This window comes from Alloalcanivorax gelatiniphagus (assembly GCF_005938655.1).
GTDB lineage: Bacteria > Pseudomonadota > Gammaproteobacteria > Pseudomonadales > Alcanivoracaceae > Alloalcanivorax > Alloalcanivorax gelatiniphagus.
The window spans coordinates 277,565-333,734 of record NZ_VCQT01000045.1; the positions used below are offsets into that span (position 1 = coordinate 277,565).

55 protein-coding genes (2 of these 55 cut by a window edge) are annotated in these 56,170 nt (G+C 60.1%); 35 read left to right on the forward strand and 20 right to left on the reverse strand.

The annotated features are described in order from the left end of the window. The 4 genes from FGS76_RS17055 to FGS76_RS17070 form a co-directional block, all read left to right on the forward strand. Positions 1–272, forward strand: the end of a protein-coding gene (locus FGS76_RS17055) for a UPF0149 family protein (RefSeq protein WP_138773846.1). It extends 310 nt beyond the left edge of the window; the window shows 272 of its 582 coding nt (coding positions 311–582); the start codon falls outside the window, past its left edge; it ends in the stop codon at positions 270–272. A gap of 66 nt (positions 273–338) precedes the next feature. Continuing rightward, on the forward strand, positions 339–1,661 hold the full coding sequence (gene pepP, locus FGS76_RS17060; protein WP_138773847.1) for a Xaa-Pro aminopeptidase: 1,323 nt from the start codon (positions 339–341) through the stop codon (positions 1,659–1,661). 142 nt (positions 1,662–1,803) lie between these two features. Beyond that, positions 1,804–3,003: an FAD-dependent monooxygenase gene (locus tag FGS76_RS17065; RefSeq protein ID WP_240692587.1), complete on the forward strand. Its 1,200-nt coding sequence runs from the start codon at positions 1,804–1,806 to the stop codon at positions 3,001–3,003. Between the two features lie 166 nt (positions 3,004–3,169). Further along, a complete protein-coding gene (locus FGS76_RS17070) occupies positions 3,170–4,414 on the forward strand; it encodes a UbiH/UbiF/VisC/COQ6 family ubiquinone biosynthesis hydroxylase (RefSeq protein WP_138773848.1) in 1,245 nt (414 codons plus the stop codon). Positions 4,415–4,516: 102 nt separating this feature from the next. Here FGS76_RS17070 and FGS76_RS17075 read toward each other — a convergent pair whose 3' ends face one another. Genes FGS76_RS17075 through FGS76_RS17090 form a run of 4 tightly spaced genes read right to left on the reverse strand, consistent with a single transcriptional unit; the run spans position 4,517 to position 9,750 of the window. Continuing rightward, a complete protein-coding gene (locus tag FGS76_RS17075; RefSeq protein ID WP_138773849.1) occupies positions 4,517–4,750 on the reverse strand; it encodes a formate dehydrogenase subunit delta in 234 nt (77 codons plus the stop codon). 10 nt (positions 4,751–4,760) lie between these two features. Then, a complete protein-coding gene (gene fdhF, locus FGS76_RS17080) occupies positions 4,761–7,664 on the reverse strand; it encodes a formate dehydrogenase subunit alpha (protein ID WP_138773850.1) in 2,904 nt (967 codons plus the stop codon). After that, positions 7,658–9,214 (reverse strand): formate dehydrogenase beta subunit, encoded by a 1,557-nt coding sequence (locus FGS76_RS17085; RefSeq protein WP_138773851.1) that lies wholly within the window; start codon positions 9,212–9,214, stop codon positions 7,658–7,660. Before FGS76_RS17085 ends, fdhF begins: the two co-directional genes overlap by 7 nt. Continuing rightward, entirely contained in the window at positions 9,214–9,750 is a 537-nt protein-coding gene (locus tag FGS76_RS17090; protein WP_138773852.1) for a formate dehydrogenase subunit gamma, read from the reverse strand. Before FGS76_RS17090 ends, FGS76_RS17085 begins: the two co-directional genes overlap by 1 nt. Positions 9,751–9,870: 120 nt before the next feature. Between FGS76_RS17090 and FGS76_RS17095 the strand changes: the two genes are divergently transcribed. Continuing rightward, a complete protein-coding gene (locus FGS76_RS17095; protein ID WP_138773853.1) occupies positions 9,871–10,950 on the forward strand; it encodes a substrate-binding domain-containing protein in 1,080 nt (359 codons plus the stop codon). Between the two features lie 65 nt (positions 10,951–11,015). On the opposite strand, the gene FGS76_RS17100 is transcribed toward FGS76_RS17095, so the two are convergent. Further along, positions 11,016–12,665 (reverse strand): L-lactate MFS transporter, encoded by a 1,650-nt coding sequence (locus FGS76_RS17100; protein WP_138773854.1) that lies wholly within the window; start codon positions 12,663–12,665, stop codon positions 11,016–11,018. A 646-nt stretch (positions 12,666–13,311) separates the two neighbouring features. Here FGS76_RS17100 and FGS76_RS17105 point away from each other — a divergent pair. The 14 genes from FGS76_RS17105 (at position 13,312) to FGS76_RS17170 (ending at position 26,794) form a co-directional block, all read left to right on the forward strand. Further along, a complete protein-coding gene (locus tag FGS76_RS17105) occupies positions 13,312–14,673 on the forward strand; it encodes an outer membrane protein transport protein (protein WP_138773855.1) in 1,362 nt (453 codons plus the stop codon). A gap of 11 nt (positions 14,674–14,684) precedes the next feature. Further along, complete coding sequence (locus FGS76_RS17110; RefSeq protein ID WP_138773856.1) at positions 14,685–17,762, forward strand: Ig-like domain-containing domain; 3,078 nt, start codon at positions 14,685–14,687, stop codon at positions 17,760–17,762. Positions 17,763–18,025: 263 nt separating this feature from the next. Then, positions 18,026–19,111: a glycine cleavage system aminomethyltransferase GcvT gene (gene gcvT / locus FGS76_RS17115; protein WP_138773857.1), complete on the forward strand. Its 1,086-nt coding sequence runs from the start codon at positions 18,026–18,028 to the stop codon at positions 19,109–19,111. Between the two features lie 22 nt (positions 19,112–19,133). Next, positions 19,134–19,520 (forward strand): glycine cleavage system protein GcvH, encoded by a 387-nt coding sequence (gene gcvH / locus FGS76_RS17120; RefSeq protein ID WP_138773858.1) that lies wholly within the window; start codon positions 19,134–19,136, stop codon positions 19,518–19,520. Between the two features lie 160 nt (positions 19,521–19,680). Continuing rightward, positions 19,681–21,039, forward strand: coding sequence for an aminomethyl-transferring glycine dehydrogenase subunit GcvPA (gcvPA, locus tag FGS76_RS17125; protein WP_138773859.1), 1,359 nt, complete (start codon positions 19,681–19,683; stop codon positions 21,037–21,039). After that, on the forward strand, positions 21,036–22,514 hold the full coding sequence (gene gcvPB, locus FGS76_RS17130; protein ID WP_138773860.1) for an aminomethyl-transferring glycine dehydrogenase subunit GcvPB: 1,479 nt from the start codon (positions 21,036–21,038) through the stop codon (positions 22,512–22,514). Before gcvPA ends, gcvPB begins: the two co-directional genes overlap by 4 nt. Before the next feature lie 39 nt (positions 22,515–22,553). Beyond that, positions 22,554–22,949 carry a hypothetical protein gene (locus FGS76_RS17135; protein ID WP_138773861.1) on the forward strand — a complete coding sequence of 132 codons (396 nt, stop codon included), beginning with the start codon at positions 22,554–22,556 and terminating at the stop codon, positions 22,947–22,949. A 67-nt stretch (positions 22,950–23,016) separates the two neighbouring features. Next, positions 23,017–23,520, forward strand: a complete 504-nt coding sequence (locus FGS76_RS17140) for a hypothetical protein (RefSeq protein WP_138773862.1) — start codon at positions 23,017–23,019, stop codon at positions 23,518–23,520. A 67-nt stretch (positions 23,521–23,587) separates the two neighbouring features. Next, on the forward strand, positions 23,588–23,860 hold the full coding sequence (locus tag FGS76_RS17145; RefSeq protein ID WP_240692588.1) for a hypothetical protein: 273 nt from the start codon (positions 23,588–23,590) through the stop codon (positions 23,858–23,860). 172 nt (positions 23,861–24,032) lie between these two features. Beyond that, positions 24,033–24,167: a zinc ribbon-containing protein gene (locus tag FGS76_RS19925; RefSeq protein WP_138773863.1), complete on the forward strand. Its 135-nt coding sequence runs from the start codon at positions 24,033–24,035 to the stop codon at positions 24,165–24,167. Positions 24,168–24,431: 264 nt separating this feature from the next. After that, positions 24,432–24,917 carry a hypothetical protein gene (locus FGS76_RS17155; RefSeq protein ID WP_138773864.1) on the forward strand — a complete coding sequence of 162 codons (486 nt, stop codon included), beginning with the start codon at positions 24,432–24,434 and terminating at the stop codon, positions 24,915–24,917. 29 nt (positions 24,918–24,946) lie between these two features. Further along, positions 24,947–25,489 (forward strand): hypothetical protein, encoded by a 543-nt coding sequence (locus tag FGS76_RS17160; protein ID WP_138773865.1) that lies wholly within the window; start codon positions 24,947–24,949, stop codon positions 25,487–25,489. A gap of 81 nt (positions 25,490–25,570) precedes the next feature. Next, positions 25,571–26,194, forward strand: a complete 624-nt coding sequence (locus FGS76_RS17165) for a DUF2026 family protein (RefSeq protein WP_138773866.1) — start codon at positions 25,571–25,573, stop codon at positions 26,192–26,194. A gap of 99 nt (positions 26,195–26,293) precedes the next feature. Then, on the forward strand, positions 26,294–26,794 hold the full coding sequence (locus FGS76_RS17170) for a hypothetical protein (RefSeq protein ID WP_138773867.1): 501 nt from the start codon (positions 26,294–26,296) through the stop codon (positions 26,792–26,794). Positions 26,795–26,917: 123 nt separating this feature from the next. On the opposite strand, the gene FGS76_RS17175 is transcribed toward FGS76_RS17170, so the two are convergent. From FGS76_RS17175 to FGS76_RS17190, 3 genes are all read right to left on the reverse strand, one after another. After that, complete coding sequence (locus FGS76_RS17175) at positions 26,918–27,118, reverse strand: SymE family type I addiction module toxin (RefSeq protein WP_138773868.1); 201 nt, start codon at positions 27,116–27,118, stop codon at positions 26,918–26,920. A gap of 636 nt (positions 27,119–27,754) precedes the next feature. After that, positions 27,755–27,985 carry an addiction module protein gene (locus FGS76_RS17185; protein ID WP_138773870.1) on the reverse strand — a complete coding sequence of 77 codons (231 nt, stop codon included), beginning with the start codon at positions 27,983–27,985 and terminating at the stop codon, positions 27,755–27,757. Positions 27,986–28,206: 221 nt separating this feature from the next. Next, positions 28,207–28,398, reverse strand: coding sequence for a SymE family type I addiction module toxin (locus tag FGS76_RS17190; protein ID WP_138773871.1), 192 nt, complete (start codon positions 28,396–28,398; stop codon positions 28,207–28,209). Positions 28,399–28,890: 492 nt separating this feature from the next. On the opposite strand from FGS76_RS17190, the gene FGS76_RS17195 reads away from it, so the two are divergent. The 6 genes from FGS76_RS17195 (at position 28,891) to FGS76_RS17220 (ending at position 36,687) form a co-directional block, all read left to right on the forward strand. Beyond that, a complete protein-coding gene (locus FGS76_RS17195; protein WP_138773872.1) occupies positions 28,891–29,547 on the forward strand; it encodes a hypothetical protein in 657 nt (218 codons plus the stop codon). A gap of 30 nt (positions 29,548–29,577) precedes the next feature. After that, on the forward strand, positions 29,578–29,850 hold the full coding sequence (locus FGS76_RS17200) for a hypothetical protein (protein WP_138773873.1): 273 nt from the start codon (positions 29,578–29,580) through the stop codon (positions 29,848–29,850). Between the two features lie 289 nt (positions 29,851–30,139). Further along, positions 30,140–31,111: a hypothetical protein gene (locus FGS76_RS17205; RefSeq protein WP_138773874.1), complete on the forward strand. Its 972-nt coding sequence runs from the start codon at positions 30,140–30,142 to the stop codon at positions 31,109–31,111. 110 nt (positions 31,112–31,221) lie between these two features. Beyond that, on the forward strand, positions 31,222–32,136 hold the full coding sequence (locus tag FGS76_RS17210; protein ID WP_138773875.1) for a TIR domain-containing protein: 915 nt from the start codon (positions 31,222–31,224) through the stop codon (positions 32,134–32,136). Positions 32,137–32,471: 335 nt separating this feature from the next. Then, a complete protein-coding gene (locus FGS76_RS17215) occupies positions 32,472–34,571 on the forward strand; it encodes an AAA family ATPase (protein ID WP_138773876.1) in 2,100 nt (699 codons plus the stop codon). A gap of 1 nt (position 34,572) precedes the next feature. Continuing rightward, a complete protein-coding gene (locus FGS76_RS17220) occupies positions 34,573–36,687 on the forward strand; it encodes a UvrD-helicase domain-containing protein (protein ID WP_138773877.1) in 2,115 nt (704 codons plus the stop codon). A gap of 318 nt (positions 36,688–37,005) precedes the next feature. Here the strand turns inward: FGS76_RS17220 and FGS76_RS17225 are convergent, their stop codons facing one another. The 5 genes from FGS76_RS17225 to FGS76_RS17245 form a co-directional block, all read right to left on the reverse strand. Next, positions 37,006–37,206 carry a SymE family type I addiction module toxin gene (locus FGS76_RS17225; protein ID WP_138773878.1) on the reverse strand — a complete coding sequence of 67 codons (201 nt, stop codon included), beginning with the start codon at positions 37,204–37,206 and terminating at the stop codon, positions 37,006–37,008. A 175-nt stretch (positions 37,207–37,381) separates the two neighbouring features. Then, a complete protein-coding gene (locus FGS76_RS17230) occupies positions 37,382–38,590 on the reverse strand; it encodes a PepSY-associated TM helix domain-containing protein (protein WP_138773879.1) in 1,209 nt (402 codons plus the stop codon). A 13-nt stretch (positions 38,591–38,603) separates the two neighbouring features. Next, positions 38,604–40,910 (reverse strand): TonB-dependent siderophore receptor, encoded by a 2,307-nt coding sequence (locus tag FGS76_RS17235; RefSeq protein ID WP_138773880.1) that lies wholly within the window; start codon positions 40,908–40,910, stop codon positions 38,604–38,606. A 251-nt stretch (positions 40,911–41,161) separates the two neighbouring features. Continuing rightward, positions 41,162–42,079: a FecR family protein gene (locus FGS76_RS17240; protein WP_138773881.1), complete on the reverse strand. Its 918-nt coding sequence runs from the start codon at positions 42,077–42,079 to the stop codon at positions 41,162–41,164. After that, positions 42,067–42,633 (reverse strand): sigma-70 family RNA polymerase sigma factor, encoded by a 567-nt coding sequence (locus tag FGS76_RS17245; RefSeq protein ID WP_138773882.1) that lies wholly within the window; start codon positions 42,631–42,633, stop codon positions 42,067–42,069. Before FGS76_RS17245 ends, FGS76_RS17240 begins: the two co-directional genes overlap by 13 nt. Positions 42,634–43,039: 406 nt before the next feature. Here FGS76_RS17245 and FGS76_RS17250 point away from each other — a divergent pair, with 406 nt between their 5' ends. From FGS76_RS17250 to FGS76_RS17265, 4 genes are all read left to right on the forward strand, one after another. Next, positions 43,040–43,651: a BRCT domain-containing protein gene (locus FGS76_RS17250; RefSeq protein WP_138773883.1), complete on the forward strand. Its 612-nt coding sequence runs from the start codon at positions 43,040–43,042 to the stop codon at positions 43,649–43,651. Positions 43,652–43,732: 81 nt separating this feature from the next. Next, a complete protein-coding gene (locus FGS76_RS17255; RefSeq protein WP_138773884.1) occupies positions 43,733–44,386 on the forward strand; it encodes a DUF1294 domain-containing protein in 654 nt (217 codons plus the stop codon). Positions 44,387–44,535: 149 nt separating this feature from the next. Next, entirely contained in the window at positions 44,536–44,970 is a 435-nt protein-coding gene (locus FGS76_RS17260) for a hypothetical protein (RefSeq protein ID WP_138773885.1), read from the forward strand. Between the two features lie 72 nt (positions 44,971–45,042). Then, the gene (locus tag FGS76_RS17265) at positions 45,043–45,357 is read left to right on the forward strand and encodes a hypothetical protein (protein WP_138773886.1); all 315 of its coding nucleotides are present in this window, start codon (positions 45,043–45,045) and stop codon (positions 45,355–45,357) included. Positions 45,358–45,821: 464 nt separating this feature from the next. On the opposite strand, the gene FGS76_RS17270 is transcribed toward FGS76_RS17265, so the two are convergent. Beyond that, positions 45,822–47,126, reverse strand: a complete 1,305-nt coding sequence (locus FGS76_RS17270) for a PQQ-dependent sugar dehydrogenase (RefSeq protein ID WP_138773887.1) — start codon at positions 47,124–47,126, stop codon at positions 45,822–45,824. A 1-nt stretch (position 47,127) separates the two neighbouring features. Further along, a complete protein-coding gene (locus tag FGS76_RS17275; RefSeq protein WP_138773888.1) occupies positions 47,128–47,556 on the reverse strand; it encodes a DUF2231 domain-containing protein in 429 nt (142 codons plus the stop codon). 242 nt (positions 47,557–47,798) lie between these two features. Between FGS76_RS17275 and FGS76_RS17280 the strand changes: the two genes are divergently transcribed. From FGS76_RS17280 to FGS76_RS17290, 3 genes are all read left to right on the forward strand, one after another. Then, positions 47,799–48,209, forward strand: a complete 411-nt coding sequence (locus FGS76_RS17280; RefSeq protein ID WP_138773889.1) for a hypothetical protein — start codon at positions 47,799–47,801, stop codon at positions 48,207–48,209. Positions 48,210–48,258: 49 nt separating this feature from the next. Continuing rightward, entirely contained in the window at positions 48,259–49,071 is an 813-nt protein-coding gene (locus FGS76_RS17285) for a hypothetical protein (RefSeq protein ID WP_138773890.1), read from the forward strand. 151 nt (positions 49,072–49,222) lie between these two features. Continuing rightward, positions 49,223–51,439: an OsmC domain/YcaO domain-containing protein gene (locus FGS76_RS17290; RefSeq protein ID WP_138773891.1), complete on the forward strand. Its 2,217-nt coding sequence runs from the start codon at positions 49,223–49,225 to the stop codon at positions 51,437–51,439. 23 nt (positions 51,440–51,462) lie between these two features. Here the strand turns inward: FGS76_RS17290 and FGS76_RS17295 are convergent, their stop codons facing one another. Further along, positions 51,463–51,705: a type II toxin-antitoxin system ParD family antitoxin gene (locus FGS76_RS17295; RefSeq protein ID WP_138773892.1), complete on the reverse strand. Its 243-nt coding sequence runs from the start codon at positions 51,703–51,705 to the stop codon at positions 51,463–51,465. A gap of 5 nt (positions 51,706–51,710) precedes the next feature. Beyond that, positions 51,711–52,361, reverse strand: a complete 651-nt coding sequence (locus tag FGS76_RS17300; RefSeq protein ID WP_138773893.1) for a TetR/AcrR family transcriptional regulator — start codon at positions 52,359–52,361, stop codon at positions 51,711–51,713. Between the two features lie 95 nt (positions 52,362–52,456). Between FGS76_RS17300 and FGS76_RS17305 the strand changes: the two genes are divergently transcribed. Both FGS76_RS17305 and FGS76_RS17310 read left to right on the forward strand, forming a co-directional pair. Next, positions 52,457–53,347: a fumarylacetoacetate hydrolase family protein gene (locus FGS76_RS17305; RefSeq protein WP_138773894.1), complete on the forward strand. Its 891-nt coding sequence runs from the start codon at positions 52,457–52,459 to the stop codon at positions 53,345–53,347. Then, positions 53,347–54,159 carry a cyclase family protein gene (locus FGS76_RS17310; RefSeq protein ID WP_205717283.1) on the forward strand — a complete coding sequence of 271 codons (813 nt, stop codon included), beginning with the start codon at positions 53,347–53,349 and terminating at the stop codon, positions 54,157–54,159. The genes FGS76_RS17305 and FGS76_RS17310 overlap by 1 nt, the downstream gene beginning before the upstream one ends. Before the next feature lie 18 nt (positions 54,160–54,177). Here FGS76_RS17310 and FGS76_RS17315 read toward each other — a convergent pair whose 3' ends face one another. Together FGS76_RS17315 and FGS76_RS17320 are read right to left on the reverse strand one after the other, a co-directional pair. Beyond that, positions 54,178–54,582 (reverse strand): PaaI family thioesterase, encoded by a 405-nt coding sequence (locus FGS76_RS17315; protein ID WP_170214503.1) that lies wholly within the window; start codon positions 54,580–54,582, stop codon positions 54,178–54,180. Between the two features lie 59 nt (positions 54,583–54,641). Next, a complete protein-coding gene (locus FGS76_RS17320; protein ID WP_138773896.1) occupies positions 54,642–55,214 on the reverse strand; it encodes a TetR/AcrR family transcriptional regulator in 573 nt (190 codons plus the stop codon). A gap of 80 nt (positions 55,215–55,294) precedes the next feature. On the opposite strand from FGS76_RS17320, the gene FGS76_RS17325 reads away from it, so the two are divergent. Continuing rightward, positions 55,295–55,579 (forward strand): hypothetical protein, encoded by a 285-nt coding sequence (locus FGS76_RS17325; protein WP_138773897.1) that lies wholly within the window; start codon positions 55,295–55,297, stop codon positions 55,577–55,579. A 125-nt stretch (positions 55,580–55,704) separates the two neighbouring features. Here FGS76_RS17325 and FGS76_RS17330 read toward each other — a convergent pair whose 3' ends face one another. Continuing rightward, a protein-coding gene (locus FGS76_RS17330) for an ion transporter (protein WP_138773898.1) crosses the window boundary here: on the reverse strand, positions 55,705–56,170 show its 3' portion. 374 nt of this gene lie beyond the right edge of the window; only the last 466 of its 840 coding nucleotides appear in the window; its start codon lies beyond the right edge, outside the window — the gene reads right to left on this strand; the stop codon is at positions 55,705–55,707.

Sequence of the window (56,170 nt, forward strand, 5' to 3'; positions counted from 1 at the left end):
GCCAATGGGCGGAGGGCTTTCTGGTGGGCTTCGGCACCGGCGCCGCCGGCATCAATGACAGCCAGCTGTCGCCGGGTGTCCAGGAAGCGCTTTCCGACCTGTCCGCGATCAGCCAGGTGAGCACTCCGGAGGACGACGGCGAGGAGCAGGAGCAACTGCTGGAGCAGGTCACCGAGCACTGCCGGGTGTCGGCGCTGATGATCTACACCGACCTGGTCATGAAGCCCGCCGCCAAACCGGATGACGGGCCGTCCAAGCCGACCCGGCACTGAAGCCGGCATCCGCCCTATTAAATCGCGCCACCGTTGCCAGACACCGTTGACGTTGAAAGGAGCCCCATGAGCATTCGCCCCGAGGAATTCCAGCAGCGCCGCGCCGAATTGATGGCGCAGATGGAACCCAACAGCATCGCCATCCTGGCCGCCGCCCCGGAACGCACCCGTAACCGGGACGTGGAGCACCCCTACCGGCAGGACAGCGATTTCTGGTACCTGAGCGGCTTCCCGGAGCCGGAAGCGGTGATGGTGCTGCTGCCCGGCCGCGAGCACGGCGAGTACGTGCTGTTCTGCCGCGACCGCGACCGCGCCCGGGAGATCTGGAACGGCTACCGGGCCGGCCCGGAAGGGGCGGTGGCGGACTACCGCGCGGACGACGCCTTTCCGATCAACGACATCGACGACATCCTGCCCGGCCTGGTGGAAGGGCGGAACCGGGTCTATTACGACCTGGGCCGGGACGCCGGCTTCGACCGCCGCCTGATGGGCTGGGTCAACACCATCCGCGAGCGGGTGCGCATCGGCGCCCAGCCCCCCGGCGAGTTCGTCGCCCTGTCCCACCTGCTGCACGACATGCGCCTGTTCAAGAGCAAGGCGGAGGCGGACCTGATGCGCCGGGCCGCGCGCATTTCCGCCGGCGCCCATGTGCGCGCCATGAAAGCGGTGCGCCCGGGCATGTACGAATACCAGCTGGAAGCGGAATACCTGCACGAATTCATGCGCCACGGCGCCCGCAGCCCGGCCTACCCGAGCATCGTCGGCGGCGGCGCCAACGGCTGCGTGCTGCACTACATCGAGAACAACGCCGAACTGAAGGACGGCGACCTGGTGCTGATCGACGCCGGCTGCGAGCTGGAAAACTACGCCTCCGACATCACCCGCACCTTCCCGGTGAACGGCACTTTCAGTGGCGAACAGCGCGCCCTCTACGAGCTGGTGCTGCGCTCCCAGTACGCCGCCATCGCCGACACCCACCCGGGCCACCACTGGAACGTGCCCCACGAAACCGTGGTGCGCATCCTCACCGAGGGCCTGGTGGACCTGGGCCTGCTCAGCGGCCAGGTGGACGACCTGATCGAGGAAATGGCCTACCAGCGCTTCTACATGCATCGCACCGGCCACTGGCTGGGCCTGGACGTGCACGACGTGGGCGATTACCGGGTGGGCGGCGAATGGCGCCAACTGGAACCGGGCATGACCCTCACCGTGGAACCGGGCCTCTACATCGCCCCGGACGACGACACCGTGGAAGAACGCTGGCGCGGCATCGGCATCCGCATCGAGGATGATGTGCTGGTCACCAAGGAGGGGTGTGAGGTGCTTACCGCCGATGTGCCGAAGGATATCGACGATATCGAAGCGCTGATGCGCGAGGCGCGGGCGTGAACAGCTGCAAGCTTCAAGCTTGCTGTAGGAGCGGCTTTAGCCGCGATACCGGTGGGCCGTCATGGAATGGGCCCGCCGGTCTTCGACCGGCGATCGCGGCTAAAGCCGCTCCTACAGCGGGCCGTCCGTCGCGGAGCCGTTCATGCGAGGCGCGATCATGGATGCCTTGAATCAGGCCGGCGGCGCGCCGCTGATCGTCGGCGGTGGCATGGCCGGGGCGGCGCTGGCGTTGTTGTTGCGCCACCATGGCACGCCGGCGGTAACGCTGGTGGAGAGCCATGCGATCGCCGCCGGGGAGCCGCCGGATACGCCCAGCTTCGACGCCCGCAGCACGGCGTTGTCCGCCGGCAGTCTGGCGACCCTGGCGAAGCTGGGGTTGCTGGAGGCGGTGCTGGAGCGGGCGGCGAGCATCGAGACCGTGCATGTGTCGCGCCGGGAGCGGCTGGGCATCACCCGGCTGCACGCCGGCGAGCACGCCCTGCCCCGGCTGGGCGCGGTGGTGGAGAACCGCTGGTTCGGCCATGTGCTGCTGCGCGCGGTGGAGGCGGACCCGGCCATCACCCTGCGGGCGCCGGCCCGGGTCACCGGCATCCGGCGGCTGGCGGACGGTTACACCGCCACCTTCGAAGATGGCGACAGCCTGGATACGCCGCTGCTGATCGCCGCCGACGGGGCCCGCTCGCAAACCCGGGACTGGATGGGCATCACCGCCCGCCATGAGGATCTGGGGCAGGACGCCCTGATCGCCAACCTGGGGTTGGCGGAGCCCCACGGCGGCGTGGCCTTCGAGCGTTTTCTGGACGACGGCCCCCTGGCGCTGTTGCCGCTGCCGGACCAGCGCATGGCGCTGGTCTGGACCGGTCCCCGGGAGCAGGTGGACGCCTGGATGGCCCTGGACGACGACGGCTTCCTGGCCGCCCTGCGCGAGCGCGTGGGCGCCGCCGCGCCCCGGCTGGCGCGGGTCGGCGAGCGCCACCGCTACCCGCTGATTCTTACCGAAGCCTGCGGCCAGGCGGTGCCCTTCGGGGCGGTGGTGGGCAATGCCGCCCACACCCTGCACCCGGTGGCCGGCCAGGGGTTCAACCTGACCTTTCGGGATCTGGCCCTGCTCGCCGAGCGGGTCGGCGGCCAGCCGGACCCGGGCCGCCTGGACCGGCTCTCCGCCTGGGCCGCCGAACGGCGCCGCGACCAAACCGACATCGGCCAGGCCTCCCGCTGGCTGCCGGAACTGTTCCGCGTCCGCCACCCGCTGTTCGCCCACACCCGCCAACTCGGCCTGCTGGCCCTGGATCTGTTCCCGGCGGCCCGTAAGAGCTTCGCGCGGCGGGCCATGGGGCTATGAAATTGTCAGTTGAAAGTTACAAGTTAAAAGTTAAAAGGAAAACCGGCGCGGGCACGATGATTTCCAAGGCGTGGGCGTTGCCCGCGTTTCAACTTTTAACTTTGAACTTTCAACTCCGTCCTTCGCTGACCGAGCACACCATTCCTTCCGCACAGGCGCAGACGCCATGAAAGAACCCTCCCACACCGACATCCTGATCATCGGCGGCGGCATGGCCGGGGGGTTGCAGGCGCTGTTGCTGGCGGACCTGGGGTTCCGCGTGCGGGTGCTGGACGGCGCGGCGGCGCCGGCCTGGCCGGAGGGGCCGGCGGCGGCGCGGGTGTCGACGTTGAGCGAGGCCAGCCACTGGTTGCTGCGGCACACCGGCGTGTGGGAGCGGCTGCGCCCGGAGCGGGTGCAGGGCTACACCTCCATGCGGGTGTGGGATCAGGACGGCACCGGCGAGGTGGCCTTCGACGCCGCCGACGCCGGCGCCGCGCACCTGGGCTGGCTGCTGGAAAACGACCATCTCACCGCCGCCCTGTACGACGCCGCCCGGGAACGGGACGCGCTGGATTGGCAATGCGACCGGGCGGCCACCGCCATCGAGCGGGAAGGCCGCCGCTGGCGGGTGACGGCCGGCGGCGAGACCTTCACCGCCGACCTGCTGATCGGCGCCGACGGCGCCCGCTCCCGGGTGCGCGACAAGGCCGGCATTCCGGACGGGCTGCGCGACACCGGCCACCACGCCATCGTCACCACCATCGAGACGGAACGCCCCCACGGCGCCTGCGCCCGCCAGGTGTTCATGGATTCCGGGCCGCTGGCGTTATTGCCGTTGTTCCCGGAAGAAAAAGGCGGCGACGGCTACCAGTGCTCCATCGTCTGGTCCGCCTGGCCCCATCGGGTGGAAGAGCTGATGGCCCTGGACGACGACGCCTTCGGCGTGGCCGTGACCCAGGCCAGCGGCAACGCCCTGGGCGCGGCCCGGCCGGTGAGCCGGCGCTTCGTGTTTCCGATCCAGGAACGCCACGCCAGCAGTTATGTGGGGCCGGGCCTGGCGCTGATCGGCGACGCCGCCCATGTGGTGCACCCGCTGGCCGGGCAGGGCATCAACCTGGGGCTGCTGGACGCGGCGGTGCTGGCGGAGGAACTGGGCCGGGCCCGGGAGGCGGGGGTGGCGGTGGACAACGCCACCGTGCTGGCGCGCTACGAACGCCGCCGCCGCGCCGACAATCTGCTGATGCAGAACGCCATGCGCGGCTTCAAGCTGCTGTTCGAACGGCGGGAGCTGCCGGTGCGCTGGCTGCGCAACAGCGGCCTGAACCTGGTCAACCGGCTGGCCCCGGCCCGGCAGGCGTTCATGCACCGTGCCCTCGGCCGCGCCGGAGATCTGCCCCGCACCGCCCGACCGCTGCATCCACGGTCGTAAATGCGACTGTAGGAGCGGCTTCAGCCGCGATAAGGGTTGGCGTGGCGCCGGGCTATCGCCGCCGGGCTATCGCGGCTGAAGCCGCTCCTACAGGAAGCGACCTCAACCCGCCGCGCGGACTTCCCGCAGCCGCTCCACCGCTTGCCGCGAGATCGGTGTCAGGTCCTCGCCGCCGTCGTCGGCGTAGGCGAGGATCTGTTCCTTCATGCTGCGCGCCCAGAACTTCTGCAGGTGCGTGGCCACCTTGTCGGCGGCCTGTTCGTCGGTGGCGCCGTGCATATTGGCGCTGATCTGGTTGACCATCTTCACCAGCTGCTCAAGACCCTGTCCGCTCATCGTCGTGTCCTCACTTGCCCATCGGCGCCGGTTCGTCGGTGGTCCGCTCGTTGCCGGCGCTCTCCAGGTAATCGCGCTGGCGGCGGTCGAAGTGCTCGAAGCGCTTCTGCCATTCCGACGGCTGCGACACCTTCTCCACCTGCACCGCGGTGACCTTGTACTCGGGGCAGTTGGTGGCCCAGTCGGAGCTGTCCGTGGTGATCACGTTGGCGCCGCTGCCCGGGTGGTGGAAGGTGGTGTAAACCACGCCGGGCTGCATGCGGTCACTGATGCGGCAGCGCAGCACCGTGTGGCCCACGCGGCTGGACACGCCCAGCCAGTCGCCCTCACGGATGCCGCGCAGTTCCGCATCGCTGGGATGGATCTCCAGCACGTCCTCGTCGTGCCACTGGCTGTTGGCGGTGCGCCGGGTCTGGGCGCCCACGTTGTACTGGCTGAGGATCCGGCCGGTGGTGAGCAGCAGCGGGAAACGGCGGGTGGCGCGCTCCTCGGTGGGCACGTATTCGGTGACCGCGAAGTGGCCCTTGCCGATCGGGAAGTCCACCTCGTGCATGGTGGGCGTGCCGTCCGGGTGCTGCTCGTTGCAGGGCCACTGGATGCTGCCCTGTTCCTCCAGCTTGGCGTAGCTGACGCCGGTGAAGGTGGGGGTGAGCAGGGCGATCTCGTCCATGATCTCGGACGGGTGCGAATAGTTCATCGGGTAGCCCAGGGCGTTGGCCAGGTCCTGGGTCACTTCCCAGTCTTCCTTGCCGGCCACCGGCGGCATCACCTTGCGCACACGGTTGATGCGCCGTTCCGCGTTGGTGAAGGTGCCGTTTTTCTCCAGGAAGGTGGAGCCCGGCAGCAGCACATGGGCGTACTTGGCGGTTTCGTTGAGGAAGATGTCCTGCACGATCAGGCAGTCCAGGCTGGTGAGCGCCGCCTGCACGTGCTGGGTGTTGGGGTCGGACTGGGCGATGTCCTCGCCCTGCACGTACAGCGCCTTGAAGGTGCCGGCGATGGCGGCGTCGAACATATTGGGAATGCGCAGGCCCGGCTCGTCGTCCAGCTTCACCTTCCAGGCCGCTTCGAAGCGGTCGCGCACCGCCGGGTCGGCCACATGCTGGTAGCCCGGCAGCTCGTGGGGGAAGGAGCCCATGTCGCAGGAGCCCTGCACGTTGTTCTGCCCGCGCAGCGGGTTCACGCCCACGCCCTCGCGGCCGATGTTGCCGGTGGCCATGGCCAGGTTGGCGATGCCCATCACCATGGTGGAACCCTGGCTGTGCTCGGTGACGCCCAGGCCGTAGTAGATGGCGCCGTTGTGCACCTCGGCATAGGCGCGGGCGGCCTCGCGGACCTTGTCGGCGGCCACGCCGGTAACCGCTTCCAGGGCTTCCGGGGAATTGCGCTCTTCCAGAATAAAGTCGCGCCAGGCCCGGTAGGCGCCGGATTCGCAGCGGGCTTCGATAAAGGCCTGGTCTTCCAGCCCCTCGGACACCACCACGTGGGCCAGGGAGTTGATCAGCGCCACGTTGGTGCCCGGGCGCAGTGGCAGGTGCAGCATGCGGCCGCCGTGGGGCGTTTTCAGCAGGTCGATGCGGCGCGGGTCGGCGACGATCAGGGTGGCGCCTTCACGGAGCCGGCGGCGCATCTGCGAGCCGAACACCGGGTGGGCGTCGGTGGGGTTGGCGCCGATCACCAGGATGGTGTCCGCCTTCATCACCGAATCGAAGGTCTGGGTGCCGGCGGATTCGCCCAGGGTGGTCTTCAGGCCGAAGCCGGTGGGCGAATGGCACACCCGCGCGCAGGTGTCGGTGTTGTTGTTGCCGAAGGCGGCACGGATCAGCTTCTGCACCAGGTAGGTTTCCTCGTTGGTGCAGCGCGAGGAGGTGATGCCGCCGATGCTCTCCCGGCCGTATTTGGCTTGGGTTTCCTTCAGGCGCCGGGCGGAGAACGCGATGGCTTCCTCCCAGGACACTTCCCGCCACGGCTCATTGATGGAGTCGCGGATCATCGGCGTCTTGATGCGGTCCTTGTGGGTGGCGTAGCCGAACGCGAAGCGGCCTTTCACGCAGGAGTGGCCGTGGTTCGCGTCGCCGCCCCTGTAGGGCACCATGCGCACCAGCTGGTCGCCTTTCATCTCCGCCTTGAACGAGCAGCCCACGCCGCAGTAGGCGCAGGTGGTGACCACGCTATGCTCCGGCACGCCCTGATCGATCACGCTTTTTTCCATCAGCGTGGAGGTGGGGCAGGCCTGCACGCAGGCGCCGCAGGACACGCACTCCGAGTCCATGAAGTCCTCGTCCTGGCCGGCGGCTACCTTGGAGTCGAAGCCACGGCCGTCGATGGTCAGGGCGAAGGTGCCCTGCACTTCCTCGCAGGCGCGCACGCAGCGGGAGCAGACGATGCACTTGCTGGCGTCGAAGCTGAAGTAGGGGTTGGAGTCGTCGGTGGGGGCGTCCAGATGGTTGGCGCCCTCGAAGCCGTAGCGCACCTCGCGCAGGCCCACCGCGCCGGCCATGTCCTGCAGCTCGCAGTCGCCGTTGGCCGGGCAGGTCAGGCAGTCCAGCGGGTGGTCGGAGATGTACAGCTCCATGATATTGCGGCGCAGCTTGGCCAGCTTGCCGTTCTGGGTGGTCACCGCCATGCCTTCCGCCACCGGCGTGGTGCAGGAGGCCGGGTAACCGCGCCGGCCCTCGATCTGCACCGCGCACAGCCGGCAGGAGCCGAACGCCTCAAGATTGTCGGTGGCGCACAGCTTGGGAACGGTGATGCCGGCCAGGGCGGCGGCGCGCATTACCGAGGTGCCTTCCGGCACGCTGATTTCCAGGCCGTCGATGGTCAGCGCGACGTGTTTTTCGGAGAGCCGGGCGGGCGTGCCCAGATCCTGGTTGGGATCGGGGCGGTGCTGGCGCGGGTCGTAATAATTCAACATGGCGCACCTCCACGGGAGCGGGTCAGGTCGTCCGGAAAATGTTTAAGCACGCTCTGCACCGGGAACGGCGTCATGCCGCCCATGGCGCACAGGGAGCCGTCCACCATGGTTTCGCAGAGCTCGGAGAGCAGTTCCAGATTGGCGTCGCGGTTTTCGCCGGCGCGGATGCGGTCGATCACCTCCACGCCGCGCACCGAGCCGATCCGGCACGGCGTGCACTTGCCGCAGGATTCCACGGTGCAGAATTCCATGGCGAAGCGGGCCTGCTCGCCCATGTCCACGGTGTCGTCGAACATCACCACGCCGCCGTGGCCGACCACGCCGCCGAACGCGGCGAAGGCTTCGTAGTCCATGGGGCTGTCCCACTGACTTTCCGGCAGGTAGGCGCCCAGCGGGCCGCCTACCTGCACCGCCTTCAGTGGCCGGCCACTCAGGGTGCCGCCGCCGAAGTCTTCCATCAGCGCCCGCAGGGTGGTGCCGAACGCCAGCTCCACCAGGCCGCCGCGCTTCACGTTGCCGGCCAGTTGAATGGCCAGGGTGCCCCGGGAGCGGCCCATGCCGTAGTCGGCGTAGGCCTGGCCGCCCTGGTCGAGAATGAACGGCACCGCCGCCAGGGACAGCACGTTGTTGACCACCGTGGGTTTGCCGAACAGGCCCTGGATGGCGGGCAGCGGCGGCTTGGCGCGCACCATGCCGCGCTTGCCTTCCAGGCTGTCCAGCAGGGAGGTTTCCTCGCCGCAGATGTAGGCGCCGGCGCCCAACCGCACTTCCAGATCGAAGTGCTTGCCGCTGCCGAGAATGTCGTCGCCCAGATAGCCCGCCGTGTAGGCGCGCTCCAGGGCCTGGTTAAAGATTTTCTGCGCCAGCGGGTATTCCGAACGCAGGTAGATGTAGCCCTGGGTGGCGCCCACCGCCAGGCCGGCGATGGTCATGCCCTCGATCAGCATGTACGGGTCGCACTCCATCACCAGCCGGTCGGCGAAGGTGCCGGAGTCGCCCTCGTCCGCGTTGCAGACGATGTACTTCTGGCCCTGCGGTTCGTCGTGGACGGTCTGCCACTTGATGGCGGTGGGGAAGGCGGCGCCGCCCCGGCCGCGCAGGCCGGAGGCTTTGACCTCGTCGATGATGCCCTGGCCGTCCAGGGTGAGGGCCTTCTTCAGGCCCTCAAAACCGCGCAGGTCGGTGTAGTCCTCGATGGACAGCGGGTCGGTAATCCCGATGCGCGAGAAGGTCAGCCGCTGCTGGTTCTTCAGGTAGGGAATCTCTTCCGTGGCACCCAGGGCCAGCTCATGGTTCCGGGCGCCGTCGAACAGGCCGGCGGCCACCAGGTCGGGCACCGCCTCCGGCGTCACCGGGCCATAGGCCACCCGGCCGTTGGCGGTGGCCACTTCCACCAGCGGTTCCAACCAGAACAGGCCCCGGGAGCCATTGCGAACCAGCTTCAGGTCCAGGCCCCGTTCATCGGCGGCCTGGCGCAGGGCATCGGCCACCCGGTCCGCGCCCAGGGCGCGGGCGGTGGTGTCGGCGGGTACATAAACGGTCACGGTCATCACTTCACCTCCACCACGGTGGCGGACAGGTCATCCACCAGGGCGTCGAAGCGCTCGGCGTTGACCCGGCCATGGATGTCGTCGCCCACCCGGATGGACGGCCCGCAGGCGCAGTTGCCCAGGCAATACACCGGTTCCAGGGTGAACTGCCGGTCCAGGGTGGTGCCGTGGTAGTCCACGCCCAGGCTGGCCTTGGCGTGCTGTTCCAGCTGCCGGCCGCCCACTGCCTGGCAGGCCTCGGCGCGGCAGATCTGCACCACATGGCGGCCCGCCGGGCGGGTGCGGAAGTGGTGGTAGAAGCTGATGATGCCGTGCACCTCGGCGCGGGTATGGCGCAGGGTCTCGGCGATGATCGGCACCGCCTCGTCGGGGATGTAACCGAAACGATCCTGAATGGCGTGCAGAATGGGCAGCATGGCGCCGGGCTTGTGCTTGAGCGCGTCCACGTCCTGCTGAATCGCCTGCTCCACCGGTGACGACGCCGACAGGGCGTCGGTGGACAGGGCCTGCCCGCTCTGGTTATTGTGCTTATACATATGAATAACCAATCCTAATTGTTTGTGCGGTCGGCGGCCTTGCACAGCCTGTTTACCGCGTTTGCGGGAAAGGTATCACCGCCCAATACCCTTATAAATATGAAGGACACTGCCTAAGCAATGGCAAAGAAGAAACTGCACATCGCGCCGGCCTGGATTTTTCGCAGTGAAGACGGCGACCTGTTCGATCCGGTGATCTTCCGTTTGCTGAAGGGCATCCGGGACGCCGGCAAGCTCACCGCCGCCTCCGAGGAGGCCGGTGTCTCCTACCGTCACGCCTGGAACCTGCTCAACCGGGGCGCCGATTTCTTCGGCGCGCCGCTGGTGGAGATGCGCAAGGGGCACGGCACCCGCCTGTCGCCCCTGGGCGAGGCGCTGCTGTGGTCCGAGCAGCGGCTGCGGGCGCGGCTCGGGCCGCAGATCGACAGCATGGCCTCGGAGCTGAATACCCAGCTGCAGCAGTTGCTGGACGGCGAGCACCCGGTGCTGCGGCTGCACGCCAGCCACGGCTACGCGGTGGCGCTGCTGCCGGAGTTTTCCGACTGGGTGGAGCTGGACCTGCAATACACCAATCCGGCCAACGCCCTGAGCATCCTGGCCCGGGGCGAGTCGGACCTGGCCAGCTTCCACTTTCCCGCCAGCCCGGGCCTGGCGGAGCGGGTGATGGCGTTCTACCAGGAGCGCCTGGACCTGGACGACCTGCGGGTGATCCGGTTCGTCACCCGCAAGCAGGGGCTGATTCTGCGTGAGGAAACCCGGGCCCGGGTGCGGGGGCTGGCGGACCTGACCCGCCCGGATGTGCGCTTTATCAACCGGGACCGGCACGCCGGCACCCGCATTCTGTTCAACCTGTTGCTGGAGGAGCAGGGCATCGATGCCGACGGCATCCAGGGGGCCGACCAGGAGGAATTCACCCACACCGCGGTGGCCGCCTATGTGGCCGCCGGCATGGCCGACGCCGGCTTCGGCGTGGAAGCGGCGGCGCGCCAGTTCGGGCTCGACTTTATCGATCTGGCCACCGAGCACTATCTGCTGGTTTGTCATAAGGACTCCCTCGGCCAGGGCAACATCAAGCAACTGCGGGCCCTGATGCGGGCGCCGGAGTTTCTCGCCGAAATCGAGCGGTTGCCGGGCTATGCTCCGGACCACTGCGGCGAGGTGTGCACCTTCGCCCAGTTGTTGGCCAGCGACCGGGCTTGATGATCGCGACTGAAGTCGCTCCTACAAGGCACCGTAGGAGCGACTTCAGTCGCGATAACCGGCGGCTAAAACAACGCCGCCGCCTTGGCGATAGCGATGTACAGCCCGATCAGAAAAGGCACGCCCACACCCAGCCAGCACAGCACGCCGGTCACGCCGAAGCGGCCCCGGGCGGCGGTTTCCGCGTTGGCGGCCACGCCGCTGTCCCGTTGCAGGGTGCGCTCACGGGCCACCTCTTCGTCGCTCATGTGATGGTCTTCGTGCACCGGCCGCACCAGGGCGTTGCAGATCAGCCCCACGAACAGCAGCCCGGCCATGATGTACAGGGTGCGGTCGTAGACCAGCGCCTGGTCCACGCCGGCTTGCAGCTGGGCGTCGCGCAGGGCGCCGATGATCAGCGGGCCCACCAGGCCGGCGGCGCTCCAGGCGGTGAGCAGGCGGCCGTGGATGGCGCCCACCATCTGGGTGCCGAAGATGTCCGCCAGATAGGCCGGCACGGTGGAGAAGCCGCCGCCGTACATACTCAGGATCACGCAGATCGAGATCACGAACAGCCCGGCCATGCCCAGGTGGCCCCAGGTGGGCAGCAGGCTGTACACCACGATGCCGATCACGAAGAAGCAGAAGTAGGTGTTCTTGCGGCCGATCTTGTCCGACAGCGACGCCCAGAACAGCCGGCCCAGGCTGTTGAACAGGCTGATCAGGCCCACCAGCCCGGCCGCCGCCGCGGCCACCGCCGCCAGCTGTGCTTCGCTGAGGACCACATTGGGATCATCCACGCCCACCAGGATGCCGCCGAACACTTCCTGCAGCATCGGGCTGGCCATGGAGATCACCGCGATGCCGGCGGTCACGTTGAGGAACAGCACCGCCCAGATCAGCCAGAACTGTTTGGTCTTCCAGGCCCGGTTCAGGTGCACATGGCCGGAGGTGATCATGGCGCTGCCATTGTCTTCCTTGGGCTGCCAGCCGTGCGGCTTCCAGCCGTTGGGTGGCACCCGGAACCCGAACGCCCCGCAGCTCATGACGATGGCGTAAATCACGCCCATGGTAATCAGCGTCGACGCCACGCCGGTGCCGCCGCCCTCGCTGAAGCGGGCCATCAGCCACACCGCCAGCGGCGCGCCGATCATGGCACCGCCGCCGTAGCCCATGATGGCGAAGCCGGTGGCCATGCCGCGCCGGTCCGGGAACCACTTGATCAGGGTCGATACCGGGGTGATGTAGCCCAGGCCCTGGCCCACGCCGCCCAGTACCCCGGCGCCCAGATACACCAGCCACAGCTGGTGCATCATCACGCCGATGCCGCCCACGATCATGCCGCCGCCCCAGCACAGGGCGGCGATAAAGCCGGCCTTGCGGGGGCCGGCGTGCTCCAGCCAGGCCCCCCAGATCGCCGCCGACACGCCCAGCATGGCGATAAAGATGCCGAACACATAGGTCACCTGGGACACGGACCAGTTGCAGGTGGTGGTGAACAGAGCCTGCATCAGGCCGATGTCGCCGCAGCTGGCCGGTGGATTGGCGATTTCATGGCTCATTGGCAGCCAGAACACCGAGAACCCGTAGGCCATGCCGATACACAGATGGATGGCCAGGGCCGCGGTGGGTACCAGCCAACGGTTGAATTGGGGGCCCGCGATGGTGCGCTCGCGGGACAGGATGCCGGGAGGGGCGCCGCCGGAAGCGCGGGCGTCGTCGGTAATGCCGTCCATAAACCTTCCTCGTTGATCGCTGCTTGTTGGTCTTATGGGTCGCACCTATGAAGTGCGGAACCTATACGGGAGGTTGCCTTGCCCTCGCTTTATACCGAAGCGGGTGCGTGAAATAAAAGCATCCCGGGCCTCTACTATCCGAAAGTCTTATGACTGGCCATTCATAGGCGGGTTGGGGGCGCGGGTAGGGGCTGGCGCCGTTACCAGCGCGGGGGCAGGAAAACGGCTGTTAACGGTTGTCCTCGTGCGAACGCATGGCGCACGGGCGGATTTGCCTTCTTCACTGCATTTTTACAATCTTTGTGTTTCACCGGTGGTGACGGTTTTTCACAATCGAGCGAAGGTCGGCGACTGGGAAAAAGCCGGCGTGGTGCGGGCCAGGGCCCGTTTTTAAAGGGGTTTCGCCGGTATACGACTGGCCGGGGAGCCTTGCGGCGATACTTAATTATTAACCTATAAAAGCAGAATCAGTAAAAAGGTTTGTCTACCGGAATCAGTTAACAAAAGTGCACAAAATGTGGCGAAAGACAGTGTTTCGTTGAATTTCAGTAGCTCATACTGCGCCACCTGAATGTGAACGCCTGTACTTGGCGACTCAATAATAAAGTGCCGTTGCACTGGAACGGCCCACTCGGAGAAGTCGAACATGAAGAACAACAAGATGGTCCGGGGTCTGGCCCTGGCGCTTGTCATGGGAACCGGCAGCACCGCGTACGCGAGCATGGGCAACATCGGCACCACCTACGGGGTGTTGCCCACCGATGTGGCCTCCGCCCAGGCCCTTTCCATGTTCAATAGCAAGGTTTCCTCGGTCTATTACAACCCGGCCTATCTGGCCAAGGACCCGCGCGGTGAACTCACCGTGGGCCTGTTGCACGCCGAACACGAACTGCGCGTGAACAGCCTGGGTGGCCCGGCGGCGCCGATCCGGCGCGGCGACGTGCTGCAGGACTCGCCTTCCCAGCACACCCTGATCGGTATGAAATCCAACCTCTCCAACCTGACCCGCTTCAACCATCCGCTCTATCTGGGCGTGATGATCGGCATCGAGAAATACGGCGAGGAAATGCTCGCCTTCGAATCGGAAACCTCGCGCACCGGCCAGTACTTCGAATACGGCCGCCAGCCCCTGTTCCTGAGCCTGGGCGGCGCCACCCAGCTGTGGCGCGGCATCGACGTGGGCGCCTCCGCGCGCATCACCCTGCAGTCCGAGGCGGAGCTGCGTGCCTACACCAACCTGGCCGGCGAAACCCAATACGAGAAACTGGATGTGTCCGCCAAGCCGGAAATCCGGCCCACCCTCAGTGTCACCATGGATCTGGGCGAGACCTTCTGCCCGGACGGCGACTGCTGGCTGAACGGCTTCGAAACCGCCTTCGCCTTCCGCGGCTACTCCAACACCAACACCACCGTGGACGCCAACACCGTGATCCCCGGCGTCATCGACGAGCCGGGCCTGTCCCTGGCGGTGACCACCCTGGATTCCTACCAGCCCAACATCTACTCCGCCGGCCTGCTTTACCGCACCAACCGCCTGCGCGTGGGCGCCAGCCTGGAACTGCAGCAGTGGTCCGACCTGGAAGATGAATTCGATGGCGACACCATCAAGGACCAGGCCGTATCCAACGAGGACGGCGTGGGCATCCTGGAATTCCAGGACATAGTGATCCCGCGCATCGGCGCCGAATACCAGCTCAACCAGAATTTCGCCGTCACCGGCGGCGTGGCCTACAGCGAAAGCCCGCTGAAATCCAACGCTTCCCTGAACGTGAACTACCTGGACACCGACAAGTGGATCTTCGGTCTGGGCCTGACCGCCAAGTACGAGCGCACCCGCTTCTTCTCGTTCCCGGTGCGTTTCGACATCGCCTACCAGTACCAGAAGCTGGAGCCGCGCACCTTCGACCTGTACGACACCCGCTCGCCCAGCTACCCCCAGCCCTATGAAAGCGTGGAAGCCGACGGTGACGTGAACGTCATCACCGGTGCCATCACGCTTAAATTCTGAGGAGGCAGGTCATGATCACAAGAAAACTCCTGCTCGCCGGTCTGACCCTGGCCCTGGCCGCCTGTGGCGGCGGCGGTGGCAGCGACCAGACCACGGACTTCAGCACCTGGGTGCAAGCCGAGGTGTTCTACACCTACCCCTATGAAGGGCAACAGGACGTGGCGCCCCACGCCCCGGTGGTGGTGCGCTTCTCCGAACCGGTGGACGTGGACGCCGGCAACTTCACCCTGGAAGGCCCGGACGGCCCGGTGTCGTTCAGCGTGGCCAGCGTCGACGGCGGGCGCAGTGCCGTGCTCACCCCGGATCAGCCGCTGGCGGTGAAGAGCGAATACACGCTCAAACTCAACGACATCCGCACCGGCAACGGCGAGCCCACCCTGCCGGGGGGCGAACTCAGCTTCACCACCCGCCCGGCCCTGCAAGGTCCGTTTGAACTGCGCAGCAGCAGTGACAGCTTCCAGGTGGTGAGCGTTAATCCGGACGACGCGGAGGTGCCCTTCCTGGACTTCTCCTCGGTGAACCTGGTGCTCTCCCAGCCGGTGGACCCGGACTCCCTGATCTACGGCCAGACCCTCTCCCTGACCCAGAACGGCGAGGTGATTCCCGCCACCCTGCTGGCGGATGGCCGCTACATCACCATCGACCCGCGCCCGCAAAGCGAAGGCGGTGGCGATCCGGTGGAGCCGGTTCAGCCCGGCAGCACCCTGACCCTGACGTTGACCAACCAGGTCCGCAACATCAAAGGCCAGGCACTGCCCGCCTACACGCGGGAATTCATGCCCCGGGACACCAAACCCCGCGCCATGCTGGCCCAGAAGGCCGAGCCGGCGGACACCCAACTGGGTTGTCTGGACGCGGGCGTGCGGACGTCGCCGATCAGCGGCGAAGCCATCAACTGCGTGCCGCTGATTGCTAAACTGCTGGGCGACAATACCGCGTCCAAGCAGCAAGGCAACGTGTTCGCGGAACTGGCCTTCGCGCCCAACTTCCCGGACAAAGTGCCGCTGCGGATACCGCGCGGCTCGCTGCTCAGCGGCGACCCGCTGGAAGTGAACATCGGCGGCGCCGTGCCGGCGGGCTTCGACTCCGGCGACGTGACCGTGACCTTCCTGTCCGACGCCAACGGCTACCTGCTGCCCAACCCCTATTCCAACGACGCCAGCGCCCCCAAACTGCTGCGCCTGACCATGGACGTGGCCTTCGACACCAAAACCCAGAAAGCCAACGGCGCCTTCAACCAGAACCTGTTGCAGGTGGAACTGGTGGGCTATGCCTACACCGACGTGAAGAAAGGCAGCCTGGTGGTGGAAGCGGTGGGCATGGTGGAGCCCCGCGTGCTGGGCGTGGAAAACGCCTACGGCATGCTCAGCTTCCACATGGAATCCTACCGGGATCAGGACACCGCGCCGGAGCAACCCAGAAACCTGGATGCCCCGCAGATCGCCACCTGGATGCCCGGCGGCGAGCTGGGCAAGCAGCGCCCCGGCGACCCCATCATCCTGACCTTCGATGAACCGCTGGACCCCATGTCCCTGCAGCCCGGCTCCGACCTGACGCTCACCGCCGGTGGCGTAGCGGTGCCGTTCGATGCCTACATGGACGGCGTCACCATCGTGATCAAGCCGGAGCAACCGCTGGCCTACGGCACCACCTATGAAATCGGTGTCACCGACGGCATCACCGACACCGCCGGCAACCCGGCGCAGCCGTTCACCCGCAGCTTCACCATGCCCACCTATGAAGGCAGCGGGCATCCCGCCGTCGCCACCACCACCTACCCGGGCTTCCCCTGCGCGGCGAACAAAACCACCTGGGACATCGCCGCCGGCGACCACGGCATCTGCCGGGGCGGCGAAAGCGACGATGACCACCTGCCGGTGATGCCCATGCCGGCCCGCCGACCCATCGTGGTGCAGTTCTCCCAGACCATGCTGGAAGAGAGCATCCAGGTCGGCGAGACCTGCGACACCGGCAGCTTCCGGGTGGAAAAAATCGCCGAGCCCGGCCAGGCGCCCCAGGGCACCAAGGACGGCAACAACCGCACCCAGTACGCCTGCCTGGACACCGTGCCCGGCGAGCTGGAGTACGGCGGCCGCAAGATCACCTTCACCCCGGACCAGCCCTGGGAAGACGGCGCCACCTACCGCTACGTGCTGATGTCCGAGAACCAGGACTTCAGCGTCGATGATTGCACCAGCGGCGCGGCCATCTGCACCAAGGACAACGGCCCCCTGCAAACCGCCGTGCTGGAAGCCCCGGAAGACGACCAGGGTGGCCCCAACCTGGAGCTTTACTTCACCGGTGCCGCCGCCAACGACAATGTCTTCCAGGAACTGCGCAACCTGCCGGCCTACGACACCAACCACGACTTCGTGCACCAGGACAGCGAGCCCCAGCCCCAGGAAAGCCCGGCCGGCTCCGGCGAATACCCGACGCCGCCCAACAGCACCGAGTTGTTCGTCAAGGACAAAGGGGGGCTGCTGCTGGAGGCCCGCGTGGGCTGTGAATACGACGGCCCCGCCTGTCCCAGCGAGAAGTTCATCTATGTCACCGCCGACCTGGACGTGGAATTGGTGGGCTACGACCCGCAGGAAGACGCGGTGCGGGTGAACATCTACCCGACCCTGCTGAAGACCTCCTCGGTGGACATCTACGCCCGCTTGCTGCTGGTGCTGTTCCCCATTGATCAGACCATCGCCACCGGCCCGCAGATCATGCGCATTCGCTACGAGGATCGGGGCAATGGCCGCACCGAGCCGGTCACCGGCTGGATTCGCAAAACGCCGGACGGGCCGATTTTCGAGACTAACCTGGACATCTATCTGTCCGCGCCCTACCTGCGGCCCTCCGCCGCCGGTCTCCAACTGAGCCACGACCTGTACAGCTACCCGCTGAGCCTGAACCTGGTGGGTGACGTGACCTTCCTGGAAGATGGTCGTTTGCAAATCGAACAACGCAACCAGGTCGAGCAAGATGTGGTGGTGAACATTGACCTGATCGACAACGTCATCAAGGCCGCGGACATGACCCTCGGCATCCCGGAAGGCGGCGTCTTCCTCAACTACGTCTCCGCGCCGATCAAGGACTGATCGGCTCGGAATCGCGGCTGAAGCCGCTCCCACAGGGGCTATTTCCCCCTGTGGGAGCGGCTTCAGCCGCGATAACCCCGCCGTTAAAACTCCCCCCACCCCAACACCACCCACCCTGCGCGCTGGAACCACCGCCGCGACAGACCGCCCGGTCAGTCGCCGCCTAGGCGCCGTGGCCCGGGTCCGTTATCCTTCACTCCTGACAATCAATGGGCCATGGCGCGTTCGTCGCCCCGGCCCACGGACCTGGAGCCCGCATTCCCATGGGTCAGCGCACACCCCTTTATGACGCCCATCTCGCCGCCGGTGCCAAGATGGTGGATTTCGGTGGCTGGGACATGCCCATCCACTATGGCTCCCAGCTGGAGGAACACCACGCCGTGCGCGACGGCGTGGGCCTGTTCGATGTCTCCCACATGACCGTGGTGGATGTGGCCGGTAAGGACACCCGCGCGTACTTGCGCCGCCTGCTCGCCAACGACCTGGACAAGGTGGGCGAGGGTCGCGCCCTCTATACTTGTATGCTCAACGAACGCGGCGGCGTGGTGGACGACCTGATCGTCTACAAGATCGACGCCGAGCACGCCCGGCTGGTGGTCAACTGCGCCACCCGCGACAAGGACCTGGAGTGGATGGAAGGCCAGGCCGGTGGCTTCGCCGTGGACATCCGCGAGCGCCCGGACCTGGCCATGATCGCCGTGCAGGGCCCCAAGGCCCGCGCCTTCCTGCGCGACCTGGTGTGCGACGACGCCCGCGCCGCCCTGGATGAAATGCCGTTCTTCGGCTTCGCCCAGGTGGGCAGCTGGCTGATCGCCCGCACCGGCTACACCGGTGAGGACGGCGCCGAGATCATCCTGCCCGGCGAAAAAGCGCCGGAACTGTGGCAGCGGCTCACCGACGCCGGCGCCCGCCCGGCGGGCCTGGGCGCCCGCGACACCCTGCGCCTGGAGGCGGGCCTCAACCTGTACGGCAACGACATGGACGACGGCGTCACCCCCTGGGAAGCCAACCTGGGCTGGACCGTGGCCCTGGACGACCCGGACCGTGACTTCGTGGGCCGCGCCGCCCTGGAAGCGCAAAAGCAGAAAGATCACACGGTGATGCGTGGCCTGGTGCTTGAAGGCAAGGGCGTGCTGCGCCCCCACCAGACCGTGCACACGCCGAACGGCGAAGGCGAGACTACCAGCGGCACCTTCTCGCCCACCCTTGGCCGGGCCATCGCCTTCGCGCGCCTGCCCGCCGGCACCACCGGCACCGTGGAAGTGGAAATCCGCAACAAGCGCCTCAAGGCGCATGTGGTGAAAACACCGTTCGTGAAGAACGGCAAAGAAGCCTATAAACCGATCTGAGTCCGCCACGAGGGAGAAAACAATGAGCGAGATTCCTGCCGAACTGCGCTACCGCGACAGCCATGAATGGGTCCGCGTCGAAGGCGACGTGGCCGTGGTGGGCATCACCGCCCACGCCCAGGACGCCATGGGCGACCTGGTCTACGTGGAACTGCCCGACCTGGGCCAGGTATTCGCCGCCGGCGACGAAGCCGGTGTGGTTGAATCCGTGAAAGCCGCCTCCGACATCTACGCCCCGGTCTCCGGCGAAGTCGTGGCCATCAACGAAGCCCTCGAAGACGAACCCGAGCGCGTCAACAACGAGCCCTACGCCAGCGGCTGGCTGTTCAAGATCAAAATGGCCGACCAGGGCGAGCTGAAAGAAATGCTGACCGCCGACCAGTATCAGGAACAAATAGACAGCGAATAGCCGCCGGGCGGTTTGCCCGGCGGGCTGCAAGCCTCAGGCTACAAGCTGCAAGCTAAAGACCGGCACCGGCCTGCTTGCGGCTTGAAGCTTGTAGCTTGCAGCCCTTCTTTAACCGTCGTGACCATTCTGTTGACCACCTAATCATCCGGTAACGCCTCCCATGCCCTACATCCCCCATACCGAAGACGACGTCCGCGCCATGCTCGACGCCATCGGCGCCGACCGCATCGAGGATCTGTTCGATGAAATCCCCGCCCACCTGAAAGCCGGCCACGGCCTCGACGCCCTGCCCGAAGGGCGCGGCGAAATGGAAGTGACCCGCCTGATGGCCGAGCGCGCCGAGCAGGACCGCTTCGCCCTCAGCTTTATCGGCGGCGGCGCCTACGCGCACCACGTCCCGGCGGCGGTATGGGAAATCGCAACCCGGGGCGAGTACTACACCGCCTACACCCCCTACCAGGCGGAAGCCAGCCAGGGCACCCTGCAGGTGATCTACGAATACCAAACCCTGATCGCCCGGCTCACCGCCATGGACGTCTCCAACGCCTCGGTCTACGACGGCGCCTCCGGCCTCGCCGAAGCGGTGCTGATGAGCCTGCGCGCCAACCGCAAATCGAAAAGCCGCAAAGTGCTGGTGCCCGACGCCCTCAACCCGCGCTACCGCGCCGCCTGCAACGCCATCGTCCACAACCAGGACGTGGAGCTGGTGTCCGTGCCGTTCTGCACCGACGCCGGCCAGACCCTGGTGGACGGCCTCAAGGAACACGAAGGCCAGGACTACGCCGCCCTGGTGATCAGCCAGCCCAACTACTTCGGCAGCCTGGAAGACGTGGACGCCCTCACCGACTGGGCCCACGCCAACGGCATGCTGGTGATCGCCGTGGTCAACCCCACCTCTCTGGCGCTGCTCACGCCTCCCGGTGAATGGGGCGAGCAGGGTGCGGACATCGTGGTCGGCGAAGGCCAGCCCCTGGGCATCCCGCTCAGCTCCGGCGGCCCCTACTTCGGTTTCATGGCCTGCACCCAAAAACACGTGCGCCAGATGCCCGGCCGCATCATCGGCCGCACCGTGGACATGGAAGGCAAGCAGGGCTTCACCCTCACCCTGCAAGCCCGCGAGCAGCACATCCGACGCTCCAAGGCCACCAGTAACATCTGCACCAACCAGGGCCTGGCCATGACCGCCGCCACCATCTACACCTCGCTGCTCGGCCCCGACGGCCTCGCCAGCGTCGCCGGCCACTGCCACGCCAACACCCAGAAACTGGCGGACAAACTCACCGCCCTCGACGGCGTCGAACGCACCTTCACCGCCCCGGTGTTCCACGAAGTGGCCCTCACGCTGCCCCAGGACGCCGACACCGTGCTCGCCCGCCTGGCGGAAAAAGACATCCTCGGCGGCCTCAGCCTCGCCAAGGACTACAGCATGAAGAACGCGATTCTGGTGAACGCCACCGAAGTACACACCGAAGGGGATCTTGATCTGTTTGTGGCCGCAATGAAGGAGGTTTTGGCATGAGCAACGAAACCACGCTGATCTTCCAACACTCCCGGCCCGGCCGCAGCGCCACCTCGCAAGCGCCCAAGCCCGTGAGTGAGGACCAACTGTCCGCCATCCCGGCCAACCTGCGCCGCAAGCAAAAGCCAGGCCTGCCGGAAGTGAGCGAGCTGGAAGTGGTGCGCCACTACACCAACCTGTCGACCAAGAACTTCGCCATCGACAAGCAGTTCTACCCGCTCGGCTCCTGCACCATGAAATACAACCCGCGCGGCGCCAACCGCGCCGCCATGCTGCCCGGCTTCCTCAACCGGCACCCGCTGGCCCCGGCCAGCCACAGCCAGGGCTACCTGGCCTGTATGTACGAGCTGCAGAACTTCCTCAAGGAAGTCACCGGCATGAAAGGCGTCTCCCTCGCCCCCATGGCCGGCGCCCAAGGTGAATTCGCCGGCGTCGCCATGATCCGCGCCTACCACGAAGCCCGGAACGACGACGCCCGCACCGAAATCCTGATCCCCGAAGCCGCCCACGGTACCAACCCGGCCACCGCCGTCATGTGCGGCTACAAAGTCCGCGAAGTCCCCGTCAACAAAGACGGTGACGTGGATCTCGAAGCCCTAAAACAAGCCTGCGGCCCGCAAACCGCCGGCCTGATGATGACCAACCCCTCCACCTGCGGCGTCTTTGAACGGCAAATCGAAGCCATCGCCAAAACCGTCCACGACGCCGGCGGCCTGCTCTACTACGACGGCGCCAACCTCAACGCCATCCTCGGCAAAGTCCGCCCCGGCGACATGGGCTTCGACGTCATCCACATGAACCTGCACAAAACCTTCGCCACCCCCCATGGCGGCGGCGGCCCCGGCGCCGGCCCGGTGGGCGTCTCCCAACGCCTGCTCGACTACCTGCCCACCCCCATGGCCGGGCAGGACGAAGAATCCGGCGACTACCACTGGATCGACACCGACACCCTGCCCACCAGCATCGGCCACCTCAGCGCCTTCATGGGCAACGCCGGCGTCCTCCTCCGCGCCTACTTCTACGCCATGGTCCTCGGCCGCGAAGGCATGATCCGCGTCGGCGAATACTCCACCCTCGCCGCCAACTACCTGCTAAAACGCCTCCAAGCCATCGGCTGCCAGCCCGCCTACCCGGACCGCCGCGCCAGCCACGAATTTATCCTCACCTTCGCCAAACAAGCGAAGGACAACCACGTCACCGCCCTCGACATTGCCAAGCGCCTGCTCGACTACAACCAGCACGCCCCCACCATCTACTTCCCGCTGCTGGTCCCCGAATGCTTCCTCATCGAGCCCACCGAAACCGAAACCAAGGAAGCCATGGACGACTTCGTCGCCGCCATGGCCAAAATCCTGGAAGAAGCCAACACCGACCCGGACACCGTCACCCAAGCGCCCTTCACCCAGCCCGTGCGCCGGCTGGACGATGTGAAGGCGGCGAAGGAGTTGGATTTGGTGTGGAGTGAGCCTAATTAGCCGAGCCATCGGGAATATGGCTGTTCTGGAGATAAGAGTATGCCCATGCCGCTTGCTATCGTTGAATGGGCCGTGTGGGCAAATCTGCGCGAAATTAAAGATGTCGAACTGCTGATCGTTAAAGGCCATCTGGCGCTTGATTCCGTTCTTTCGGAAGTAACCAAACAGAACCTGAGTTTTTTCGGTAAAGCCCGTACGCTAGAAGACCAGGAAGGCTTTCAGGATGTTGGCTACCTTCTTCTTGAGATAAATAAAATTAGAAATAAATTGGCGCATGAAATTGACTTTTATTCGGCTGAGGGTGATGCGGAGAATTGGGCTAAGGAAGTTCTATCGAAGGTTGATTATACAAAATTCTGTAGGCTCACAAGAAGAACAACGCTAATTCATGCGTTCTCGGCTATGGCGGCAGCGGTATTCAGGAAGAACGGCTAAGAGTGAAGCCTTCGTAAATGTGGCTAAATTGATTTGGTTGGGTTTACGATATTTTAGGTTGTAAAGAATGGTCTTTGACGAACGAGCAGTTTTGAACATACAAGTCGTGGCGTCCTTGATGATGGCCGCTGAATACTTCTTCCCCAAGGCCGCCAGGCAAGTCATAGATACCTACCTCGTCGGCTACTTCGGCGACATAGATGACAATGTCAGTAAAGATTGGCGAAAGTTTTTGACTTATCTTGGCGGGGCGCGATGGAAGATACTCCTGTCTGCGTCTTTTCTGGTGTTCCTCGCCTTCTTTTACGATCCTCTCTTTTATTACATTGAGCGCGCTGGAGGTGTTGCGTTACTTGGTTCTTTGATTATTTTCGGCTTGGGATTTTTAAAGTCGGCATCAATTATCTGTAACGTGTTGGCTTCCGCAACGGTATTATTTGGGTTTGGTGGGTTGCTTAGAGCAGTCTCCATATTTCTGATTAGAACAGAAAAAGGGCCTTTTGCGGGCGCGGGCTTCGTGTTGTTGCTGATATCTTTTTCAATGCAGTATGCAAGGATAGATGCATTGTAGTTCAGGATTTATGCGTCTTTGTTTCGGTCACTAACCGGGGCGCTCGATCAAGCCAGCCAAGATCATCATGGCCATCAATATCAATAATTGCTCACTTCGCCACAATAATACGCGCGCCAGGATCTACTTCCCGCTGCTGGTGCCCGAATGCTTCCTCATCGAGCCCACCGAAACCGAAACCAAGGAAGCCATGGACGACTTCGTCGATGTCATGGCCAAAATCCTGGAAGAAGCCAACACCAACCCGGACATCGTCACCCAGGCGCCGTTCACCCAGCCCGTGCGCCGGCTGGATGATGTGCAGGTGGTGAAAGAGTTGGATTTGGTTTGGAGTGAGTGATGCTGGGGTTTTAGCCGTTAGTTAGTCGTTACTATTTGAAGGGTTTTTCTGACCCCTTTTTGTGTTTGTGCGACAAGCTTGTATGGGGATTGACTTGCGAATTCGGTCACGTTTTATTGGACAGCGGTAAGTAAGAAACCTTAAGGAAATAAATCAAAAATAGGAGCTGGTTATGTCTTCAACTGGAGAAAAGCCTGGAAAAGGAACTTACTCGTGCGACAAATGCGGTGAGACTGTCTATCTCGACGACGATACCGATACTTTACCGCCATGCCCGCGTTGCCACGGTACCGAGTACACGCCGTAACTATGCGGGTAGGCGGTCCTGAAGTTGGATCTTGCATTGCCGCCTACCCGCAGCGTTTCGCCGGTCAAGAGTTAAGTTCGCTTGCATCAAAAAGTTCAAATCTAGCCACTCCAAATCATCCTGCACTTACGACACCTATCGGTCGTTCCTCATCGGCTGGCCAGATATCTCCCTGTCTGGCCCGATCTGCCCCTTCTCAGCTGGCTAGGTTAGAGCGAAACTATTCATCCAGTGAGGTAATAACTTTCAAGAAAAGGTGGGGAAATGGGAAGGATAAAGCGAGCTGGGTTGAGGTTTATAGTCCTGTGTGGCGTTTTGGGTTTTTCCCAGATGGTCATGCCGTACGCCAAAGCAGCTGACTCAGCTAACCTCCGGTACATAAAAGAATTGAAAAGACAATATGGCGGGATGCTTGACTACCAAGACCCTTACGCTGAGAAAGCTGTTCGCTCTTTCAATATCGACTGCCGCTCCGAGGATGGTAGGTATCTGCCTTTGGAAAATGTGCTGCTAGCAAAAGTGGCTAGCTTGCATGAAGAAAAGACATGGCTGAGAAGTAGAATCTTAAGCCGGGGAGGGGAGGTAAGAATTTATGATGATCTGATAAGAGAAGGTGAGGGCTCTGTTTATAGTGTTCTGGCCTTCGAAATAAATAAATGGGGAGACTTGGTCCCTCATAATTCAAAAGTCGCTGCCGTGATGAATAGTTGCTACGGGAGCTACGGCCCTATATGGATTCTGGGTGATTAAATATTAATAATTCGTTTTTGGAAAAAAACATGAAAGCTAAACTTTTTGCTTTTATTATGACGATTATCAGTCCCGCTCTTACGGCTCATGCTGATAGCATCCCGATGCCGCACCAGATAGAGTTTTCTTCAGGGCTGGTTAAGTACCCTAAAGAGGCTTCGCAGGAGACTTTGGAGCGCTATATACCAGGGTTGACATGTCAAAATTTCATGGGTGATGTCCTGTGCATCGGTGAGACAAATGCTTTCAGCAATATGTTTATTCGAGGTGCAAAATGTTCCTCCGCCGGGGAAATAACTTTTACCCTAAAAGGGAATAAAACTGTAGGTGCATTGTGTGGGCTAGAGAAAGCTTCAGCATCGGAGCTTTTTGAGAAATATACACGTAAGTATGGCGAGCCGAGAAGTACGAACGATAATATCAATGGGATGATTGTTGCTCATAAAGAATGGGTGGTCGGAGGTGAATTGCACACTATCATTCATTATGGCGGGATTGACATCAACGGTGCCGCCTTGGACAAGTACAGCATAAATATCATCAGAGTGGCAGATGATAAAAATTTAGATTGAGATCATCTCGCGGGGCTCACTTCAAATGCGCTGGTTACGGTTGGCGTTAGTCTTAGATAACCATGAAACCGAGTAATTGAGATGAAACGAGACATCAATCTCAAGCAGTACGAGTTAATTTTTCGAATTGTTTCTTCGGTGGGCGAGAAATTCGCTCATGGCGCGACTCGGTCTTGCCAGTTTTACAATGTGACAGGAGCATACATTCTCAAAGAGGCTCTGAAAATAGATGCGAGGCCTATTATGGGGGCTGCATTCGTTAAGGTGAGTCAAGAGGGGCCTGTTCTAGCTTACGCGGGGAAAGAGGATGGTAAGTTTTTCAGTTCTCCTGATGCATTTCACTGTTGGGTTGAGACCGAGCAATTTTATATCGATTTTACGGCTCCTGAATACTGTATGGAGACGAACTATGCAGCAGAATCAATACCAAGGAAAATGTTCCAAAAATCGAAAGCGTCGATGTCAAAGAGTCCCGGACTTCTTCAAAATCCAGGAGACTTCTTCTTTGAAAGACATCCTGAGTTGACTTCCTACCTATTACAAGAAATGTTCTCAAAGGTAGCTAGCGGTGATCTGGCCCAGATATGTTCAGACTGGTACAAGCAGAGCCGTAAAAAAATCGTCCCGGAGTTAGGAGTCATGGATGATAGAGGAGAGAAAATGATTATAAAACTTAAAAAAGCGGCATTGCATGGCGCATGGTAAGCCTAATAATCCTGGTCACGGTGATGTCTGCGACATTGCGGCGTCACCTCCTTTCGTGGCCGCGTGTGCTGGCTGGCATTATGTTGGGTAAAAGCGCGTATGAACGCTATGTGGATTGGGATAGTGGCTGCGTTGGGCGGTGCTCTTATTGGGGCGTCGGCCAGCTTGATACAAATGGTGCTGAACCATTTCCGAGAGAAAGGTCAGCACAATGACTCACTGCTTGTCACGGCTCTTCAATTTCTCGCGGGCAACGAGAATGAGAGAAGCTGCGGTATCTCGATGATTGAGGGAGTCTTCTGTTATAGGAAAGAGTATGTCGGCGTACTGGTACCGGCGTTGACCAGTCAGGCCGTATATTTGCTACTTCACACGGAAGCCACGGCATCGCGCACTGAATTCTACAACTGGCTCCGGATAATGGGGCTTCTCAAGGCGCTTTTCGAACGGTTTCAAATTGTCGGAGACTATTATGGCGAAATTGGCAACGCGTTTCTCATAAAAGGACACCCAGGCCACCGAGGGGGAGTTGATATTCCATTTGAAACGCTCAAGATTTGGGCCCAAAAATACTCGATGAATCTAGATCTGGAGCTGTAAAAGGCGGCATAACGAGTGTCTACAGCCGTGGCTGTAGTTCCCTGGCTTAGACGAACGTGATTTCGGTTCTCGCTTTCGCCTCCACAGGCGACGAAGCCCCAGCTTTTCGCTGGGGCTCGACCCTCACCGACTGCTTTCCCGAACAATCGAAAGCCGCCCGTCCTCAACGGATACCGATACAGGTGTATCGACGGTAAACCCGGCCTGCTCCAGCCAGGTACCTTTGAGGAGAAGGAAGGGGGTGACTGGGTTGCCGCTGTAGGGTTTGCTCTTCAGGGTGTAGTCCCGGTGGCCTTTGCGGACTTTGAGGGTGCGGTATTTCATGGTCGTGCTCCACTGATAGGGTTGTTTAAAGCGTGCCCATTAGGGCGGTCGGGCAGTTAAACACCGCTATCAGACGGCCACGCGCTTTTCCCGAAGGTCTTGTATAGCTACGCGCTACCCGACCATCGATGGGTCGTGGGCACAAAAGTACCGCATTTTGTCGGCCGAGACGACCGCTGATAGGGTGTGTTTAAGCACCGGTATCCAGGCTAGTCGTCACGTCGTTTGAGCACAGTAGGCTGAAGCTGAAATCGTTGTAAGCCATTTGCGCCTCTGTTCGAAAGCATTTCCCTACACCGCAAGGCGCTTGATGGCCAGCATTGCTGGAATGCTAGACGCGATCTATCCAGTAACCCGGCTTTCGGGAATGGTGGGCGAATGCAATGACAACCGTGGTCGACCCACGGCTCAGGGTAATGAAGGAAAAGGGAAAGTGATGCAAAAGCAATCGTTTGGCCCCGCGGCTGCCGGCTTTGCCACCCACGGGAGTGAGCGGCGGATTGGGTTCTTCAAGAAGCCGCACGGCGTGGGCAAAAGCGTCAACCAGACGACCTCCAAGCCCCGGATCTTCCTTTTCGTACCAGGCTGCGGTCCTGGGCAGCTTCCTTGCTGACTTCAATGATCAAAATTAACTCTCTATCCGATCCGGGCCCGTATGCGCGCGAGAACGTCTTCAACATCCAGCAGTTGGGCTTTTCCGCTCTCCACTTCATTGATGCGGCGGCAAAGCTCAATGTCCCAGGCTTCGGCGACATCGTCATCGGCGGGGCCGTCCAGGCTGGCTATCAAGTCTCTGGCCAGCTTTGCCCGCTCCGCTTCGGAAAGCGCCAGGGCGGCGTCTCTCAGGGCTTCGGGGTCTGTACCCATGTCTCGCTCCATATGTGGTTCTATAGGGCGATGATGCCTCATGGCGCGCCGTTATGCGCAGGCCAATGTCCTTGCGACATAGCGTGGATTTAGCGGAACAAGCTCGACGCTGACAATTCCACGTTTGCGGCAGCTTGCTAATCATCCGGATGCTTTGGCTACCGCCGCCTATCGGGACATTGCCGTGAACGGGCCCCCGGCCCTTGGCCGGGGGCAAATTTTTACCGACGAATGATCAAGAGCCGCCCTTCGTCCACGGCGACGGACACCGGGATATCGATGGTGAACCCGGCTTGTTCAAGCGAGGTGCCTTTCAGGAGCAGGAAGGGAGTGATTGGGTTGCCGCTGTAGGGCTCGCTTTTCAGGGTGTAGTCCCGGTGGCCTTTGCGGACTTTGAGAGTGCGATATTTCATGGTCTTGCTCCGATAGATGTACGTCCAAGTTCGCCCATTAAGGGCGGTCGGGCAGTTGAACACCGCTCTATCAGACGGCCGCGCGCTTTCCCCGGAGGTATTGTATAGCTACGCGCTGCCCGACCATTGATTAGTCACGGGCGTTACAGTACCGCAAATCCAACGGGTACGGCGACTGAAGTGCCCTTCACCCAGCCCGTGCGCCGGCTGGATGAAGTGAAGGTGGCGAAGGAGTTGGGTTTGGTTTGGAGTGAGTGACGGTGCCGCTCTAGCAGTTAGTTAGTCGTTACTATTTGAAGGGGCCTTTTGTGGCCCTTTTTTGTGTTTGCGCGACAAGCGGATACAAATGTTGACTTGTGAAGTCGGTCACGTTTTTATTCGTGATAAAGCCCAGCACACTGAGTTCATTTGGGGTGTGAGAGAAAAGGGGTAAACCGAAAATTTTGTACCAGCTTGATCTGCCGTGATTAAAAAATTGGGAGGGGATTCAAATTGAAGATAGCATCTGTGTTCTTGGTTATCATTTTTCTGAGCGGCTGCACGACTGTGAAATATAATGGTTCACCGATGGCCGTAAAAAACGTTGATTACCCTCCTGTGGGGCAAGAGGTTACAGCATACGTTGGGGATCATATGGTCGAAAAGGGCGTTATATATGAAGAGCAGGTACTATATCTGAAACAGCGTGTTGACGGCTTCCTTTACGACATCCCCAGCAATAATTATCCACAAGTAGGGTTCGATAGTAAGCAGGATTTCTTTTCAGCGGTCGGCGTCATCAGAGGTGCGCTATCGGATCCTATTGAAGCTTTGGCCATAAAGAAACAAGGCCATAGCAAACTATGTGTTATTACTACATTGGGTGGCCGTGCTTGTTATGATGCTGACTATGAGAGGCATGGGCGAGTTTCGGAAACAAAAAATAGTTTTCAGCAGACACTAATATACAGCGGTCGCGTAGGAAGCAAGATAAATATCGGATACCGAGAGTTTAGCAATAACACCGCTAGGCCCGCATTCAATAACGAGGTTGAGTATGACCTTTCGGCGTCAAGGGTAATAGGCTACAAGGGAGCGCAAATAGAAGTTTTGAATGCTGACAATAGCAGCATTACCTATAAGTTAATAAGAAATTTCCCGAATAGATAACTAAAAATAAAAATTAAAAAAGGGGGCGCCATGAAAACAATATATAACCCAGATATCATACAAGAGTTCGCTGATAGGTTGTATGCCAAAGCTAATAGTGTAACTCGGTCTTACACTGCACTCGGGGTTATATTGCTCGGTTTCGCTGGGCTCGCAACTGGTCAGCTTGTTTTTGCGGCTGTCGGCGGAATTATTGGTGGCGCGGTCGGTTACGCCTATGGGAAAGAAAAGGCCTTCGCGCATAAACTTCAAGCTCAGACAGCGCTTTGCCAAGTGCAAATAGAGAAGAACTTAAGAAAATAAGTCGATGGGTAAAAAATGAAAAGTCATTGCCCTTTCAGGTTATGGGTAGCCTATCCATTGGAAGATATACCATATTCTAATGGTCCGCACATTAGATGTGAGATATATAAGATAGAGAGATAAACGTCACTTGTCGCGAAGGTTGCCGACCGGAAGGTCGGTTGAAAATGTAAGGCGTTGACACGCGGAGCCTTGCCGTGCCGCCTGATCGGAACGGCGCACGGATATACGTCGGGGGATATACGAAAAACGTCGATGAATAAACTGTTAGATTTACAAGGAGAATGGAATGACCTCAGTTGGGGGGATCGAGCTCCATTACTATTTGAAGGATAGCGAGCACTCAATGGATGCCGTTCTTCGGAATCGCTGTGAGGCAGAGTTGCTTGCAATTTTTCATGAGGTTGCCACCACCCTTGGAGTGCCTGTCCAGATTGATGCTCAAGCCCTTGTAGAAGGTGGGTTAAAGGAAGTTTGGAAATGGGCGGGAGACAATTCTGGACAGCTGAGTGTTGTCCTCTCTGTAGTGGCTATTCTTGTGGCTCTTGCACCACAGATATACGAATCAGAAGAAGAAGCGCTCAGCAAAGAGCTAACCGAATTAAGTATTGAGGAGAAAAGGCTTCAAATTGAAAAGCTCCGTCAAGAATTGCGTGACATTGAGCCAAGAACCAAAAATGCTACTCGAGACAACGCCGTCCACGTACTGAAAAAAGAACCGAAAATAGTTGTAAGACGGTCTAATTTCTACAAAAACCTAAATGGACGTGAAAATGTCAATTCAATTGGAATTTTACCTCTAGATAAAAACCTTAGACCATTTGCGCCAGAAAAGAATGTCCCAAGTGCGCGGTTCCACGAATTCATACTGACTTCGCATTCAATTAAGCCGCTAATCATTGAGAATGCCAAGATCGAAGTCGTCAGCCCAGTGTTGCGAGAAGGGCGTTACAAGTGGAAAGGGATTTATGAAGAGCAGATTATTGGCTTCACGATGCAGGATGCGGCTTTCCAGCACCAAGTTCTAAGAGAAGAGGTTACTTTTCAGCATGGAACATTCTTAGAATGCGTTCTCAATGTCTTTAGAAAGCTAGATGAGGTTGGCGAGGTCGAGATAACGGGGTATGTCGTGACAACTGTAATTCGTAAGTATGACGAAAGACAGTCCATTGAGACTCCACAAGGAAAGAGCTACAAACATGCGCAAAAGTTGCGTGCAGCCCAAGCAGACCTATTTAGCAAGGACAATAAACAAATCTAACCAGCGCAGGCACGGCGACGGCTTTCCCATTGCGGCTTCGCCTCCATTTCAAAACCGCGCATGCTGCGGGCGTTAGATTTTTCAGGTGAGTCAGCCGGAAGGAGATATTCTTGTTCAACTTATTGATTTCGCATGATCCAGATAGCTGGACTAGCTCTCCTTTCGAGCTGGACAGAAGCCGGGTGGCTATCGAGTACACCGCTGATGAGATTAGTGAGCGATATAAATTCTTAGATGATAAAGCTATCGAAGAACTAAAAAGTTTCCCCTCGTTATTTGTGGTTGAAAACGAGGCAGTGGAGTCGCGGGTCGGCTACATAACCAATGTACGCCTGAGACAATCCACCGTTGTTTTTGATTTTGAGTTAGACACAATTTTGCCCAGTCTACCTATTGGCTCAATTGAAGCTCTGCGTATTGATTTCGATCTTGGCCGATGGGAATTATCGCGAACGCATTGGGCTATCAAAGATGAGCCACTATTCGACATTTTGGTCCGAAAGGGATATTTCACGCCTCAGCAGGTCGAAGCTTCCCAAGCTTTGAAGGATAGAGCCGCCGCTCAGCCGCCTATAATTCCTACGGCTCCGGGTGAATTCAATGCTTCTCAGGTTTTTATTGTCCATGGCCACGATGAAATTACTAAACTGGAGATGAAGGATTTCGTTGCTGGGCTTGGATTGGAGCCGATCATACTGCACATGCAGGCCAGCTCAAGCCGGACAATAATTGAGAAAATTGAGTACTACTCAAATGTTGGTTTTGGAATCGTTTTGTACACCCCTTGTGATATTGGAGCGAAGGCTGGCCAGCCCAACGGTCGATATCGGGCGAGGCAAAATGTTGTTTTTGAGCATGGCTTTCTAATTGGGAAGCTCGGGCGTCCTCGGGTTGCCGCTCTGGTCAAAGGCGATGTCGAAACTCCAAATGATATTAGCGGTATGGTTTACATATCGATGGACGAGCAAGGTGCTTGGAAACAAGAACTCGCAAAAGATCTCAGAGCAGCTGGATATCAGGTTTGAGTGAAAATCTAACCAAGCTATGCACCGGTGGTAAACCCCCGCTTCGCTGAGGTTTTACCACCGGTGATGGCGGGCGTTATGTGTAAAACAACAACGATTTTCATCGACTCGAACCAAGATTTTAAGGCCCAAGACGTATGGCCTGACCCTCTTTACTATGAATTGTTATTGGATGCGAGCAAGATTGGAGATATTATATCTAATAGCTTGAGATTAAGTAAGCGCCATTCAAATCAGAACACAATTGCTTCGAGATTTAACGTTTTTTGTAAGCTACCTCAGATACGCAGTGGTTATTTACACGGAACTAATTGTGGCATTATGAGAGGAACTCTATGCACTTAAAAAGTCTTCAAATTATCAATTTTAGGAAATTTTCTAGAGAGAATAATATAGTCGAATTTGTCGCATCGAGCGCGGACTCTTCTAGAAAAGAACCAATTAACTCAGTGGCAGCCTCGACAACGCTGATTGTTGGAAGAAACAACGCGGGTAAGACAACGGTGGCAACAGCACTAAATAAACTAATAAATGAAGCTAGCACTATTTCCGGCAGAGATTTCAATTTCAATTACCTCGGAATATTGCTCAAAGAGCACAAGAAAGGTATCACTGACACTCTGCCTTTTTTGGGTTTCAATATTGTTGTAGGGGTGGATAAAACACGAAACGACCTTCTCAGCAATTTATCACCGTTTATCAGCATAGGGGATGTTGATCCGAGTGCGAACGAAATTGATGTTTCCATCAAGGTAAAATACGAGATTAAAGAAGGAACCCAATTCAGGGATGGTCTAAAGGAGCTAATCGATAGATACTCCAACAATGAGGCGCTGCTTTTTCGAAAGTTTATTGAGTTCGTCGACAAAACGCAGTTTTCAGAAAACTATTTCGGATTGGATGGCACCAAAATTAAAGGTCGTTTCAAGCTATCTGATTTAATAAAACTTAAAACAATTTCTGCCCAAAAGGCGACCGCCAACAACGGACTTGCCGCTACATTCAACAAAATTATCAAATTTCGCCACAAAAACGCTACGGGATCGGATTTTACATCGGTTGAAAACAGCCTGGACAGCATCAATAGCGACATTACCGAAAAAATCAGCTCAGAACATCAAGATACGGTGAACAATGTACTCCACGAGATAGAGTCCGACAAGGCTTTCAGCGTATCCTTATTAGCCGACCTAAATTTCGAAAAACTTCTGAACAGCCTTATCAAGTACGAATATAGCGAAGGTGAGCTGAGTATCCCTGAGAGCCAATTTGGGCTTGGATACAGCAATTTGATGCACATAATAGGAGAAATAATTGGCTATGTTGAACAGTTCCCAGAGGAAGATTGCCAAAGTAAAATCAACCTTATCTCCATCGAGGAACCGGAAACCCATATGCATCCCCAGATGCAGGAGTTATTCATAAAATATATCGACGACGCTGTGGCTCTCTTGCTCGAATCAGCGAAGAAAAAAATCAATAGCCAGATTGTTATCACGACTCACTCGTCTCACATACTAAACAGCAAGATCCACAGCAGTAACTCATTTGATAACATCAACTACATTTCCACGGTAGACGGTCAGTCATGCGTCGTCAAACTCAATGATACTGCTGTTGCAGGGAATGAGGTATTTGACGCCACTAAACACGGCACCGAAGAAGAATTCAAACAGTGGAAACTTGAGAATCTCACATTCCTCAAAAAGCATATAAAGTACAAAGTATCTGAGCTATTTTTCTCAGACGCTGTCATTTTTGTAGAAGGAGTTACAGAAGAAACTATTCTCCCCTACTACATTGAACGAGATGACGCACTGAAGAAATTCTACATTTCAATTTTTAACATCAATGGCGCCCATGGCCAAGTCTACTACCCTCTTGTGAAACTGTTGAATGTCCCAACTCTAGTAGTCACCGACACTGATATTAAACGAAGCGATGAAGAGAAGGAAAACTTCACACAAGTTTCAGACCTTAACGGCAGAACAACTACAAATAGCACGATCAAGCTCTTCAATCGCGACAATGACGACATCAGTCAGCTCAATTCCTATTACGAAAGTGAAAACCTGTACGGCGTATTTCAGCTCGACTCCACAGAATCCTATTTTGCCACCAGTTTCGAAGAGGCATTCATTCTAACCAATTATCAGAATGTCATTATAAATGACATCCTCAAAAACCTGAAACCTAGAATCTATAAGGAAATTTCCGATTCTGGTTCGAATGAAAATTACGAACAAATCAAAAACCATTCCTACAAACTTCAAAAGAAGCTATCGGATAGCAAAAGTGATTTTGCAAATGAATTGCTGTTCAAGCTGATCACGACAGAGGACCCCGCGCATTGCCCCGTTCTACCTTCATATATAAATGCGGGACTTGATTGGCTCAAGCCTCGAATTCCAAAGGCAGTGAAGGGCAGGTCGTAAGATGAGTTTAACGACACTCAAGCCTGAGTACCAAGCTCAGGAAAAAGAAATACAGAATACCATCTATCAACACATAGATCGCTGGGACGACATAGTGTTCAGCGCTGGTGCGGGTGCTGGTAAAACCTACGCACTGGTCGAAAGCTTGAAACACATCGTCAAGCACCATGGGCGCAGACTTTCAGAACACAATCAAAAAGTTATCTGCATCACCTATACCAATGCGGCAACTGCTGAAATTAAAGAGAGACTTGGAGACTCTCAGCTTATTTTTGTTTCCACTATCCATGAGCGGCTATGGGAGCTGATAAAAAACCACCAGAAACCTTTGGTTGCAATCCATAAAGGCAACTTGGCAAAGAAAATTGCCGAAATGGAACACGATATCTCTACCAACGCTGATCCCAAAGTTGAGCCGAAATTCCGTGTGTACCGTGCGCTGTCCCAGGAGCGAAGAGCTGAATTTGAGGACATAATCTCCGACAAATTAGACATTTACTACCGGTTGTACGACTCCCCAGCCAATAAGCTCAGAGACGGGTTGACCGATGTAGGAGAACAGTTCCCAGATATTTTGAAAAACGTGGGAAATTTCAAAAAAATTGTCGACACCATCTTGCGACTAAAAAAATACAAGGCCTGCATCGAGAAAATTGATTCCGATTTGGATGGCTACACAGAGGTTAGGTACGAATCCAGATTTAACAGGGACATCCTACATCGGATGATAATCAGCCATGATACCTTGCTAGAATACGGACAAGAGCTAGTCTCTCAGTACGATATTCTCAAAAAAATCATCATTGACAGCTTTCCCTATATCCTAATTGACGAGTTTCAAGATACAAACACTGCTGTTGTTACCATCATGCGGCAATTGTCGGCATACAGCAGTAAATTCGGACACAACTTCCTTGTCGGGTACTTCGGAGACGAGATGCAAAGCATCTATGATGATGGTATCGGCCACAACCTACCCACAATTCATGCAGGACTAGTTTCGGTAAACAAATTTCTTAATCGACGGTCGCATCAAGAAGTGATTGACACAATCAACAAGATTCGTGATGACAACACTGACCAAAAGTCCATCTATTCTGATTGCACTGGTGGTTCTGTGGAATTCTACGCGTACAAGAAGGATGGTCGCGCCCAAATTGATAACTCAGAGGCAGTCCTAAACTTTGCGAATAGATATGTAAATTTGTGGAACATTTCCCAGGAAAACAAACTTCATTGCCTTGTGCTAACCAATAAACTAGTCGCTACGCTTTCAAAATTTGAGAATGTCCATTCCGGTTTCACTGGAACGAAATACTACAAAAGATTCTGGGATCGGACGAATACCGAAGTTCTAAGTACCGATTTAACAAAGCTTGGAACGATTCCTCGTCTTTTTTTTGAAATTATGAATTTCCAGAGTAAGATCTCCAACCCAAGAACCCCTCTTGAGTCAATTATAGACCGTACCATTCTAGAAAATGCCAGTTTCGATGAACTGTCGACCTGTATAAAGAAATGCCAGGAACTGGCAGGCGAATCGATCGGTGGCTTCGTCGAGTCAATTTTCAACGAGTACGACGGTTCCCAGAGTTCCATTTTTTCCCAGAAAGTTGACCATATGTTCAACGGTTCTTTTAAATCTTATGATAATTTTTATAAGCATGTTTTTGATGAACTCTTTCCCAATATTGATACAGAGGATGAATCGGTTCTCGAATCAGTAAACAAACATGTTTCAGACCTGTTGTCCATCACGCTTGAAGAGTTCGGACGCTGGTATAGATTTATTGCTGATCAGCAAGACTCAGAAATCGAGTTTCACACTTATCATGGAGTGAAAGGGTTGGAATATGAAAACGTCATTGTCATAATGGAAAATGATTTCGGAAGAAATAGGGATAAATTTTCCTCGTTCTTCATGCATGTTGGAAATGATACTGTCCCAGAAGAAGACAAGGGCCGCGCAGAGTTCATGAACACCAAAAACCTCCTATATGTGTCGTGCTCGCGAGCAATTCGTAATCTTCGAGTGCTTTATCTCGATGATATAACAAAATTCGATAAAGGAATTAAATCAATCTTTCACGAAATTCATTGCTATCCCGACTGCTAAAACAAGTAAATCTTTAGTGTCGGGTTATTTTGGTAAATACTAATTTAGGTGGCGCATTGCCGTGATGATAGCATCTGGAACTTCAGCGCAATTTTCCACAGGATAACTACCGTTCCAGCAATAATGCTATATGCTGTAAGCAGCTATAGAAAAATGAAATGAAAAACAATAAAACACATAACAAGAAAAATGCACTCGGACGCCAAAAAGCTCCGCTCGTTCCTCGCTTTGCTTTTTGCCGCCGGCGATTTGCAGCGTTATCTCTACCCCGTGTTTGTCAAAGCATAGGAGGCCCGGCCAATGGCCGGGGCACGGTTCTCATCTACTATTATCCCGGATAATCGACAGCCGACCATCTTCGACGGATACCGACACAGGCGTATCGATGTTGAACCCGGCCTGCTCCAGCCAGGTACCTTTGAGAAGAAGAAATGGAATGATGCGGTTGCCGCTGCTAGGTTGGTTTTTCAATGTGTAGTCCCAGTGACCTTTGCGGATTTTCAGCTTGCGCTGTTTCATGATGTTGCTCCTTGTGCTTATTTCGAATTAAAAGCAATGGTGGTCAGGAGGTTCGAAACAGCCACAAGAACTGCTCTAGGTATTTCCCGAAGGTGTTTTATTCCCCAGACCTCCCGACCCTTACAGGCCGGTTTTCAGGCACAAAAACACCGCGGTTGGTTCGGGTTGCGGTTGCTTATTTGCCGTTTCGGCTTCGTCTCTTCCGCCACCAAACCATCACCCCCGTCACACTCAACACGATCACCACCATCCCCAACACTGTCGCAACCACCCGATAACCCACCCCACCCACCGCCGCAATATGCAGGCTGGTCAGCCAGGTGGTGATTGTATTCCCCGCTGCTTCCCCGGTGGGCAGGTAGTAGCCCAGCAGGGCCGCGTCCGTGGCGTCCACGTACACCCAGGTCTCCCCGAACCGTTCGTTCACGTCGCTGCTGGTGCGTGCCATCAGTTTGAGGGCGTTCTTGTGCGGGGTGTAGGCGAAGCGTTCCAGGGCGTGGATGGTCAGGTCGCGGTTTTGGGCCAGGTCTTCCAGGTTTTGGCGGGCGGCTTGGTAGCCGGGTTCCCAGCCGATTTGCGGTTGTGGGTTGGGGTTGGCCCGGGTGGGCACGGCGTCGAGCGGGTCGGCCTGGAAGCTGAGGAACAGGCCGGTGGTGGGGCGGTAGATTTCGTCGTAGAGGGTGAGGGCGGCGCCGCTCCAGGCGAAGACGAGCAGCAGGGCCCAGGGCCAGAGGCCGCCGGCGCGGTGCAGGTCGAAGGTGCGTTTGTGGCCGCCGGCGCGCCAGCGGATTTGCCAGGCTTTGGCCCAGCGTTTCCAGAATCGGCGGGGGCGTTGCCGGTCGTCGCGGCGGCGCGGTGGGGGGAAGGTGAGCCAGGCGCCGACGAAGCAGTCCAGGGTCCAGAGCAGGGCGATGAGGCCGAAGATCCAGGTGCCGAGGGTGCCCAGGGCCAGGGAGTGGTGCAGGCGATAGACGAAGGGCATCAGGTTGCTGACGCCCTGGCTCAGGTCGCCCCACAGGCGGCCGCCGAGGATCTGGCCGGTGTAGGGGTTCACGAACACTTCGTCGATGGGGAGCGCGGGTGCGTTTGCTTTTGGGCTGAGGAAGAAGCGCACCGGGCTGTGGGCGTCCGGGGGCGTGAGCATCATCCAGTGCACGTTGGCGTCCGGGTAGGCGGCGTCCACCTGGTCGCGCAGGGCGAAGGGCGAGAGCGGTTCGCTGTGCGCGGTCGGGGGCTCCACCTGCAGCCAGTGCGGGTTGATCAGGGCGTCCAGCTCGTAATACCACACCAGCAGGGCGCCGGTGAGGCCGGCGATGATCAGGAAGCCCGCCATCACCAGCCCCACGTAGCGGTGCAGGACCACCAGCCGTTGGCGCATCCTCATTCAGCGCGCCCCATTAAAACAGGTACTTCACGCGCGCCAGGTAGGTGCGGCCTTCTTCGCGGATCACGCCGTCGAACGAGCCGGGGGAGAAGATCTCCTCGTCGGTGACGTTGTTGAACAGCAGGTCCAGTTGCAGGGCGTCGGTGACCGCGTAGTAGGCGCCCAGGTCCACCCGGGTGTAGGCGGGCAGGGTGACGGTGTTGTCGGCGTTGGCGGGGCGTTCGTCCACGTAGGCGACGGTGCCGCCCAGGCTCAGGCCGGTGACGGCGTTGAGGTAGTAGCGGCTTTGCAGGGCGGCGGTGTGCAGGGGCACGTTGACGAAGCGCTTGCCTTCCAGGGCAGGGTCGTCGGTGCGCAGTACTTCGGTGTCGGTGTAGCCGTAGCCGGCGCGGAGGTAGAGGTTGCTGGTGGCGTAGCCGTCCACGGTGAGCTCGGCGCCTTGGGAGCGGGCGCGGCCTTGGGCCACCAGGAAGCCGGCGTTGAGCGGGTCGCTGATGGGCATGTTGTCCTTGTCGATGACGAAACCGGCGGCGTTGATGTTGAGGCGGCCGGCGGTAATGCGCACGCCCGCTTCGTATTGCACGCTTTCTTCCGCGTCCAGGGGTTGGCGGCCGGAGGTGGTGCCCTGTTGGGGCACGAAGGCTTCGTTGCGGCTGGCGTAGAGCGAGGTGCTATCGGTGAGGTCATAGACCAGGCCGAGCTGGGTGGTCCAGGCGGTTTCACTGAGTTTGGCGCGGGTGATGGCGTCGCCGGCCATGAAGTCGGTGGTTTTCTGGGATTGCTCCGCGTCGGTGTAGCGCAGGCCGGCGAGCAGGGTCCATTTGTCGGTGAAGGAAATGCGGTCCTGGACGAAGCCGGCGAGGATGCGGTCGCTCTGGATGAAGCCACGGTCGCGTGCCTTGGTGCTCAGGTCTATGGGGCCGTACACCGGGTTATACAGGTCGATAGGGGCCACCCGATAAAACTGGGTGGGCCGGGTGCTGTCGGATTCCCGGAAGTTCACGCCGGCGATAAAGCGGTGGGTCTGGCCGGCCAGGTTCGCCTCGCCGCTCAGGTCGAGGATCACTTCGTGGTCGGTTTGTTTGGCGTCGTCGCTGGCGAAGACCAGACGGTTGAGGGTGCGGAAATCCGCAGCCAGGCCGAGCGGGCCGTATTCCTTCCACTCCGCGCTGTTGCGGGTGTAGGCGTAGCTCAGCCGGGCGTCGATGGTGTCGGTGAGCGCCTGGGTGAGGCGGGCGTTCAGGTAGACGGAGTCCCGTTCGGTGGTGGCGTCTTTCCAGGCCACGTTGAAGTCGTCGCTGTAGTCGCCGTTGGGGTTGGGCTCGAAGGCGCCTTCCGCCGGCGCGCCGCCGGGCAGGGCGGTCCATTCGTTGCGCGAGTAGCTGCCTTCCACGGTGAGGTTGGTGGTGTCGGTGAGGTCCATGGTGACGTTGGGGGCCACGAACAGGCGCTCGTAGCCCCAGTAGTCCATGGAGGCGTTGCTGTCCTGGTGGGCCAGGTTCAGGCGGGCGCGCACCCGGTCGTTGAGCGGGCCGGTCACATCCAGGGTGGCGCGGTGGTAGTCGTAGCGGCCGTATTCGGCGCCCACTTCCGCCCGGTAGTAATCCAGCGGCTGCTTGGTGACCACGTTGATGGTGCCGCCGGGTTCCATCTGGCCGTACAGCACCGAGGCCGGCCCCTTGAGAATTTCCAGACGCTCCACGTTGGCGAGGTCGGTGGGGTGGTCGGTTTGGCGGAAGCCCAGGCCGTTGACGGATTGCTCCGCGTTGAAACCGCGGATCAGGAAGTCGTCGGCGAACATGTCGCGGCCGGAGCCCGAGCGGACGGCGCTGGGGGTGAGGCGGACGATGTCGCCGACGGTGTCGGCCTGGGCCAGCTCGAAGTTCTCCCGGTTATAGACGCTGACGCTTTGTGGGATGGCTTCCAGGGTGTCGTTTTTCTGGCGGCCGTAGACGGATACCGCGTCCAGGGTGTTGCTGCCCGCTTCCGGCGTCGCTTCCAATCGGTAGCCGCTGTCCACCCGAACGGCGGTGACGCCGCTGCCGGCCAGCAGGGCGCGCAGGGCCTGCTCCGGGGTGTAATCGCCGCTCAGCGCCGGTGCCTGCTTGCCGTCCAGCAGCGAGGCATCACCGCCGATGGCGAGCCCGGTCTGCCGGGCCAGGTCGATCACCGCCTGGTCCAGGGGCTGGGCGGGCAGGTTGATGGTTTGCGGTGCCTGGGTTTGGGCCTGGGCGGGTTGGATTAACAGTAGAGAGGGCAGCAGCGGGGTCAGCAAGCCGAGCAGCAAGAGCGCCTTCGGCGCGGTGGTTCCGGTGTTCATCCTTTGGCTCCAGCGTGGGTTCGCGGTGTTGTTGTCGCGTGTCTTACCTATGAAGACAAAGCAGGGGAGCCAATCGGGCAGTGGTGGCGGCAAATTTTTTTGTTCTTGGTGGTTTGGTGAGACGCCGGGAGGCTGGCTGTTGTAGGAGCGACTTCAGTCGCGATAAAGGAGTCTGTTGAGAACACCTATCGCGACTGAAGTCGCTCCTACAATGTTTTTCCGGCGGTTTGGGCGCGTTTCCGTCGTGGCGGTTATTGTGAGCGGGATCGGACGGTGACGTACCAGGGCGTAAGGTAGCGCACTTCCAGGTTGAGGGTGTCGGCGAGCAGGGCCAGGGCGGCGTCGCTGTCGTTGGCGGGGAGCACGCCGGTGAAGCGGGGCGCGTCCGGGGCGGTGAGGGCGTGGTCCAGGGTCAGCAGGCCGGGGCGGTGGCGGGCCAGGCGTTCGACCACTTCGGTGAGCGGCGCTTTGCTGAAGGCCAGGCGGCCGTCGGCCCAGTCCGGGCGTTGCCGTGGAGTATCGGCGCGGGCGATGACGCCTTGGCGGTTCAGGTCCGCCTGCTGGCCGGCGGTGAGATTGAGGGCGTCGCCGCCGTGGCGCGGTGTTACCGCCACGGTGGATTCCTGCACCGCCACCCGGGTAAAGCCGTCTTCCTGGCGCACGCTGTAGCGGGTGCCCAGGGCGGTGGCGGTGAGGTCCCGGGTGGTGACCTGGAAGGGCCGGTCCGGGGCCTTGGCCACGGTGGCCAGCAGCTCGCCGCGTACCAGTTTCACGGTGCGGCGGCTGTCGCTGTAGTCCAGGTCGATGGCGCTGCCGCTGTTGAGCACCACCTGGCTGCCATCGGGCAGGGTGAGGGTGCGGATCTCGCCGGCGGCGGTGCGGTAGTCGGCGCCCCAGTAGGCCCAGGGCAATTGCGCGCCGGCCAGCACCAGCAACAGCGCGGCGCCCAGGCCGGTGAGCCGGCGGCGCCGTTGACGGCGCCGGGCCTGAGCCGGTTCGGTGGCCTGCCACATACGCTGGATTTGCTCGAGCACCTGGCGGCGGCGCGGGTCCTTGGCCTGCCAGGTGTCGCACTCCGCCCGCAGGCGGTCTTGCTCGTCGGCGCCAGCGGTTTGCAGGGCGACCACCCATTCGGCGGCCTGCTGGCGGATGCGGTTCAGCTCGGACACGGCGCCTCCGCCAGGCTGTCGTAGAGGCGCGCGTGGCAGTGGGCGAAGGCCTTGGCCAGGTACTGTTTAACGCTGCTTTCGGACACCGACAGCCGGCCGGCGATCTGCCGGTAGGTCAGGCCTTCCAGCCGCGCCATCAGAAAGGCGCGGCGGGGCTTCTCTGGCAGCTCGTCCACCAGCAGCCTGAGCACCGTCACCAGCAGATCGTGGGCGGCGGCGATCTCCGCCGGGCCCCGCTCGTCCCGGGTCTCCACCAGAATCGCTACCTGGCGCAGCGCTTCCTCTTCCACCTGCCGGCGGTGGTGGCGATTGATCATCAGCCGGCTGGCGATGACCATCAGATAGGCACGCGGATCGCGCAGCGCCTCCAGGGACTGCTCGCCCAGAATCAGACGCAGGAAGGTGTCCTGGCTCAGATCCGCCGCGTCGTGGGGGCAGCGCAGCCGCCCCTGCAGCCAATGCGTCAGCCAGCCGTTGTGCGCCGCATACAGCTCGCCCAGTTCCCGTTGGGAACCGGGCAGCGGGGGCTGGCTGTCGGTGGCGGCGCCGGACATAGGGTTGCGGGTTACGCTTATAGGTGAGAGTGATTATCAATTAAAGGGGTGGAGGGTGCAAGGCGTTGCGGGTCGGACCACGGTAACTGCTTGATTCAAAGCTTCTTTGTGCTCTTTGGCTCGGTTTTTGGCGGCTTAAACGGATATTTTCATGGGGCAATCAGTACCTTCAAAGCGCGGGTACGGCGTAGAGCTGGTCTGCAAGGCCATTAAATGCCGGTTAACGCTCGTACAGGCCTCAAGAACAGAGAGACGGCTTAAAAATCAATGAGTAACCACGGTCCGACCCGAGGGCCAGAGTTCGGGCGTCTCCAATGTGACGATGATTTGATGGCGTTGGTAAACGTGCCGACCAAGGCAATGTGGTGTTTAATTTCGGCGGGGTAATAAAAACAAAAGGGAATTTATGGATATCTTCACCAGATTCAATCGGAAAGCCCTGCAAGATCGTCAGGTCGACACTTTAATCGGTCTGGCCAAGGGGATGAGTGCTGACGGCGAAGTGAATCAGGCGGAAGCTGAATTTCTGATGAGCTGGCTTGTACAGAACAGAGATGTCAGTGAAAGCCCCATCATAAAAAACTTGCTTCAGAAGGTGGCCACCATGTTGGAAGATGGTGTCCTGGATGAAGAAGAGTCCATGGAGCTCATCGGCATCTTGCGGCGCATCGCGGGGGAGCCGTCCGAGATTGGAGAGCTTGCCAAAACCTCCTCGCTTCCCCTGGACGATCCGGCCCCGACGATGACCTTCGACGGCAAAAAATTCCTGTTTACCGGAACTTGTGCGTACGGCACAAGGCGGCAATGTCACGGTGCCACGGAGGGGTTGGGAGGCGTTATCGCGAGCAGTGTTACGAAAGATCTGGATTACCTCGTTCTCGGGAGCTACGTGACCGACAGCTGGGCCCATGAGAGCTTCGGACGAAAAATCGAAAAAGCAGCGCAGTACAGAGACAGTGGTTTGCCGCTCAGAATTGTCAGTGAGGGGCACTGGGCTATTGCCGGAAAGCTGGACTGAATCGCGCTGTTCAGAGTGGGCGTGGGGGGAACGGGCGGGGCTTGGGGTTTGGGGTTTGGTGGGAAAAGGAGCAGAAATAGCGTGAGGCACAAAGGAATCCTGACTAAGTGGAATGACGAACGAGGTTTTGGCTTCATCGCGCCCTCCGGGGATGAAGAGCCGGTATTCGTGCACATCTCAGCGTTTCGCAGGGGGGAAGAGCGGCCGGTGGTGAATCGTTCCGTTACCTATCGGCTGGTACTGGATGAAAAGGCTCAGCGCTTCCGGGCGGTTGATGTGGACTATATGGCCAGTCGCCGCAGGACGCGCCGGCCCAGGAAAGGCCGCGGGCTGGCTCCGGTATTGCTGGTGGTCGCGGCTTTTTTCGCTGGATTATTGGTGATTCTGCCGCCGCTTGAGTGGCAGCGTGTGGCCAGTGTGTACGGTCTGGTGAGCCTGGTGACCTTTGCTTTGTACGGTCTGGATAAACGGGCAGCGCGGCGAGGTGCCTGGCGTACGGCCGAGGCACACCTTCATTTGCTTGAGCTCTTCGGCGGCTGGCCCGGTGCATTGCTGGCTCAGAGATTGTTTCGGCACAAGACGCGGAAGGTGTCATTCCGGGTCGTTTTCATCTTGGCGATCATCGCCAACCTGGCGGCTCTGGGCTGGATGCTGTACGCCCAGTCCGGGCAGGAGTTGCGGGGCCTTCTTGGCGTTAGTCGGGTGGACTTTGGGGCTTGGGGTATTTTGCCTTAGAGGCTTTTAATGTGCTGCCTTAACACGCAAAGCCCTGGCGTAGACGCGCGGCTCCGTTCCTGCCGCGCGGTTGATAGCGGGCGAGGCGGCCATGCAGCCCTTTGGATTTTGCTGGCATAGTCCGAGCTTTTACAGCGAGGGGGTATGCCATGAGTGCGAGCATGTTGGCGTTGTGGAGTTGTGGGCTGTTTTTCCTGACTGGTTTGCTGACCGGGGTTTGGAAGTACGCTCAGATTGAAGGCAGCGAGCGTGCCCGGGCGCATTACTATGTAGATACTGCCCACCGGGCCAGCCTGATGTACGCCTTCGCTTGCCTGGTGTTGGAACGTTTCGCCACGCTCAGTGTATGGCCGGAGTGGGTGAATGTGCTGGCGGTGCTGGCGTCGGTGCTGTTCTTCGCGTTGGCGGTGGGCAGCTATATTCTGCATGGGATGCTCAAGGACACGCGCAACCAGCTGCAAAAGCCCCACGCCTTTGGTCGCTGGTCCTTGCCGCCGTCGGTGATGAAGACCTTTATGTGGGCCCTGGTGATCGCCGAGATCGGCGGTTTTCTGGTGCTGCTGGCGGGCTTCGCCGCCGCCTAGGCCGGTGGCGCGGCGGGCCGACGTTTCAGTCTTGGATGGTTTCAGATGTTTGGCGGATCGAAAAACAAGAGCGTGACACTGCGTGAAGAGCGTAGCCCGGGGGATTATCGTTTTCTCGGTGTCACGCTTGAGAAAAACGGCGACCTGATTTTCGAAGGCCAGGACCTGGGCCAGGGCGTCCGCGACGCTTTCGGGTGCGCGGAGTACGAGTGGCGCTGGGCCGTGAAGGCCCCGGACGTGGACGTCCTGCGAAACGCGCTGGGCAGGCGTGGCAATGTATTGGATCTGCTCAAGAAGCGCTTCAGCGGCGCCAACGCCGCGGCGCTTCGGGGCTTCCTGGAAGAGCATGAGGTCCCGTTCGAATCCTGGAGCCGCATTGGCGATTAAAACCGCCACGGGGGGTAGTCGGGGTCGGACCACCGTAACCCATTGATTGTTATTAATTTAGTGCCCTAAAAACGCAGGATCAGCCCTTAGCTGCCGTTCTAAGGGGCCTGAAAGGGCAGCTAAGGCCCTTTTCGCTCCGAAAAAACGGATGAAATTTATATAAATCAATAGCTTGCCGTGGTCCGACCCCGGGGCGCCGCGCCCTGGGCGCCGCCGGGGCCGGGGCGGGGCGCTATTGGCTAGTCGGGGTCGGACCACCGTAACTCATTGATTGTTAATAATTTAGTGACCTGAAAGCGGCAGGATCAGCCCTTAGCTGCCGTTCTAAGGGGCCTGAAACGGCAGCTAAGGCCCCTTTCGCTCCGAAAAAACGAATGAAATTCAGATAAATCAATAGTTTGCCGTGGTCCGACCCCGGGGCGCTCCGGGGCGCCCTTGGGCGCCGCCGGGGCCGGCGCGGGGCGCTATTGCCGGGCGGTGGGCGTGACGCGCCAGATGGTGTTGGAGAGGTCGTCGGCGATGATCAGTGCGCCCTCCGGGTCCACGGTGACGCCCACCGGGCGGCCGCGGGCCTTGCCGTCGTCGCCGAGGAAGCCGGTGGCGAAGTCCACCGGGTCGCCGGCGGGTTGGCCGTTCTGGAAGGGCACGAACACCACCTTGAAGCCCACCGGGTCGCTGCGGTTCCAGCTGCCGTGCTCACCAACGAAGGCGCCTTCGGCGAACTGCTCGCCCATGGCCGGGTTGGAGAAGTCGACGCCCAGGGCCGCCACGTGGGAGCCCAGCGCGTAGTCCGGTTTGATGGCGCGCTCGACCATTTCCGGCTTCGGCGGTTTGACCCGGGTGTCCACGTTCTGGCCCCAGTAACTGTAGGGCCAGCCATAGAAGGCCCCTTCGCGCACCGACGTCAGATAGTCGGGCACCAGGTTGGGGCCGATTTCATCCCGCTCATTGGCCACCGCCCAGAGCTGGCCGGTATCCGGTTGGATGGTCAGTGCGGTGGGGTTGCGCAGGCCGGTGGCGAAGGGTCGGTGCAGACCGGTTTCCGCTTCGATCTGCCAGACCATGGCACGGTCTTCTTCCACTTCCATGCCACGCTCGCCGATGTTGCTGTTGGAGCCGATGCCCACGTACAGGAAGCGGCCATCCGGGCCGGCGGTCATGGCCTTGGTCCAGTGGTGGTTGATCACCGCCGGCAGGTCGGCGACCTTTTCCGGCGCGCCGCTGGCTTGGGTCTGGCCTTCTTCGTAGTCGAACCGCACCAGGGCGTCCTGGTTGGCCACATAAAGACTGTCATCAATGAGAGCCAGGCCATAGGGGGCGTTCAGGTTGTTGGCGAACACGCTTTGCTGTTCGTAGCGGCCGTCGCCGTCGGCATCGCGCAGCAGGGTGAGCCGGTTGCCGCTGTCCGCCGCGCTCTTGCCCTGCTTCTTGATGTAGCCGGCGATAACGTCCTTGGGACGCAGGGCCGGCGCGTTGCCGCCGGAGCCTTCCGCCACCAGGATGTCGCCATTGGGCAGCACCAGGGTTTGGCGGGGAATTTTCAGATCGGTGGCGATGGCCTCAATCTGGTAGCCGTCCGGCACGGTGGGTTTTTCATCGCCCCATTCCGCTGGCTGGGAGATGTTCATATTGGGCAGCAGGCCGCGCCGTGGTTCCGGCAGCGTGGGATTGGCGCCATGTTGCTCGGCGGGCTCGATCTGGTTTTCGCCGCCGCAGGCGGTCAGCGCGAACAGCAGCGGAAGCGACAGCAGGGGGATGGCATAGCGCATGTTATTTCACTCCTCCACGCAGACCTGAATAGCCCACCAGGCTGGCCACCAAGGCCAGCACCGTCGCCACCGCCGACAGCCATAAACCGGCGGGCATGGCCGCCCAGGCGTCCTTGGCATGCACCAGCGCGTTGATAAAGCCGAGTATCCACATCACCAGCAGCACAAGAAAATAGACGGCGTGCCTGGCGGTGCGGGCCGGGCCGCTGATCACCCATTCAATCAACGCCCACAGCAGCGCCAGGCCACCGCCCAGCAGGGCCCCGGCGATCAGCCAGGAGGCAAAGTTGGTCCATTGCACCTGATAGCTAGTGGAATAAGCCCAATCGCTGAGCAGCGCGCCCAGAAACAAGGGCAGGGGGAAGGCAAGCAAAATGGCGTGCAGAGGATGCAGCGCACGCCCGTAGGTCGTTGTGTTTGTGTCGGCCATAGTGGTTTCAAGTCCTTTGAAGATTACCCGATGTCTCGCATCTTCCAGGCCGGCAGTGAAGGCAGGAAGAACCGGACCGGCCAACCCCCGCCATTTTGACCACTCTTTACAATCCCACTTGGGGGTCGGACCACGCTAACATATTGATTTAATGACTTTTAAAGCCATAAAGCCGGGCTTTTTACGCCTTGGATGGGCTCCTTCAGGGGGCAAACCCGAATTTTGGCGGCGGAGGGCGGCACATGGCGTCTCTCTTTTGCTTGGCGGTCATGTATGGCGCTGCGAAACGCCGGCTAAGCGTTGAAATCGGCCCTCTCTGTAGCGAAAACTCTTATAAATCAGAAAGTAACCGTGGTCCGACCCCGGTGGTCCCGGTGGTCCTTGGTGTCACACGCCAGAAAAACGGCGACCTGGTCTTCGAGGGCCAGGACCTGGGCCAGGGCGTTCGTGACGCCTTCGGCTGCGCCGAGTACCAGTGGCGTTGGACCATCAAAGCGCCTGATGTTAAAACGCTGGAAGCCGCCCTTGGCGGCAAACACGATGCCCTTGAGTTGCTGCGCCGGCATTTTAGTGATGCCAACGCGTCCGGGCTTTATGGCTTCCTGCAGGAGCACGGCATCCCGTTTGAATCCTGGAGTCGCATCGGCGATTAAAAAGAACCCATACCAACAGGAGTGGGCCGCGGGCGCCCGGTAAGGTTCCATGGAAAAACGATTGTACGACGGCCTGAGCGAGGTGTTGTTCAGCGTGACTGAGGTTGATGGCGGCTTGGAGGCCGAACAGCTTACGGGCTTTGCGTCCATGCGCGGTTGCCATTCTCGAAATGGTTTGATGGTCGTTGGCCGGTCCGTGAATGGCTGGCTGGATGGGTGGAACGCGGTGGAACTCCGTGATGAGCAGAAACGGCAAAACGTCATTCAGGACATTGTGGGCCGATGCGAACCACCGGACTCCGATGGTCGCTGTCCTATGGCATGGGTCACCGATCAATGGGGTGATGAGAGACAATACAATACCGCGCGCTCCGCGTTCTGGCGGTGCATTGAGCGAGTCAGCCGAGAGATCGGGATCGTTCAGGATGGTGCTCCGGATTGGTCCTCTTACCTGGTTTGGACCAACCTGTACAAAGTGTCTCCCTGTGAGGGTGGAAACCCGCCTCCACGACTGATGGAAGCGCAGCATACCGCCTGCAGAAAGCTGCTTCACTCTGAGATTGAGGCCAGCGACGTACAGGCCATTCTTTTCCTTACCGGCCTGGACTGGGCTTATTCTTTTTTGCCTGAGATGACCGATATCCGCTTTGCTGGGGCGTTCACTAATTACGTTGCCTTATCAGGGTGGGTGCATAGCCTTGGGAGGAGTCCGGTTCCGCTGGTCGTGGCCTCTCACCCACAAGGAAAGCGGGAAGATGCATGGACCGGGGAAGTCCGGGAGGCTTTCCGGCGACTTCGCCGAGAACATAGGGATTTAACGGAGGAACTCTACGGCACGGAGCAACAGCTGACCGCCGGTTGAGGTGTGGCCCACGAACAAGCCAAGGAGCGGATTACCGGCCAGCTCCCGAACCCCCGCGGGTAACTCAATCCCCCAAGACGCCCGCCGGCAAAATCTGGATAATGGCGCCCAGCCAGGCCCCGTGCCACATTCGCCAACCGGTAGTCCCCCCATGGAAATCAAGGTCAACTTCCTCGACAACCTCCGCCTGGAGGCCAAATTCGACGACTTCACGGTGGTCACCGACCAGCCGATTCGCTACAAGGGCGACGGTTCGGCGCCCAGCCCGTTCGACTATTTCCTGGCGTCGTCGGCGCTGTGCGCGGCCTATTTCGTGAAGGTGTACTGCAAGGCGCGGGACATTCCCACGGACAATATCCGGCTGTCGCAGAACAACATCGTCGACCCGGAGAACCGCTACAACCAGATCTTCAAGATCCAGGTGGAGCTGCCGGAGGACATTTCCGATAAGGACCGGCAGGGCATCCTGCGTTCCATTGATCGCTGCACGGTGAAGAAGGTGGTGCAGACCGGCCCGGATTTCCAGATCGAGACCGTGGAGAATCTGGACGAGGACGCCCAGGCGTTGCTGGGGGCCGGCCTGGAAGAGGGCGCGCGTACCTTTATCGAGGGTAAGGACCGGCCGCTGGAGGAGACCATCGCCACCATGAGCCGGGCGTTGGAAGCCCTGGGCATGAAGATCGAGATCGCCTCCTGGCGCAACATCGTGCCCCACGTCTGGTCGCTGCACATCCGCGACGCGGCTTCGCCGATGTGCTTCACCAACGGCAAGGGCGCCACCAAGGAGAGCGCGCTCTGTTCCGCGCTCGGTGAGTTCATCGAGCGGTTGAACTGCAACTTCTTCTACAACGACCAGTTCTTCGGCGAAGAGATCGCCAACGCCGAGTTCGTGCATTACCCCAATGAACAATGGTTCCAGCCCGGCCCTGAGGATGAATTGCCGGCGGAGATTCTGGACGACCATTGCCGGGCCATCTACGACCCGGACGGCGAGCTGCAGGGCTCGAACCTGATCGACACCAATTCCGGCCGGGTGGACCGGGGCATCTGTTCGTTGCCGTTTGAGCGCCGCTCCGACGGCGAGACCGTGTGGTTTCCCTCCAACCTGATCGAGAACCTGTTTCTCAGCAACGGCATGAGCGCCGGCAACACCCTGGCCGAGGCCCAGGTGCAGTGCCTGTCGGAGATTTTCGAGCGGGCGGTGAAAAAGCAGATCATCGAAGAAGAACTGGCACTGCCGGACGTGCCCCAGGAGGTGCTGGCGAAGTACCCGAAACTGGTGGAAGGCGTCGAAGCGCTGGAAGCCCAGGGCTTCCCGGTGCTGGTCAAGGACGCCTCCCTGGGCGGCCAATTCCCGGTGGCCTGCGTGGCGCTGATGAACCCGCGCACCGGCGGTGTGTTCGCCTCCTTCGGTGCTCACCCGAGCATGGCGGTGGCGTTGGAGCGATCCCTCACCGAGCTGCTGCAGGGGCGTAGTTTCGAGGGCCTGAACGACTTCCCGCCGCCCACCTTCAACAGCCTGGCGGTGACCGAGCCGAACAACTTCGTGGAGCACTTCATCGACTCCAGCGGCGTGGTGTCCTGGCGCTTCTTCAGCGCCAAGGCGGACGTGGAATTCCACGAGTGGGATTTCTCCGGCACCACCGAGGAAGAAGCCGCGCGCCTGTTCGGCCTCCTTGAGGAGCAGGGCAAGGAAGTCTACACCGCCGCCTACCATGACCTGGGCGCGCCGGCCTGCCGCATCCTGGTGCCGGGCTATTCCGAGGTCTACCCGGTGGAAGACCTGGTCTGGGACAACACCAACAAGGCCCTGGATTACCGCGAGGACCTCCTCAATCTGCACCGCCTGGACGACGACCAGCTCGCCGCCCTGGTGGAGCATCTGGAAGAAAGCCAGATTGATGACTACACCGACATCGTCACCCTGATCGGCATCGAGTTCGACGAGAACACCGTCTGGGGCCAGCTCACCGTGCTGGAACTGAAGCTGCTGATTAACCTGGCCCTGGGCCAGCACGACGAGGCCCTGGAGCGCACCGAGGCGTTCCTGCAGTTCAACGACAACACGGTGGAACGCAACCTGTTCTACCGCGCCGTCAGCGCGGTGCTGGAAATCACCCTGGACGACGAGCTGGAACTGGGCGACTACCTGACCAACCTGGGCCGCATGTACGGCGAAGACACCATGGCCGAGGTGGTCGGCGCGGTGAACGGCAGCGTCCGCTTCCCCGGTCTCACCCCCACCAACATGCAGCTCGAAGGCCTGGACCGTCACCTGCGCCTGATCGAAAGCTACAAGAAACTCCACGCCGCCCGCGCGGCCAGGGCTGGCCTTCGTCCGGCCGGCCAAGCGTTTGCGTTCGAGTAATCAGGAAAGGTGTGCGTCGGGCATCAGGTGGCGTCGTCCCAGTTCAGTTCCTCAATAAAGCTGTCGTAATCGTAGTCGGCGACGCCGCTGTTTTCCCCGTCCCGGAGCATTTTCCTGAGCGTACCGAGACGGGTCTCCGAGTCTTCAAGCAGGCGCAGCCCGGCCCGGACTACCTCGCTGGTGGAGCTGTAGCGTCCGCTGTTCAGCTGCTCCGCGACGAAGGTGTCGAAATGCTCGCTAGGTCGTGACGCAAGATACCGGGGCACCACGGTCAGTCAGGCGGCTCGCTCCGTGCTTGAGCCAGGCCGAGGATGCCGCCGGTCACGTAGCCGATCAGATCCGCGTAATGAGCTTTAAAGTCCGAGGACTGGAAGCGGTTGCCGGTGAGCACGTTGATGCGCAGGTTGTCCGAGAACACGCCCATGACGGAGGCCACCATCAGTTGGTAGGCAAGGCCGCGCTGGCGTTCGTCCAGGGCCGGAACGGCGGCGCCGATGGTGGCCATGAAGCGCTGGGCGATGGCGTCGAACTGGTCGGCGATCAGCAGTAGCACGGTGGACCGGGTGGTGCTCAGCTGGGCGGTCAGGCGCAGGTAATTTCTCCAGCCTTCGCTTTCCTGGCTGCGTGTCAGCAGCGGCCGGGCGAACGCATCGACGATGGGTGCCAGCCCGTCGGCGCCCTGGGCGACCGGTTCGGCCTGGCGCAGCATGCGCTCCCGGTCCCCATTGATCAGGCCGGCCCGCCGCGCCACTACCGCCTGGAACAGCTTTTCCTTGCCGCCGAAATGGTCATTGATGGCGGCGAGCCGGGTCCCGGCGGCCTGGGTGATCGTCCGCACCGGCACACCGTGGTAGCCGTTGTCGGCGAACAGCAGTTCGGCGGCGTCGAGCAGCCTGTCCGGGGTGGAAGGGGAGCTGGGCATGGAGTCTCCGCGGGTTGGCGCGTTTGCACACTTGGAACGGGTGTTCCGGTGGTGTTACTTTAGACGGAACATTTGTTCCGTTCCAGGTGGATCCCATGAAGGTGCGAAGAGTGTTCGACCCCGACGCGGGCCGGGTGGTGTGTCAGGTGCTGTCCGACGGGGCCTGGGCGGCATCGGAGGCGGTGCCGGATTTTTGCCACTATGTGGGCCCGGCCGGTGGCGGCGATGCCGGCGGCGGCGCCCTGCTGCCGTTCCAGCCGTTGTCGTTCCGTGACTTCATGCTTTACGAGCGCCATGTGATCGACGCTACCCGTGGTTATACGCGCCGCTTTATGCCGGCGGCCTACCGGGTCGCCCGGGCCTGCGAAAAGGTCACCGGCAGGGCGTTCCCGCCGTTTCGGCCGCACAAACTATGGTACCGGCAACCGATCTACTATATGAGCAACGCGCTGACCTTCGTCGGCTCCGGCACACCGGTGAGCGCGCCTTCCTACAGCCGGGCCCTGGATTACGAACTGGAACTGGGCGCGGTGTTGGCCAAGCCGTTGCTGAACGCCACGCCGGAGCAGGCGCTGGATGCCATTGGCGGTTTCGTGGTGCTTAACGATTTCAGTGCCCGCGATGTGCAGCGCGAGGAAATGGCCAGCGGCTTCGGGCCGCAAAAAGCCAAGCATTTCCGAAGCTCCATGTCAGAGGTGCTGGTCACCGCCGACGAACTGCTCGACGACATGAACGCCCTGGCGGCGCGCGTGCTGATCAATGACCGGCCGGTGGTGGAAACCTCCACGGGGGGCATGCGCTACGGCCTGGCGGAAGTGATCGCCCGGGTGTCCCGGGACGAACCGCTGTTCCCGGGGGAGCTGTTCGGCAGTGGCACGCTGCCGGGCGGGAGCGGCATGGAAAACGGCCACTGGCTGAAGCCCGGTGACAGGCTGCGCATGGAAATCGACGGCGTGGGCAGGGTCGAGCATAAGGTGGTGGCGTGATGGCTGATGCTGCGAATAGTGCCGGCGCGGCCCGGGTCAGACCCTCGCGGATTGTCGATCTCTCCAAGGAGATCGCCTTCAACCGCAATGATCCGTTTTTTATGAGGGTGAAGATCAAGCACCACGCCCACCGCCGCTCGAAATGGCTGGTGCGGGCCCTGGGGCTGCCGTTTCGCCTGTTCCCCAAACGCTTCGCCGGCTGGGCGGACGACACCATCACCCGCATGGGCGTGCACTCCACCACCCACATTGACGCGCCCTGGCATTACGGGCCCACCGATGACCAGGGGAACCGCCTCGACGCCATCGAGGCCATGCCTCTGGAGTTGTGTTTCGGGCCCGGCGTGGTGTTCGACATGACCCATAAAGCCGACGGCGACGCGATTACCGTCGCCGATATGGAGCAGGCCCTGGCACGCAGCGGGGCGACGCTGGCGCCGGGCTGCATCGCCTTGATTCGTACCGGGCGCGACCGCTTCCAGGGCAGCAAACAGTACTGGAAGGTTGGCACCGGCATGAGCGGCCCGGCCACGGAGTGGCTGATTGATCAAGGCGTCCAGGTGATGGGCATCGACCAGTGGGGCTGGGATCTGCCGTTCCATTACCAGATCGCCAAGGCGCGCAAAGAGCGGGACGACGCGCTGTTCTGGGAAGGCCACCTGGTGGGCCGGCGTAAGCCGTACTGGCAGATGGAGCAACTTCGGGGCCTGGACCAGCTGCCGGCGTGCGGGTTCGATGTGTCCGTGTTCCCGCTACGGATAAAGGGCGCCTCGGCGGCGCCGGCCCGGGTGGTGGCGTTCCTCTACGACTGAAACCGGCGCCGCCCGGTTTTAACGCTGCACTTTGAACACACCGGTGGCGCGGGCGCAGGGGGCGCCGTCGGCGAGCACGGTGGCGCTGGCGAAGCTGAGGCCGCGCCCCACCCGGGTGACTTCGGCGCGGAATTCCAGCCACTGGTCGACCCGGGCGCTACCGAGGAAATCCAGGTTCAGATTAACGGTGACTAGGCCCTTGGCGTCGACCAGATGCGGCAGGCAGCTTAACCCCATGGCGTTATCGCACAGGGCGGAGAGCAGGCCGCCATGGACAAAGCCCCGGCTGTTGGCGTGGGCGTCACCGGCCCGCAGGCCCAGGCTGATGCCGTTGTCGTGGGGACGGTGATAGATCGGTTCCCAGGGGGCGGTGAAGCCGCTTTTGCGGGTGTGAGGCTGGAAGCCTGCGGGGACACTGGTCATGGCCATGCTCCAAAATATGATGTAGACCAGTCTATATAATATTGGGCCGAAAGCCATCCTCAATAAGCATCGATCAGCGCCGCCACCTGCGCGCAGGCGTCCTGGATCGGCGCCGGCTCGCGGGCCACGCGGGCCTGGATCAGCGCCCCTTCCAGGGCGGAGATGGCCAGCGAAGCGAGGCGTTGGGCGCCGGCGTCGTCCGGGGCCTCGGGATCGATCAGGGTGGCGAGCGTCCGCCGCCAGGCCGCGTAGGCGTCGCTGGCGGCGGCGGTGATCGGGGCCGATTGGGGGGCGACTTCCAGCACCGTGGTGGCCAGGGGGCAGCCGTCGCGGTAATCGGAGTCGGCCAACCAGCCGGCCAGCAGGTCGCCGTAGGCGCGCAGGGCGTCGCCGGCGCTACCGTGGTCCAGGGCCAGCCGCTCCAGGGTGCCGGTGACCAGGGCGCCGGCATGGCGGATGGCCGCCGCGCCCAGCTCTTCCTTGCCGCCGGGAAAGTAGTGGTAGAACGACCCCTTGGGGGCACCGGCCTGTTTCAAAATGTCGTTGATGCCGGTGGCCGCATAGCCCTGCTGGCGAAACAGGCGGGCGGCGGTGTGGATCAGGCTAGTGTGGTGCTTGGGGCGGGCTCCCATGACGCACTCCATCGAAAATACGTAGACCGGTCTGTATGGTGACACAATCCGGTTGTCCGGTGTTTGTGAGTGTGGAGTCCATGAAACAGCACGATGATTTTCACCTTTGGAAAACCGATCTGTTGGGCGCGCTGCTGCTCTATGGCGGTTTCGCCTTTGCCCTGGTGCCGGCCTTTCTGCACCGTTCCTTCCCGCTGGGCATTCTGATCGGCACGGCGCTGGTGGGCAGTTTCTTCCTGCGCAACGTCAAGGATCACTTCGGCTTTTTCCAGCTGCCGAAGTATGCGGTGGTGATCAATTGCTATGTCGGTGGCCTGATTATCTCGGCGGTCTGGTATGGCCTGTCCCAGGGCATGCTCAACTAGGACCTCGATCTTGTAGGAGCGACGTAGGAGCGACTTCAGTCGCGATCCCGGGTGCCCTTGATACAACGTTGATCCAACCGCGGATCGCGACTGAAGTCGCTCCTACAAGCTTTTCTACAGCGGTGTTATGGGGGGCTGTTGTTTTGCGCTTTCTCCTCCAGCCGTTTCAGGCGCTGGTCCATGCCCCGCAGCAGATCGAGCATTTCCTGGCGTTCGTCATGGGCGCGCTGGTTGGCCTGGTCGCGCTCTTCCTTTAGCTCCAGGTCGTGCACTTCCTGGGTGGCGTTGACGATGATGGCGATAAACAGGTTCAGCACCATGAAGCTGGAGATCAGGATAAAGGGCACGAAGAACACCCAGGCATGGGGGTACTGCTCCATCACCGGGCGGGCCACGCCCATGGACCAGCTTTCCAGGGTCATGATCTGGAACAGGGTGTAGATGCTGGCGCCCAGGGTGCCGAACCAGTCCGGGAAGGCGTCGCCGAACAGCTCCGTGCCCATCACCCCGAAGATGTAGAACATCATCAGCAGCAGGGCGGCGGTCCAGCCGATGCCGGGCAGGGAATGCATCAGCGATTCCACCAGCATG

Coding starts and splice junctions, on each gene's coding strand:
- pepP (WP_138773847.1), top strand. CDS start 339: ATGAGCATTCGCCCCGAGGAATTCCAGCAGCGCCGCGCCGAATTGATG.
- FGS76_RS17065 (WP_240692587.1), top strand. CDS start 1,804: ATGCGAGGCGCGATCATGGATGCCTTGAATCAGGCCGGCGGCGCGCCG.
- FGS76_RS17070 (WP_138773848.1), top strand. CDS start 3,170: ATGAAAGAACCCTCCCACACCGACATCCTGATCATCGGCGGCGGCATG.
- FGS76_RS17075 (WP_138773849.1), bottom strand. CDS start 4,750: ATGAGCGGACAGGGTCTTGAGCAGCTGGTGAAGATGGTCAACCAGATC.
- fdhF (WP_138773850.1), bottom strand. CDS start 7,664: ATGTTGAATTATTACGACCCGCGCCAGCACCGCCCCGATCCCAACCAG.
- FGS76_RS17085 (WP_138773851.1), bottom strand. CDS start 9,214: ATGACCGTGACCGTTTATGTACCCGCCGACACCACCGCCCGCGCCCTG.
- FGS76_RS17090 (WP_138773852.1), bottom strand. CDS start 9,750: ATGTATAAGCACAATAACCAGAGCGGGCAGGCCCTGTCCACCGACGCC.
- FGS76_RS17095 (WP_138773853.1), top strand. CDS start 9,871: ATGGCAAAGAAGAAACTGCACATCGCGCCGGCCTGGATTTTTCGCAGT.
- FGS76_RS17100 (WP_138773854.1), bottom strand. CDS start 12,665: ATGGACGGCATTACCGACGACGCCCGCGCTTCCGGCGGCGCCCCTCCC.
- FGS76_RS17105 (WP_138773855.1), top strand. CDS start 13,312: ATGAAGAACAACAAGATGGTCCGGGGTCTGGCCCTGGCGCTTGTCATG.
- FGS76_RS17110 (WP_138773856.1), top strand. CDS start 14,685: ATGATCACAAGAAAACTCCTGCTCGCCGGTCTGACCCTGGCCCTGGCC.
- gcvT (WP_138773857.1), top strand. CDS start 18,026: ATGGGTCAGCGCACACCCCTTTATGACGCCCATCTCGCCGCCGGTGCC.
- gcvH (WP_138773858.1), top strand. CDS start 19,134: ATGAGCGAGATTCCTGCCGAACTGCGCTACCGCGACAGCCATGAATGG.
- gcvPA (WP_138773859.1), top strand. CDS start 19,681: ATGCCCTACATCCCCCATACCGAAGACGACGTCCGCGCCATGCTCGAC.
- gcvPB (WP_138773860.1), top strand. CDS start 21,036: ATGAGCAACGAAACCACGCTGATCTTCCAACACTCCCGGCCCGGCCGC.
- FGS76_RS17135 (WP_138773861.1), top strand. CDS start 22,554: ATGCCCATGCCGCTTGCTATCGTTGAATGGGCCGTGTGGGCAAATCTG.
- FGS76_RS17140 (WP_138773862.1), top strand. CDS start 23,017: ATGGTCTTTGACGAACGAGCAGTTTTGAACATACAAGTCGTGGCGTCC.
- FGS76_RS17145 (WP_240692588.1), top strand. CDS start 23,588: ATGGCCATCAATATCAATAATTGCTCACTTCGCCACAATAATACGCGC.
- FGS76_RS19925 (WP_138773863.1), top strand. CDS start 24,033: ATGTCTTCAACTGGAGAAAAGCCTGGAAAAGGAACTTACTCGTGCGAC.
- FGS76_RS17155 (WP_138773864.1), top strand. CDS start 24,432: ATGGGAAGGATAAAGCGAGCTGGGTTGAGGTTTATAGTCCTGTGTGGC.
- FGS76_RS17160 (WP_138773865.1), top strand. CDS start 24,947: ATGAAAGCTAAACTTTTTGCTTTTATTATGACGATTATCAGTCCCGCT.
- FGS76_RS17165 (WP_138773866.1), top strand. CDS start 25,571: ATGAAACGAGACATCAATCTCAAGCAGTACGAGTTAATTTTTCGAATT.
- FGS76_RS17170 (WP_138773867.1), top strand. CDS start 26,294: ATGAACGCTATGTGGATTGGGATAGTGGCTGCGTTGGGCGGTGCTCTT.
- FGS76_RS17175 (WP_138773868.1), bottom strand. CDS start 27,118: ATGAAATACCGCACCCTCAAAGTCCGCAAAGGCCACCGGGACTACACC.
- FGS76_RS17185 (WP_138773870.1), bottom strand. CDS start 27,985: ATGGGTACAGACCCCGAAGCCCTGAGAGACGCCGCCCTGGCGCTTTCC.
- FGS76_RS17190 (WP_138773871.1), bottom strand. CDS start 28,398: ATGAAATATCGCACTCTCAAAGTCCGCAAAGGCCACCGGGACTACACC.
- FGS76_RS17200 (WP_138773873.1), top strand. CDS start 29,578: ATGAAAACAATATATAACCCAGATATCATACAAGAGTTCGCTGATAGG.
- FGS76_RS17205 (WP_138773874.1), top strand. CDS start 30,140: ATGACCTCAGTTGGGGGGATCGAGCTCCATTACTATTTGAAGGATAGC.
- FGS76_RS17215 (WP_138773876.1), top strand. CDS start 32,472: ATGCACTTAAAAAGTCTTCAAATTATCAATTTTAGGAAATTTTCTAGA.
- FGS76_RS17220 (WP_138773877.1), top strand. CDS start 34,573: ATGAGTTTAACGACACTCAAGCCTGAGTACCAAGCTCAGGAAAAAGAA.
- FGS76_RS17225 (WP_138773878.1), bottom strand. CDS start 37,206: ATGAAACAGCGCAAGCTGAAAATCCGCAAAGGTCACTGGGACTACACA.
- FGS76_RS17230 (WP_138773879.1), bottom strand. CDS start 38,590: ATGAGGATGCGCCAACGGCTGGTGGTCCTGCACCGCTACGTGGGGCTG.
- FGS76_RS17235 (WP_138773880.1), bottom strand. CDS start 40,910: ATGAACACCGGAACCACCGCGCCGAAGGCGCTCTTGCTGCTCGGCTTG.
- FGS76_RS17245 (WP_138773882.1), bottom strand. CDS start 42,633: ATGTCCGGCGCCGCCACCGACAGCCAGCCCCCGCTGCCCGGTTCCCAA.
- FGS76_RS17250 (WP_138773883.1), top strand. CDS start 43,040: ATGGATATCTTCACCAGATTCAATCGGAAAGCCCTGCAAGATCGTCAG.
- FGS76_RS17260 (WP_138773885.1), top strand. CDS start 44,536: ATGAGTGCGAGCATGTTGGCGTTGTGGAGTTGTGGGCTGTTTTTCCTG.
- FGS76_RS17270 (WP_138773887.1), bottom strand. CDS start 47,126: ATGCGCTATGCCATCCCCCTGCTGTCGCTTCCGCTGCTGTTCGCGCTG.
- FGS76_RS17275 (WP_138773888.1), bottom strand. CDS start 47,556: ATGGCCGACACAAACACAACGACCTACGGGCGTGCGCTGCATCCTCTG.
- FGS76_RS17280 (WP_138773889.1), top strand. CDS start 47,799: ATGGCGTCTCTCTTTTGCTTGGCGGTCATGTATGGCGCTGCGAAACGC.
- FGS76_RS17285 (WP_138773890.1), top strand. CDS start 48,259: ATGGAAAAACGATTGTACGACGGCCTGAGCGAGGTGTTGTTCAGCGTG.
- FGS76_RS17290 (WP_138773891.1), top strand. CDS start 49,223: ATGGAAATCAAGGTCAACTTCCTCGACAACCTCCGCCTGGAGGCCAAA.
- FGS76_RS17300 (WP_138773893.1), bottom strand. CDS start 52,361: ATGCCCAGCTCCCCTTCCACCCCGGACAGGCTGCTCGACGCCGCCGAA.
- FGS76_RS17305 (WP_138773894.1), top strand. CDS start 52,457: ATGAAGGTGCGAAGAGTGTTCGACCCCGACGCGGGCCGGGTGGTGTGT.
- FGS76_RS17310 (WP_205717283.1), top strand. CDS start 53,347: ATGGCTGATGCTGCGAATAGTGCCGGCGCGGCCCGGGTCAGACCCTCG.
- FGS76_RS17315 (WP_170214503.1), bottom strand. CDS start 54,582: ATGACCAGTGTCCCCGCAGGCTTCCAGCCTCACACCCGCAAAAGCGGC.
- FGS76_RS17320 (WP_138773896.1), bottom strand. CDS start 55,214: ATGGGAGCCCGCCCCAAGCACCACACTAGCCTGATCCACACCGCCGCC.
- FGS76_RS17325 (WP_138773897.1), top strand. CDS start 55,295: ATGAAACAGCACGATGATTTTCACCTTTGGAAAACCGATCTGTTGGGC.